The organism is Halosegnis rubeus (genome assembly GCF_009184545.1).
Classification (GTDB): Archaea; Halobacteriota; Halobacteria; order Halobacteriales; family Haloarculaceae; genus Halosegnis; species Halosegnis rubeus.
This window is the reverse complement of sequence record NZ_QJOW01000003.1, coordinates 188,035-242,573: the sequence shown is the minus strand read 5'-3', so window position 1 is coordinate 242,573 and position 54,539 is coordinate 188,035. Positions and strand designations below refer to the sequence as shown.

Below are 54,539 nucleotides of genomic sequence, written 5' to 3'. Positions count from 1 at the left end.
ACGATTTTTGACCACTCGCGGACGGTCGTCCAGAATACGGTAGAACATTACGTGTTTAAGATCGATGAGTAGCCAGAAACCGGTCATCGGAGCTCGTGTTTTTGCACAAGTGTGCACCAAAAATCGGTCGCGCTCGCCGGCTGACACCGGTGCGCGTGTCAAAAGTTGCCGCGACTACAGCAGGCTGGTCGCGTCCCCCTCGACGACCGTCCGCAGCGCCGGGTTCGTCTGTACGTCGCGCACGCAGTCGTCGCCGGCCAGCGTCGCGAGGAACGCGTCCCGGCGGTCGTCGGTCGAGAACCGACAGACGGCGAAGACGTTCAGCCGACCGGTGGTCTCGAAGACCGTGACCGCGTGGTCGGCGAGCATCTCGACGACGCCGTCGAGGGCAGTCGGTGCGACCTGCAGCCGGACGGCGACCGTCCGAGCGTCGAGCGCGTCGAAGTCGATGAGCGGGGCGTATCCGTCGACGTGGCCCGCGCGTTCAGCCCGTCTCGCCCCGTCGATAGCGGCCCGGCCGACCGGGTCGGTCTCGGACCGGGGAGACGGCTCCGACACGGTTAGACGGCCTCTGGCCCCGTCTTCCCCGTGCGAATCTGGTAGGCCTCATCCACCGGGAGGACGAACACCTTGCCGTCGCCCTTCTCGTCGGTCTTCGCCGCCGCACAGATGGCCTCGGCCACCTCGTCTGCGGGGATATCGGCGACGACGCACTCGATTTTGACCTTCTGGTGGAGGTCGACCGAGTACTCCTCGCCGCGCCACTGGCCGGTCTTCGCCGGCTGTGAGCCGCGGCCCGACACGTTCGTCACCGTCAAGGACGGTGCGCCGACCTCGGCGAGTCCCTGTTTCACGTCGCTCAGCTTGTCCGGACGAATGTACGCCATCACGAGTTTGATTTCGTCACTCATTCGTTGTCACCTCCGTCTGTCGCAACACCGCCGTCCGTCTCCACGCGGCCGCCGTCGGCCGAGACTGCGCCACTACTACGGCTGCCGGCACCGCTGTCGCCGACGAACTCGGGGTACGCCGAGATACCGTGTTCGGAGCTGTCGAGTCCTTCCTCCTCTTCGGCGTCGGAGACGCGCAGTCCGAACAGCGCGTCGGCGATGCCGAAGACCACGATGGACGCGAGCACGGTCCAGATGCCGATGACGGCGACACCGATGACCTGCATCGCGAGGTGGGTGCCGACGCCGGCGGACAACACGCCGGGTGCGGCAAAGACCGGGATGAGGATGGTGCCGATGGCACCGGAGCTACCGTGGACGACGAACACGCCACACACGTCGTCGATCTTCAGCGAGTCGACGACCCAGCGGAAGGTCGGCAACACGAGCGCACCGGCGATGAGACCCAGCAGGATTCCGCCCCACCACGTGACGTGGGGGACGGCACCGGTCACGGCGACGAGTCCGGCGAGCAGACCGTTTGCGGTCCACAGCGGGTCCGGCTTCCCCTGCCACGCGGCAGAGACGACCATCGCGGCGACACCGCCTGCACCCATCCCGAGGGTAGTGTTGAGGACGACGCGGCCGAGCGCGGCACCCATGAACTCACCTTCCGCGGTGAGGACGGTCGCCTGCGTGCCGACGTTGAAGCCGTACCAGCCGAAGGCGAGGAACAGCGTCCCGAGCACGGCGAGCAGCATCGAGTGGCCCGGAATCGCCTGACTGTCGCCGTTGCTGTCGAAGCGGCCGGCGCGGGCACCGACCATCTTCGCGCCGACGAGACCGGCAAGCCCACCGCACATATGAACCACCGTCGCCCCGGCGAAGTCGAAGTAGCCGACGCCGAGTGCGTCACCGATGAAGCCGTTCGACGAGAGCAGCCCCGTGCCGCCCCACGCGATGCCGGGCATCGCGGGGTAGATGACCGCCGTCATCGCCACGGCGACGAAGACGTAGGCGGTGAAGTTCATGCGCTCTGCCACGGCCCCGGAGACAATCGTCGCCGCGGTCATGGCGAACACCGCGCCGAAGAACCAGTCAATCCAGCCGGCCGCGCCGGGGTCGGTGATGTAGCCGAACGCCCCTGCGGGGTCGAATGCCAGCCCCGGCGTGGTCAGCTGTCCAATCATCGCCGAGAAGGCCGCCCCGAAGATGAAGAATACGAGCACGCCGACCACCCAGTCGGTCATGTTCTTCATCAGGACGTTGCCCACGTTCTTCGCACGCACCTGACCCGCTTCGAGCAGCGCGAACCCCGGCTGCATGAAGAAGATCAGGAAACACACTACGAGAATCCACACGTAGTTCACGCCCGACGAGATGGCTTCGATGCCGGCCTGAAGCGGAAGCGCTACCGACATCAGCTACCACCTTCCAGTTTTGCTGCCCAAACGTTTACGTCCGAACGCATTTCGACCAGTTTCGTCATGTTATACACACCCGAGTGGCATGGGAGAGAGGTATATAATCTCTTGGTTGGAAGAAACAAGTTTTGAGTCCGATAAGAGGACGTATGCTCAAAATAACGTACAGTATAGTGTGTATAAGGTTGTTTTCTGGCCGGAAAGCTGGAGCTATTCCGCCTCGGTTCTGGACGGTCGTCAACCGCGCTGTGGGCGCTATCGGGGCGATTTACGCCCGGCGCGCGACAATACTTGCCACACTCAGAGCCGTTCGGCGACCGTCTCCCCGAAGTAGGTGACGATGAGGTCCGCGCCGGCACGCTTAATAGAAACCAGAGATTCGTGGGCGACTTCCTCGATGTCAAGCCAGCCCTTCTCGGCGGCGGCGTGCAGCATGGCGTACTCGCCGGAGACGTTGTAGGCGGCGACGGGGCGGTCGAAGTTCTCGCGCACGTCGGCGACGATATCCAGATACGAGAGCGCGGGCTTCACGAGCAGCGCGTCGGCACCCTGTTGTACGTCGAGGCTCACCTCGCGGTGTGCCTCCCGGCAATTGGCGGGGTCCATCTGGTAGTGACGGCGGTCGCCGAAGGCCGGCGCACCGTCGGCCGCATCGCGGAAGGGGCCGTAGAAGGCGGACTCGTACTTCGCGGCGTAGGCCATGATGGGAACCTCGGCGTAGCCGTCGGCGTCCAGCGCCGACCGAATCGTCTCGATTTGCCCGTCCATCATCCCGGAGGGAGCAATCATGTCCGCGCCGGCGTCGGCGTACGACTGCGCGATGGAGGCGTACCGATCGAGGGTAGCGTCGTTTCGCACCGTCAGGTGGGCGTCGTGTTCGGCATCGCCTTCGAGGATGCCACAGTGGCCGTGGTCGGTGTACTCACACAGACAGAGGTCGGCGATGACGTAGGCGTCGGTCTCGGCGTCAAGCCGGCGGAGCGCGCGCTGGACGACCCCGTCGTCGGCGTCGGCGCGCGAGCCGACCTCGTCTTTCGACTCGGGGATGCCAAACAGCATGACCGACTCGATGCCGGTCACCAGTATCTCTTCGACGCGGTCGACGATCTCGTGGACTGGGACGCGCTCGTGGCCGGGCATCGACTCGATTGGCACGCGCTCGTCGGTCGTCGCGTCTACGAAGACGGGGACGACGAAATCCGACGGTGAGAGCCTGGTTTCGGCGACGATATCACGAATGCCGTCCGCGCGGAGTCGGCGCGGCCGGTCGGTCGGATGCATACCAACAGTCGGTGGTCGCGGGTGAAAACCGCGTCGTTCGACACGAAAAGGGATTTACCGTCACCCCCGAAACCGTGGCTGTGGTTCCCCTCCAAGTCGATGTCGTCGAGTATCTCTCCGCGCGTCTGGAGGAGGCGTTGCCGGTACTCAGAGACATCCTCTCCTCGGATTTCGGACTGGCGATCGTGCTCGGGGTCTTCGTCCTCGAAGGGGCGATGCTGCTGTATTTCGTCCCGAGCGAGGGAATCATCCCGGCGGCGGTGTTTCTCACCGACGGCAGCCCGCTCGACGTGTTCGTCCTGCTGACGGTCGCGGTGGTCGGCGCGACGGCCGGCCAGTTCGCCCTCTTTACCGCCTCCAAACGACTCGGGCGTGAACGCCTGCTCGAATCTCGGTGGGTCCGAATCAGCGACGAGCGGCTCGGGCGCTTCGACCAGTGGTTCGAGAACTGGGGACCGATTGTCGTCCCCGTCTCGAACTCCCTGTTGTTCACGCGCGGGATGCTCACGATTCCGGCGGGACTCGCCGAACTCGGAGACAGGAAGTTCCTCCTGTTGTCGGCCATCGGCACGCTCTCGTTCGAGAGCTTGCTCGCGGGCGCGACGCTGTTCCTGTTGAGCGTCTAATCCACGCGAACGCTCTGTATTATCCGAGCCACAGGGGGCGTATGTCTACGGACGATTCAGACAGTGTCGTGGCTGTTCGACGGGACGTCGGTCGCGCTCGGCGTCGGCGTCTCGGATTATCTCGACGCCGGGAGTCTCGTTGCCGTCGTCACGACGGCGGTCTCCCTGCTGGCCTTGGGGCTCACGTATCTAGCCGTCACGTCCTGACCGAATCGAGCACTCGATGCCCGGTAGTCTAGGGCATACGCCGAGCAAAGCGAGGCGTTTCACCGCGCCGGAGGCGCGGCTGCGGTTTTTTGATGTCCTCGTGAGCGAAGCGAACGAGGTCTGCGGAAATCTCTGATTTCCGCGATGCGAGAAACGCACCGCGTTTCTCAGCAGCAGGCGAGACGCTCCGCGTCTCGCGGTGCAGATTTTTGCTGTGAGTGGCTCCCACAGCGCGCCTCCGGCGCGCGAGGAAGCCCGAACAGCAAAAAGGTGCGCGTTAATATGGCTCGTTTTTCAGCCCCAACAGATACGCGATTCCGTTCGTTGTCAGGTGGAGCACGGGCGTCACAACGACGATAGCGAGGACGACCGGGAGCGAGAACACGTCACTCGCCCACGCGGGGGCGAGCAGGAAGGCGAGCAACAGCGAGGTGGCGACGAAGTCCAGTTGGTCGAGTCCCGGGAACGACGCCCCGCGGGCGCGCCCGCTCCGGCGCTTGACGAGCGACGCGAGGATGTCACCGAGCATCGCGCCGAAGGCGAGACCAACAGCGGCGAGCAGCGGAAACGTTGGGAGGTCGAAGCCAACGAGGCCGGCGACGGCGGCGTCGACGGCGTTCAAGCCGAAAGCGACGACGACACCAGCGATGGTGCCGGCGGCGGTGCCGCGCCACGTCTTCCCGTCACCGAGGATGCGCTTGCCGTCGTACGTGCGGCCGCCGTCGATGGGGGGACCGCCCCCGAACAGGACGGCCGCGTTGTTCGGGATGTACGCGGGCAGCATCGTCCAGAGGGCGACGGCGACGGTCTCGGCGAGCATACAGGCGGGTCGGCGGGGAGCGATAAAAGTCGCCGTGGTCCGCCGGTGACCATGGGAGGGATACTGGCTTAACTGGGGGTGTCGTATGTAACGTATGCTTCCGCCCATCGCAGACCGGTTCGTCGCGGGCGAGGATATCTCGACCGCGCTGGACCACACGCGTGCGCTCAACGACGACGGCGTCGGCGCGATACTGAATCTCCTCGGTGAACACTACGACGCCTCCGAGAATGCCACACAGGACACCGAGACGTACATCCGACTCGTCGAGGAGATCGCGGCAGCAGGTCTCGATGCGCGCATCTCTGTAAAGCCGAGTCAGGTCGGACTCGACATCAGCGACGAGACCTTCGCCGACAACCTCGCGCGCATCGTCGACGCCGCCGCCGAGGCCGGCGTCTTCGTCTGGGTCGACATGGAAGACCACACGACCATCGACGCGACGCTCGACGCCGTCATTGACTGTGCCGGAGACCACCCCGACATGGGGCTGTGCGTCCAGGCGAACATGAAGCGGACGCGCGATGATCTCCGACGGCTCGTCGAGACGCCGGTGACCGTCCGGCTCGTGAAGGGGGCCTACGACCCGCCGAAGCGACTCGCCTACACGGACAAAGCCGACGTGAACCGCGCCTACCGCGAGGACCTCGCGTACCTGTTCGAACACGCAGACCACGTCGCCGTCGGGAGCCACGACCCCGAGATGATAGAGCGGGCGAAGGAGCTCCACGACGCGTACGGCACCAGCTTCGAGATTCAGATGCTGATGGGCGTCCGCGAGGACGAACAGCGGGACATCGCGAGTGCGGGACACGAGAGCTACCAGTACGTGCCCTTCGGCGACAAATGGCTGTCGTACTTCTACCGTCGCGTGCGCGAGCGCAAGGAGAACGCGCTGTTTGCGGTGCGGGCGCTCCTCTCTTAATCGCGCAGCATCTCATCGGGAATATCCGGTTCGTTCTCACCGAAGCCAGCGGACAACACGCGGGTGAGCGCATCCTCGACGCTCTCGTCGGTCTCGTCGTACTCGTGGGGTTCGACCTCGATGACGAAGCCGGTGGTGATGTTTGGCGACGTGGGCAAAAAGAGCACGTCGCGACCGTCTTCGGTCGTTTTTCCGGTCTTGAACGCAGTCATCCGGAGCCCGTCCCACACTTCGAGTTTGACGGGAGACTGGAGGTCGCCAGTGCCGGAAAAGGCGGTTTCGGCGGCCATCTTCGAGGCGTTGTAGACGATACGGAGCCCGGGAATCGCGTTGAACACGTCATCGAGCACGCGCTCGATGATGTCACCGACCGTCGTTCGCATCAGGTAGCCGACCGCGAGCACGAACAGGAGAAAGAAGGCCAGCGCCAGGGGGACGTACGCCTCGGCGGGGATGGTCTCGTAGTTGTCGAGGATGCCGGTTCGCGTGATGATATCGAACAGGAAGTCGTACAAGTACGTGATGACGAACACGGTCGCGAGCACCGGCACGAGGACCACGAGACCGCTGGCGAAGTCTCGTTTCCACGACGAGGGGAGCATCTATCTCCACGTTAGGTGCGCGTGTAATCAGCGTGTCGGAGGCGACGAGAAACTACTAACAGCCGCCCGGCCGAACCTGCGTGTATGTACGACGAGTCACGCGACATCTACGACCGGGCGCTATCGGTGTTGCCCGGCGGCGTCAACTCCGCGGTCCGCGCCGCCCCACAGCCGTACCCCGTCTTCGCCCAGAAGGGCGACGGCGGCCACGTCATCGACGCCGACGGCAACCGATACATCGACTGGATTCAGGGACTCGGTCCACTGCTGTACGGCCACGACCTCCCCGACCCGGTGACTGCCGCCGTCCAGCGTCGCGTCTCCGAGGGGCCGGTGTTCGGGATGCCGACCGAGCTCGAAGTCGAGCACGCGGAGTTCGTCACCCGTCACGTCCCGTCCGTCGAGATGCTCCGCTTCGTCAACAGCGGCACCGAAGCGACCGTCTCGGCCGTCCGGCTCGCGCGCGCGGTCACGGAGCGCAACAAAATCGTCATTATGCAGGGCGGCTACCACGGCGCACAAGAGTCCACGCTCGTCGAAGGCGGTCCGGAGCACCCGAAACCCTCTACGCACGGCATTCCCCAGTCGTTCGCACAGGAGACGATTCCCGTCCCGTTCAACGACACCGAGACTGCAAAGCAGGTGTTCGAGGAACACGGCGACGAGATCGCCGGCGTCCTCGTCGAGCCGATTCAGGCCAACTCCGGCATCGCCTATCCCGAAAACGGGTATCACGAGACCCTCGCGCAGCTGTGTGAGGACGCGGGCGCACTCCTCATCTGGGACGAGGTCATCACCGGCTTCCGCATTGGGGGACTCGGCTGTGCCCAGTCGGAGTTCGGTATCGACCCCGACATCACGACGTTCGGGAAGATTATCGGCGGCGGCTTCCCGGTCGGCGCAATCGGCGGAAAGACGGAGTACATCGAGCAGTTCACCCCGTCGGGCGAGGTGTTCCAGGCTGGAACCTTCTCCGGGCATCCGGCGGCGATGGCCGCCGGCCTGGAGGGACTGAAGTACGCCGCCGAGAACGACGTGTACGAGCACATCGACGACCTCGGTCGCCGGCTACGAGAGGGGTTGACCGAAATTCTGACAGAGCGCGCCCCCGAGTACACCGTCGTCGGGACCGGCTCAATCTTCAAAGTCGCCTTTACCCGTGCCGACGCCCCGCCACAGAGCGACTGCTGTGTGAACGGCTGTCGACAGGACCCCGAGTGTGCCCGGTTCAGCGCGTGTCCGAAACGCGGCACCGACGCACAGCAGATGGAGACGGACCGCTACGCCCGCCTGTTCCGCCCGGCGATGCGCGACGAGGGCGTCCTCGTCTCACAGAACCAGTTCGAGGCGAACTTCGTCTCCTACGCCCACACCGAGGAGGACGTCGAGCGGACGCTCGACGCATACCGCGACTGTCTCTGAGGGAAGCACCGACCGGCGGAGGGTCGACCCGAGACCACAACTCAGACGTGGCTCGTGAGCGGACGTTCCCGTCAAAGAAAGCGAAGTTGGGAGACGGCCAGTTCAGGCGACTGCCGCCTCACGAGTCCCGCTCGCATTCGTCCGGAGGACTACTCCGTGTTAATTCTTGGGGCCACCGGAGTGGAGGTCTCGGCGACGTGTCGGCTCAGGCGCTGGCGTTCGCGCCGTACGTCTCCTCCAGATATGCGACGATGTCGTCGCTCTCCGGCATCCCCTCGACATCGTGTTCGGGGTCGACGAGTACGGGCACGCCGGTCTGGCCGCTAACCCCCTTCACCTCGGTGCGCTCGTCGTGCGAGCGCGGAACCATGTGTGACTCGTACTCCAAGTCGAGTGCGTCCAGTTTGTCGATTACCTTCGCACAGTACGGACAGCCTTCTAGTTCGTACAGTTCAAGTGTCATACAGTCGAGTAGGTGCTACAACGTAAAAAGCACTCCCGTGGCGGCGACCCCGACCGCCGATACGTCACTGCACCACACCTGTCAGCGTGGGAGTGTCGCGGATTTTGGTATCGCGACATGAGATTTATCCTCCGAGAGCCGAAGGGGGTTTGAGCGTCGGCCACCCACTCGGGGTATGGACATACGGCTCGCCACTCGCGGCTCCGAGTTGGCGGTACGACAGGCGGGGACGGTGAAAGACCGGCTCTCGAACCGACGGCGGTCGGTCGAGTTGGTCGAGGTGGAGACCAAAGGAGACCAGATTCAGGACGAACTGCTCCACCGACTCGGCAAGACGGGCGCGTTCGTGCGCACACTCGACGAACAGGTGCTCGCAGGCGAACTCGACGCGGCCGTCCACTCGATGAAGGACATGCCGACGGAGTTCCCGGAGAACCTCGTCGTCGGGGCCGTCCTCGAACGGGGACCGGCGGGCGACGTGCTCGTCACGCCCGACGGGGCGAGCTTCGATGAACTGCCCGACGGGGCGACGATTGGAACCGGAAGCCTGCGACGAACCGCACAGCTGAACGCACAGCGGGACGACGTGAACGTGGAGCCGATTCGCGGCAACGTCGACACGCGCATCGAGAAGCTGCTTGCACCCTCGCTCCAGCGTGAACACGAGCGCCGGGTCGAGAAAGTCGAGAACGGCGAGCTGGGTCAGGGCGCGGTCGACGAGTGGTTCGAAGACCGCTCGCCGATCGAACAGCGGGCGCTCGAACGCGACGTGGACACCGAGTACGACGCGCTGGTGATGGCGGAGGCGGGACTCGAACGCTCCGGGCTGCTCCACCACGTCGCCTTCGGGCGGTTCGACCCCGAGAGGTTCGTCCCCGCGGCTGGACAGGGCGCGATTGCCGTGACCGCCCCCGACGGCGAGATGGCCGAACTGCTCACCGGTATCGACCACCCCCGGACGCGGGTAGAGACGACCGTCGAGCGGACGATTCTGGCCGAGCTAAACGGCGGCTGTATCGCGCCAATCGGCGTCTACGCCGTCGTTCGCGGTCAGTACGTCCACACGGTGGCGCGGGTGCTCTCGGTCGACGGCGAGGAGTCGATACAGACGAGCCGTGACATCCCCATCGCGACCCACGGCCGCGGGGCCGTTCGGCTGGCGGAGGAACTCATCGACCGCGGCGCAGACGAACTGGTGGAGACGGCCCGCGAGAACCATGAGTAAGGTGTATCTCGTCGGGAGCGGTCCCGGCGACCCGGAACTGCTCACTCGGAAGGCGTACCGGCTGATTCAGGAGGCAGACGTAGTATTGCACGACAAGCTTCCGGGCCCGTCACTCGAACTCGTCGACGAGGAGCGCGCCGAAGACGTCGGGAAGCGCGCCGGCGGGGAACGCACCTCCCAGCAGTACACGAACGAGCGGCTGGTCGAACTCGCGAAGGAGGGGAAAACCGTCGTCCGGCTGAAGGGCGGTGACCCCTTCGTCTTCGGCAGAGGCGGAGAGGAGATGGAGTACCTCGCCGACCACGGCGTCGAGTTCGAGGTCGTGCCGGGCGTGACTGCGGGCGTTGCCGGTCCCGGCGTCGCCGGAATCCCGGTCACGCACCGCGACCACACCTCCAGTGTCTCCTTCGTCACGGGCCACGAGGACCCGACGAAGGAGGAGTCGGCGGTCGACTGGCCGGCGCTGGCGGCGACCGGCGGCACCATCGTCGTCTACATGGGCGTCGGCAAACTCCCCGACTACACTGCGGTGTTGCGGGAGGCGGGGATGGACTCCGAGACGCCCGTCGCGCTCGTCGAGGAGGGTACCTGGCCCGACCAGCGGGTCGTGGTAGGGACGCTCGACACCATCGTCGGCGTGCGCGACGAGGCGGGAATCGAACCCCCCGCGGTGACCGTCATCGGTCCCGTGGCGGCGACACGCGAGAAAGTCCGGGCGTTTCTCGACAGCCCGTACGAGCGATAAATCACATACTACGATATGAAACCAAAGGTTGCGGTGTTCCGGCCGGCAGGAGAGCGAATCGAGACGGCGAGTGCGCTGTTGGGAGAGCTTGGCGTCGAGCCGGTCGCGGACCCGATGTTGACGACGGAGCCGACGGGTGCGGTCGCGCGCACGGACGCCGACTACACGATCGTCACCTCCACGACGGGCGTCGGCATCCTCTCTGACCACGACTGGCAGGCCGAGACGACGCTGTGTGCAATCGGCTCGACCACCGCCGACGCCTTGCGCGAAGCCGGCTACGCGGTCGATGTCGTCCCGGAGGAGTTCTCCTCGGCCGGGTTGGTCGAGCAGTTGGCCGACGAGGTGGACGGCAAGCGGGTCGAAATCGCGCGCTCCGACCACGGCAGCGAGGTGTTGCCCGACGGGCTGACCGACGCCGGAGGGTACGTCCACGAAACGACGCTGTACCGGCTGACCCGACCCGAGGAGAGCGGTCGTTCCGCGCGGTTGGCCGCCGACGGCGACCTCGCTGGCGTCGCCTTCACCTCGCCGCTCACGGTGGAGTTCTTCCTCGATGCGGCCGCCGAAACCGCGAGCCACGAGACCGTCCGTGCGGCCCTCGGTGAGGCGGTCGTCGGCTGTATCGGCGAGCCGACCCGCGAGGCCGCCCGCGAGGCCGGCTTCGACGTGGACGTGGTGCCGGCGACGGCGAGTTTCGAGGCGCTCGCACGCGACGTGGTGGACGCAGTCGAGGAGTAGCCTGCCGCCGTCGCTTGATTTTAACCCCGCCGTCGTGAATCAGCCGTAGTGACAACTCGGAGTTGGCGAACCGTCGCCGTCGTCGCCGGCTGGCAGGCGGCCGTCTCGCTGTGTTACTACGCACTCTTTTCCGCGACCACCTACTTCCGCGGCGAGTTCGGGCTTTCGCGCACCCTCATCGGCGTGTTGACCGCGGTGGCGACGCTCGGCTACACGCTGAATCTCTTCCCCAGCGGCGCGGCCGTCGACGGGTTCGGCGAGCGCCGCGTCATGCTGGTCGCGGTCGGCGTGCTGGCGGTCTCGGTCGCGCTCATCGGACTCGCGCCCACGCCGCTCGTGTTGTTCGCCGCCGCCTTCCTCTTGGGCGTCTCGTATGCGCCTGGAATGCCCGCCTCGAACCGGGCGATTCTATCGAGTGCGCCGTCCGGGAAGGAAAGTTCGGCGATGGGTCTCAAGCAGGTCGGCGTGACCGCCGGGTCGGGTGCAGCGTCACTGCTCGTCGCCGGGGTAGCCGCCGTCGCGACGTGGCGATGGGGCTTCGGTGTGATTGCCGTGCTCGCCGGAGGGTACGCGCTCGTCTTCGCCGTCGGCTATGAGGGAACCAGCGGGAGCGGCGAGTGGACGCTCCCCGACGTGCAGTCGTTCGGACAGAATCGCGCGTACGTGCTCGTCGTCCTCGCCGGCCTGTTCGTCGGCGCGACCATCTTCACGACCGTCGGCTACACCCTCCTGTACGCCGACGAGCTGCTCGGTCTCTCGCCGGTCGCGGCCGGCATCGTCCTCGCGGCGGTGCAGGCGGCCGGCAGTGCGGGACGGCTCGGTGCCGGTTCGCTGGCCGACCGACTGGGCGGCGGAGCACGGGCTGCAGCGACGGTCACCGGCGGACAGGCGGTCGTCGCGACGGGCGCGTTCACGCTTCTCGGAGTCGGTGCAGTGCCACAGTCGGTCGCGCTGGCGGCGCTGTTGGTGCTTGGCGTCTCCATCCTCGGCTCGACGGGCGTCTACTATTCCTGTCTCACCGCGCTCGTTCCCCGAAACGAAGTCGGTGCAGCGAGCGCCGGTGGCCAGACAGCCATCAACGTCGGCGGTCTGCTCTTCCCGCCGGCGTTCGGCTATCTCGCCGACACCGCCGGCTACGCCGCGGGATGGCTGTTGCTCGCTGGCTGTGCCGGGCTGTTAGTAATCGTGTTGGCGGCGGTCAGACGCTCAGTTGGTCGTGGGGTGTGACTGTCCCTGAGTGACGCCCTCGTCGCCGGTGTCCTGTTCTTCGGGCGTCTCGACGCCCTCGGCGGCCTCCGCGGTCTCGGTCACCTTCTCCGTGTCGACGTGCCAGCGGTCGACCGACTGCTCGTAGTCGGCCAGCTTGTTCGAGACGCGGATCTTCAGGTCGTCATCGTTGATGTTGATTTCGAGCGCGTAGTCGGCTGTGTCGTGTCGCATGACGTTCGCACTCACGAGGTCGTTGTCGAAGTAGTAGGGCGCAATCTGAGTCATGACGTTCTTGTACACCGCCCCCTCCACCTTGCGCAGCGCCTTCCGACCGGCCGAATCGGCCGCCCGCGCGAGGTGACCGACCGACTCGCGCCACCGGTCGAGCGCGTCGTCCGGCTCGTCGAGCCGCTCGTAGGAGTCAGCGAGCTTGTCGCCGGCGGCTTTCACGTCCTCATCAGGTTCGACCCCCTCGCGCTCGCCGGCCCCCTCCCCGACGCTCGCCTGTTTTGCCGTCTTCTCGTTGACGTCCTCGTCGAGCCGTTCGTGCTGTTTCGGTCGCCACTCGTTCCACTCGTTGAGTGCGTCGTTCTCGTCGTCGAGTAACTCCCGCAGGGCACGCGTCACGCGCTCGCCGTGTTCGACGATATCGCCCCACGAGCCGCGCTGCTTGAAGCCGGCGACACTCTCCTCCATTATCAGTGTTACAGGGTCCGGAAAAATAACCTTTCGCGCTACCGACCGTAGGTGACGCGGGTCGCCCACGCGTCGAGTCGGTTCTTGACGCCTTCGAGCCACGCCGCCGGCGACACCCGCCGGGCCGCCTGCTCGTCCACCTCGATACCACCCTCGTACGGGTCGGTCGGGTCATCGAGCAGGTCACTCGTCGTGCTCATCGCGCACCGACCACACGATTCCACCTTCTTACCACCCATACCGATGGGATTCGCCTCCAGTTAGTTAGGTCTTGTCGTGGGTGTTTTGACCATGCACGACACAGCGAGCGTATGGGATACCACCACGTCGCCGTCGACGATATCGACCCCGAACCCGACCGGCCGTCCACACAGCGCTCAGTGAGCGGGGCCACCGGACTCGAACGGCTGGCGGCACACGTGTACGAGGTCGAACCCGGCGAGGAAATTCCCCTCGCGTACCACTACCACGACGAGCAGGAGGAGGTGTTCTACGTCGTCGAGGGACGGCTCCACGTCGAAACGTCCGAGGGTGAGTTCGCCGTCCCCGCCGGCGACGCGTTCGTCTGTGAGCCGGAAAGCCCGCAGTTCGCCTTCGTCCCCGAGGACGGTGAGGCGACGACCGCCTTCGTCGTCGGTGCTCCCGCCGTCGACGACGTTCACCCGCACGACCCCGACGAGTCATGAGCGAGGGGCCAGAGCGTCCGACGTTCGACGACGAGTATCTCGACGACGTTGCCAATCGGCTCGTCTACAACTACGACCTCGAGCGCGGTGAGCGGGCGGGCGGTCAGCGGTTCGAGCTGTACGGCCGGCTCCGCATCCAGAGCCGCAAGCAGTTCCTCCACGAGTCGATTAACTACGCCAACCAGAACGTCAACGAACACCTGTTTGCGACCCGGCGCGAGTCAGTGTCGATGGACGACATCGAGTCGGCAATCGAGTTGGGCCACGAGCTCGCGGAGACGGGCGACTGGATTACGGTCGACGAGACACACCGGAGCACAGACTTCACCTTCGTGTTCGTCGTACCAGAGGTGTCCGAGTCGGTCCGGGAGTTCGTCCACCAGTACCGCGACCGGACGCTGTTGCGGTACGGCTACAACGGTCACTACGAGGTGAATCTGGTCGTCGTCGCCCCCGAGGTCGAGTCGTACGTCGCGAGCGAGGAGGCAGACGTGTGGCGGGCGTTCGCACCGTGGGCGGACTCGGACCCAGACCCGGAGCCGCGGCTCATCGAGCGGATTCGCGGGCTGTTAAAACGAGAGTAACGGCGCGAGTCGTCAGTCGTCGGCAGGCGCGCCGGTGTAGCTGTCGCGGACTCGGCTAATGTTCTTGTACCCCATGTAGGCGAGCGAAGCCGCCAGTCCAGCGAGCACCAACGAGAGGACGCTCTGGAGCCCGTACGAGATGACGTCGAAGATCGTCGTCGCGTTCTCCCCGGTTGCTCCGAGGTTCTGGATCGCGTCCAGCGTCGCCAGTGGGTTCCGGTACAGTCCGAGGGTGAGCAGCGCCGTCATCGTGACGCCGATCATCAGCACCATCGGGAGACCGGTCGAGAGGAGCTGTTTGGAGTCGTCCCAGTTGGCGAGCCACAGCGTCGCGGCCAGAAGCGCCAGCGCGGCGAGCGTCTGGTTCGCCGCGCCAAACAGCGGCCACAGGCTCTCCCACGCGCCCGAGCCGACGAGCAGGTACGCGGGAAGACAAAGCAGCACGCCGGAGGTGACGTACCGGTTCACCGCCAGTTCCTGCGTTCGCGTCTCTGGCACTTCGACGATCTCTTCCATCATGTAACGGCCCAGTCGGACGGCAGTGTCAGTCGAGGTCAGCAGGAAGCTGACGAAGACCAGTCCGATGAACGCCGAGCCGGCCGCGACCGGCAGACCGAACATCGACAGCATTGCCGCACCACCGGCCGGGAAGTTGGCGAGCGCGCCGGCCGCGCCGGACGGGAAGTTAGTGAAGCCGATGACGGCGAAGGCACCGACCGCGGTCGTCGCGAGCAGACCCTCGCCCAACATCGCACCGTAGCCGATGTCGCGAGCGTCCGACTCATTGTCCAGCTGTTTCGCGGTCGTCCCCGAGGAGACGAGCGCGTGGAACCCGGAGATGGTTCCGCAGGCGATGGTGACGAACAGGAACGGGAAAATCGGCCCGAGCGAGCTCGTCAGACCACGGAACGCGGGGTAGCTGGTTTCGAGTGAGGTAATCGTCTGTGTGTTACCGAGCACCGAAACGTCGACCGACGTGAAACCGAGGATGGGTGCGAGAATCGCACCGAGCAGCATCCCCCCGACACCGGTGTAGAGGAGACTCGACGTGAGGAAGTCACGCGGCTGGAGCAGCACCCACACCGGGAGCACGCTCGCGACGAAGCCGTAGAGGACGATGACCGGCACCCACGCTGCGACGTTGACACCACTGCCCGCGAGCGGGAGCCAGTCCCACGCCGAGGCCTGTCCGAGCAGGACGATGGTGTCCGCGGCGGTCGACTCCGTGCCGACGAGCGCAATCGGGTACTGCAGTCCCACCCACACTCCACCGAACACCATCGCGACGAACGCGACGGCTCCGGGCAGGAACGGAAGATTCAGCTGGTACAAGTAGACGCCGAACACGATGGCGAGCGCGAGGTAAATGAAGCTCGCGGTCGCCGCCGACGGGAACGCGTTGAACACGACAGCGACCACGAACGCGAACACCGCGATGACGAGGATGATGGTCAGGAACGCGAACCACAGGAGCATATCCTTCCCGCGGTCGCCGACGTACTCCCCGATGATGGAGCCAATCGACTTGCCGTCGTGGCGCACACTCGATGACAGCGACATGAAGTCGTGTGCGGCCCCGAGCAGTGGGTTCCCGATGGCAATCCAGAGAATAGCGGGCAGCCAGCCGAAGGCTGCACCCGCCGTAATCGGACCGACGATAGGTGCACCACCGGCGATACTGGAGTAGTGGTGACCCAACAGAACTGGTTTCTTCGAGGGGACGTACTCCTGTCCGTCCTCGTATTTGTGCGCTGGCGTCTCCTGTTCGTCGTCGAGTTCGACGAACTGGGCGAGATATCTGGAGTAGCCGAGATATCCCACCGAGAACGTTATCAGACTGGCAACGACCAGTACGGCAATTTGTACCATGGGCTACCGTATATCATGGAAATGTACTACATAAACCTTCGGCTTTGAGATACAATACCAGACACATCGAAAATCGCACGACGGTAGCCGCTTGTAGGGGGAGATACATATTCCAGACGAACAGAAAGCCTATACGCTCTGCTTGAACTCGAGTTCGCTCGCGACCTCCTCGAGAAACGACCCCTTCACCTCGGAGACGCGGGTCTCGATTTCGGCGATGATCGGCGGTTCGAACCCACGGAGTTCGGCGAGTCGCTCCTGTTCGGTCTCGATGCGCTGTCTGAGGAACCGCGCGCCCCGGCCGGTCTCGTCATCGTCGGGCGCGGGCGTGAGTCGGTTCACGATGATGCCCTCGACGGGGAGGTCGCGCTCGCGGAGACTCTCGATGGCCCGCTCGCTTTCACGCACTGAGAGGGCGTCGGGGTTCGCGACGAGGACGAAGGAGGCGTCTTCACGCAGGGTCTCGCGGGCGAACTCGAACCGCTCTTTCCGGTCGCGCAGGCGGGCGAGAATCGGGTCACCCAGACTGGTGCGGCGCGGCTCTCGACCCCCGATTGCGGCCTTCTCGTAGAGGTCGATACTCGCCTCCCGCTTCTCGACGAGGCGGTCGATCCAACTGCCGAGATACTCCGGCAGCGAGAGGAGCCGGAGGGTGCCGCCGGTCGGCGAAGTGTCGAAGACGACGCGGTCGTGGTCAACGTCGCGCATGAGTTCGATGAAGCGGTCGAACAGCGCCGACTCGTGTGCGCCGGGGGTCTGGTGGGCGAGTTCGATCTGGCGGTCGATCTCGTTGACGATGCCGGCGCTGACCTGGTCGCCGAGGGCGCGTTTCGTCTCCATCAGGTGGTCGGTCACCTCCTGTTCGGGGTCGATTTCGATGGCGTCGAGCGAGTCGTAGCCGTCGACGGGGGTCGGCTCGTCGCCAAAGGACTGGTCGAACACGTCGGCCGTCGAGTGAGCCGGGTCGGTGGAGACGATGAGCACGTCTTCGCCCGCGCGAGCGCGCTTGTGTGCGAAGGCGGCCGACATCGATGTCTTACCGACGCCGCCTTTCCCGCCGAAGAATGTGAACCGTGCCATCAGAAGTGGTACTGTTGGCCCTTGCGTTCGAGCACCGACTCGCGGTCCCACATCCGGCGTTCCCACTGGGCGAACTCCTCGGCGAGATACGGGAGCAGCTCGGCCGTGTAGTAGGAGACGGGACTCGGGATGCCGAAGGCGTCGGGAAAACACGCGAGCAGGAAGGCGTCCTCCTGGTCTTCGGCCTCCTGCTCGATGAGTTCGTACGCCGGATGTGACACCATCCCGTGGTAGAGTCCGCGGGCCCACTCTTCGAGCCACTCGCGGAACTGCCTGATGCGCGTCTCGATATCCATGTCACAACGACTCGCGTACGGCGACTTAACGCTGACCCGCGCCGCCGCTAAGTAGCCCCGTGTCGAACGCCACCCATGGACGGGATACCGGTGACGATACTCAGCGGTGCGTTGGGCGCAGGCAAGACGACAACGCTGAATCACCTGCTCGAAAACGCCGGCGGGAGAAAAATCGCCGTCCTCGTCAACGACATGGGCGAGGTGAACGTCGACGCGCAGTTGGTCGAGAATCGAGAAGACGGGGTGGCGGAGCTATCGAACGGCTGTATCTGCTGTGATTTGCGCGACGACCTTGAGGTCGAGGTGAGCCGGCTGGCGCGCGAACGCGAGTTCGAGGCGCTCGTCGTTGAGTCGTCAGGCATCTCCGAGCCGGCACCCGTCGCCCGGCTGTTCACCACCGGCGCGGCGTCGGCTCCGTACGACCTCGACACGCTCGCGACAGTGGTCAACGCCGAGACGTTCCGCGAGACCCTCGACTCCGAGGAGACGGCGTCAGTCGAGGACGTGCGCCGTACCCGGACCGGACAGGCCGACCGGAGGACCGAGCGCCGGCCACTCTCGGATTTGCTCGTCGGACAGGTGGAATGTGCGAACGTCATCCTCCTCAACAAGTGCGACCTCGTGGACGAACAGACTCTCGGTGAGACGGAGACGCTACTCGAATCGCTGAACCCCAAAGCACACATCGTCCGAACGACGGAGGGGGCCGTCGACCCCGGCGAGATACTCGACACCGGGCAGTTCGACCTCGAGACGACGAGCGAGACGGCGGCGTGGCAGCGGGCGGCCGACCACGCCGACCACGACCACTCACCCCAGTCGGAGTACGGCATCGACTCCTTCGTGATTCGGGCCGAGCGACCCGTCGACGGAGACGCGTTCGAGGAGTTCGTCGGCTCGCTCCCGGAGTCGGTCGTCCGGTCGAAAGGACAGGTGTGGATCGCCGGCAACGACGAGGCCCGCCACCAGTTCAGTCAGGCCGGGCCGTCGGCGCGACTCGCCCCCGGCGAGCAGTGGGTGGCCGCGATGTCGGAGACGAGACAGGAGATGCAACGCCGGATGCACCCGGACCTCGCGTGGGGCGAGCACGGCGACCGCCGGACCGAACTCGTCGTTATCGGGCGCGAGATGGACGAAACACGGATACGGGAGTCGTTCGAGAGGTGTCTCGTCGACGCCGGCGGCGAGTACGAAAATCGGTTCCCGGTGGACGCGGCGTACGACTTCTAACAGGCACACCCCGTCGTCGTGGCGCTCCGCTCGAACTCCATGGCGTCGCCACACGACGGACACTCGGGCGTCTCCTCGCCCTCCTGGTCCAGGTCGCGGATGCGCTCGCTGCAGTCGTAACACCAGTAGGAGCCGTCGGAGACTTCCTCGCTCGACTCTCCACGGTTAGGCGATTGGGTGGACGCCTTGAGGACCTCCTTGGCCGTGCTCGACAGTCCCATACCGTGTGTGAGACACACAGCCACATACTCTGGTGCGGCTCAGAGGTCGCGCGTGAGACTCGCGATAGCGCGCTGTAACTCGCCCTTGCGCTTCCACGCGGCGACCCTGTCAACGATACCGGGGCCGCCGGTAGCGACGGTCGACTCGAGCGTGAGCGTCGTTCCCTCGTCGTCCGACTCATAAGAGAGCGTGGTCGAAAGCTGGGCGAGCGGGCCGCGCACCTGCTCGTAGCTGAGCCGGCACTCGCCCGACTCGAAGACGAAGGTGAGTTCGAGTCCGGCGCGGCCGGCCGTGACGACCGTCTGGCCGTCGCGTTCGGTCGTCTCGCGGACGGCGAAGCTCCCCTCGGCGTCGATGAGTCGGGCTGGCGTGAGCAGCCGTTCGACCTCCTCGGGGGTAGCGGGGACGAACCGGCTGACGGAAACCTCGCACATAGCCGGCGTACGCTGGGGGAGTTCATGAGTGTGGCGTCGGGCGAGGGAGCTAAGTGAATCGGTCCAGAGTGACAACCAATGGCCAGCGATGGGGACATCCGCGTGTTGCTCGTGCTTGACGTACTCCTGTCTGCCGTGTTCAGCTACGTCGTCCTGTGGGGGTTGGAGTTCGCAGACATCGCACAGCTGACGACCCGGAACTTCGTCGCCGCGACCGCCGTCATCACCGTGGTGACGTATCTGGTCGTGCTGCGACAGTAGAACGGAGAAATTTATCCGCACGCGCGTTGGTCCTTCGTGTATGCCAATCGAGGACCGCGACGACGCCTACGTCGTCGGCCACGCGCTCGCGAAACACACGCTCTCGCGGCTCCGCTCCGTCGAGACCGAACAGGTCGGATTCCGCAAGGGACTCGTGAAGCTGGGTCGCATCTGCGGCTACGAGATCATCGACGGTGCGATGGAAACGGAGTTCGTCTCCATCACCACGCCGCTTGCCGAGACGACCGGGGAGCGCGTGAAGGGACTCGACGACGTGGTCATCATCAACGTGCTACGCGCCGCGACCCCGTTCGTCGAGGGGCTGTTGAAGGCGTTCCCGCGCGCGAAGCAGGGCGTCATCTCGGCGGGACGCGACGAGGAGGCAGGCATGGACGAGGACGGCGAATTCCCCATCACTGTCGACTACGTGAAGCTGCCGGACATCTCGGAAGACGACACGGTCATCATCGCCGACCCGATGCTCGCGACCGGCTCCACGATGGTGACGGTGTTGGACCACGTGCTCGAAGACGCGAATCCCGAGCGCACGCTCGTGCTCTCTGCGGTCGCCGCCCCGCCGGGGCTCGTCCGCGTCAACGAGGCGTTCCCGGAGACAGACCTGCTGACCGTCTCCATCGACGAGCGGCTCGACGAGGACGGCTTCATCGTTCCCGGGCTGGGCGACGCGGGCGACCGCGCCTTCCGCACGACCTGACGGCAAAACGGCTTTGCCGGCGACACACCTACGCGTGGTGTGAGCGAGACAGACCAGCCGGAGGCCCCGGACCGCCCGGGCGTCGCGCGGTTCATCACCGCCCTCCACGTCCGTCGGAACGCAGCCATCGGCTTCGCTATCAGCATCCTCGTCGCCGCCATCTTCACCCACGGCACCATCGTCGGAGCCGACGGCCCGCGCCCCGACGCGGCGTATCTCGCCCTCGGCTTCGTGCTCGCGGTCGGACTCGGTCTCTTGCTTGCGGCCATCTTCACGCTCGGCTCGGCGATTCGACTCGCGCGCGCGGAGTAGCTATTCGGTCAGTTCGACCATCCGTGCTGCGCCGGTCCGGGTCCCCTTCGCGATGAGCACGTCCCCGGCGTCGAGTTTCGTCTCCGGGCCGGGAGAGACGACCCAGCCGGTCTGTTTGCCGGTCGGTGCACGCGACTCGTCGCCGCGACGGACGGCGATGACGCGCATCCCGGTCTCGGTCTTGACGGCTACGTCACCGAGGGTTCGGCCCGCGAGGGGACTTCCCTCGCCGACCGCGTAGCGGGCGATGATTTCGTCGGATTCGAGCACGGCCTCGCGGATGACGAGGTGGCTGTCCAACCCCCGGAGCACGCCCTCGCTGATTTCGAGTGCGGCGTCGGAGATGACCTCCGTCGCTGCCGCGAGCTGCACCAGTCCGCGCAGGGAGACGGGGTCGTCCACCTCGGCGGCGGCCCGGAGCGTCCACGCCTCGAACCGCGACTGGAGGGCGTCCACCTCGGCTTCCAGGTTGAGCACCTCCTCGGCGAGTCCGTCGTCGTCGAATAACACGGCGCCGTACGCCAAATCGACGGCGAGTTCAGACACGTCTTTCATCAGGACGACCGAGTCCATCGCGCGTTCGAGGTCGGCAGACGACTCGGTCGGCTGTTCGGGCGGTTCGTACTGCTCGCCGGAGAGCTTCTCGTAGACGCCCGTGACGCCGAGTTCAGGCCCGCGGAGCAGAGCGACGTCGCCACCTTGGAGGACGGTCTCGGCGTCGGGGTCGGTGAGCCAGTCACCCGCTCGCCGGACGGCGATGACGCGGACCCCCGTCTCGGTCTCCAGATTCGACGCGCCGAGCGACTGGCCGGCGAGCAGGGAATCCGGGCTGATTTCCGCGCGCACGAGCGTCTCCACCGACTCGGGGAGGGCGGCCCGCATCGCCTCGGGCAGCCCCACGTCTTCGAGGACGACCTTCGCGATGTCGCCGGCGGCGTCGGACACCTTCTCGGCCGCGCCGACGATACCGAGGACGGGCGCGAGCGCCTCCACGTCGTCCGGACTGCGCGCGGCCATCAACAGGCTCATCCGGGCGCGGAGCTGGAGCACGTCCATCCGGGATTCGAGTTCGAGCACCTCCTCGGCGACGGCGTCCGACCGCAGGAGGACGGCTGAGTACGAGAGGTCGATGAGCAGTTCGGCGGTGTCTTTCATCTCGGCCAGTAGCTCCTTCACGCTGACCGGTTCGTACTCGACTTCCCGTGGCATACCTCGCCTTCGCCGGGAGGTGATAAAAGCGTCCGTGCCAGATTATCATGGATGTGCCTGAACGACAATCCTTTTTGTAGCGCCCTTGGAATCCGAGGTATGTCAGACGAACTCAGGAAAGGGCTCGAAGGTGTGCTCGTCGCAGAGTCGGAACTCAGCTTCATCGACGGGGACGCTGGAAAGCTGGTCTACTGCGGCTACGCCATCGAAGATCTCGCGACCGAAGCGAGCTTCGAGGAGGTGCTGTATCTGCTCTGGAACGGTGAGCTACCGACCAAGTCCGAACTCACAGCCTTCGCGGACTCCATCGCCGAGGAGCGCGGCGTTGAGGACGCTGTACTCGAAACCGCAAAAGCACTCGCAGCGGCCGACGAGGAGCCGATGGCCGCGCTCCGGACGCTCGTCTCGTATCTCTCCGCGGAGGACGACGAGGCCGACGTGCCGGCCGCAGACCAGGCCGCCTCGCGCCGGAAGGGTCGCCGGCTGACCGCGAAGATTCCGACCGTGTTGGCGGCGTTCGACCGCTACCGACGCGGTGAGGAGCCGGTCGACCCCGACCCCGAACTGGGGTACGCCGCGAACTTCCTCTACATGCTCACCGGCGAGGAGCCGGACGAGGTGGCAGAGGAGACGTTCGACCAGGCGCTCACGCTCCACGCCGACCACGGGCTGAACGCCTCCACGTTCACGTCAATGGTCATCGGCTCCACGATGGCCGACATGTACTCGGCCGTGACCGGCGGCGTCGGCGCGCTTTCGGGTCCGCTCCACGGCGGCGCGAACCAGGACGTGATGGAGATGCTCCTCGACATCGACGAGGACGGTGCCGACCCGGTCGAGTACGTCGAACGGAAAGGCGAGCAAGAAGACTGGCGCGTCCCCGGCATGGGCCACCGCGTTTACGGCGTGAAGGACCCGCGTGCGGTCATCTTAGAGAAGAAGTCCGAGGAGCTGAACGCGACAGCCGAGGGGACCAACTGGTATGAACTGGCCGACGCCATCGAACAGCACTTCGAGGAGCAGGGGCTCGTCTCGAAGGGCATCGCGCCGAACGTCGACTTCTACTCGGGGACCGTCTACTACCAGCTCGGAATCCCGGTCGACATGTTCACGCCGATCTTCGCGATGGCACGAACCGGCGGCTGGGTCGGCCACACGCTGGAGTATCAGGCAGAAAACCGTCTCATCCGGCCACGCGCTCGCTACACCGGCGAGAAAAATCGCGGGTTCGTCCCGCTCGAAGAGCGCTAGGCGCTTTCGGCACGTTCGGACATCATTTTCGCGGCACGCGGTGCCCACGCGGTTCGCTCGAAGCCCCACCAGACGACGAGTGCCATCCACAGATACGACAGCCCCATCCCGACGTAGACGCCGACGGGACCGTAGCCGAGCGTGAGCGCGAGCAGCCACGAGAGGCCGACGAACAGGCCAAACCGAGCAGTCGTCCGGGCGAGAAGCGGGATGCGCGTCTCGCTGGCTCCCTGTAGTCCACCCGACAGCGCCGAGAAGGCCGCAAGTGCCACGCCGGCGAGCCCGTAGACGCGGGCGAAGGCGACGCCGTACTCGACGACGGCGGGGTCACTCGTGAAGACGCCGACCGCGACCGGGGCCGCGAGCGCCAAGGCGAGTCCCAACAGGCCGACGAGGACGACGCTGAGACCGGCGACCGCCCGGCCGTCGAAGTGGGCGCGGTCGGCGTTACTCTCTCCGAGCGCCTGTCCGACGAGGACCGACGCTGCGACGTTGAAACTCCGCGAAATCGGCGCGGTCACCTGCTGGTAGAGTCGGCGTGCAATCTGGAAGCCGGCGGTGACCGAGTCGCCCGCCGGAAACGAGAGGAGCAAGGCGTTGAACGGGAACTGCGCGGCTTCCGAGATGAGTCCCTCGAGTGTTCGGGGAACGGACACCTGCAACAGCTGTTTCGTGATGGTGAGACTCCGCGGGCGGACGAACGCTGGCGCGGTGCGGTCGGACGCGAGCGCGCCGAGAAACAGGGTCGCGGCGGTGACGTTGGCGGTCGCGGTCGCGTAGCCAACGCCGGCCACTCGGAGTTCGGGGGCACCGAGCAGGCCGAGCCCGAGCACGACGGAGCCGGCGATGTTAGTGAGGTTCGCGAAGACGTTGACGTACATCGGCGTACGGGTGTCACCGGTTCCCTGGAGCGAGCGCGCGGCGACCAGCGTGACGAGCCGCGCGGGGGCGGTGACGAGGACGATTCCCAGGTACGTCGCGCCGAGGCGAACCGCCTCGGCGCTCGGGTCGAACAGCCGGATGGCGGGCTCTGCAAACAGGAGCGCGCCAACGGCAAACGGCAGACCGACGAGGAAGCCGATGAGCAGCGCCTGCGTGATGGCCTCGTCGCGGCTGGCAGTCTCGCCAGCGCCGGTGTCCTGTGAGGAGAGAGCGATTGCGCCGCCGCCGAGTCCGAGACCAATGCGGAGCGGAAACCGCGCGTAGAGGTCACCGAGCGTGACGGCGACGACGGCTGCCGGCGAGAACAGCGCCGTGACGAGCACGTCGGTCGTCCGCATCGCCGTCCGGACGACGGTCTCGGCCGCGATGGGCGCAGACAGCGAGAGCGTCCGCTTCCAGACGCTCCGCAGTCGAGACCACTCCATACCGAGTCGACGGTACCGCCGGCGTTGAGTCTATCGACCGCGGAAGTGGGCGAACAGACGGTCCACCGGTCGGTAGCAGGTGGACCGTACAACCGCCGTGGCCCGCCACCGCAACGTTCAGACGATGGGGCCGGTGGTGCGCGATCGGTTAAAAAGAGACGTTCGTCTCCATCCCGTCGGTGGCGTCGTCGAGTCCGTCCTCGACCGCCTCCTGTGTCATCGCCTCCGAGAGGTCGGCGTCGGGAATCGCGTCGGTGAACGCGGAGTAAAACCGCTTGGAGACGCGTCGAGACTCGGCTTCGGCGTCAAGGACGCGCCGGTACCGACGCACCGTCGAGTCGGAGACGCCGAGTTCGGCGGCCGCCTCGGCGGTCGAAGCGTCGGCGAGGGCGCGCAGGGAATCGAGGTCGAAGGGCGCGTCGCGGTCGCGGTCGCGAATCAGGTGTAAATCGAGCCGCGCACGCGCGACCGTGTCGCGTGCCACCCCGAGGTCGTCGGCGATGTCGCTGTCCGTGCGGCCATCGAAGTAGCCGCGGACGATCGCCTCGAGCGCGTCGGTGTCGAGGTCGGTCGCGAACTCGTACTTCTCCCGCATCTGTCCGATGACCGCGGCGATGCGGTCGGCGTTGTCACCGCCGGTGAGCGAGCCCCTGTCTGCCTCCTGTGACTCCGTGACGGTCCCCTCGTCGGAGACCTCCATGAAGATGTCACGGAGCGCTTCGGTTTGCTCGTCCATTCGCCAGATGTACGTGCAGCAGCGACTTATCATTGCGGGCCGGGTTCGTAAACCACTACACAAAAGTAAGTTTACGAGAATCGTGTGGCAATGAGCACGGAGACACAGCAGGTAGAACTCATCGGCGATGAGGTCGTCGGGAATCTGGTCCGGGCGGCGCTGTTGGCCGCGCTGACGGGCGCGTTCGCGTACGTCACCTTCCCGAATCCGGCCTCGCCGACCAGCGTCACACTACAGGTACTGGGCGTCTTCATGTCGGGACTGCTGTTGGGACCGGTGTGGGGCGGCGTCTCGATGACGCTGTATCTCGCGGCCGGTGCGGTCGGCGTCCCGGTGTTTGAGGGAGCCGCGGCCGGCTTCGGCCCCCTCGTCGGCACGACGGCGGGCTTCCTCTGGTCGTACCCGCTCGCGGCAATCGCAATCGGCGCAATCGCGTACGGTGGAATCGAGACCGACGCCGACCTCGACGCGCCGCTGTGGCAGTTAATCGCCGCGCTGGTCGCGGGGACGGTTATCATCTACGCGCTCGGCGCTGCCGGCCTGGTCGTGCTCGGGAACCTGAGCGTCGAGGCCGCGGTCGTCGGTGGCACCCTGACCTTCCTGCCCGCGGAGGCGGTGAAGGCCACCGTCGCGGTCGGTATCGTCCGCGCGGACGAGCTGTCGGCGACGTGATCCGCGTCGAGGGGCTGGTCCACCGATACGGCGAGACGCCGGCCGTTGACGGCGTCGACCTGACGCTCCCGGACGGTGAGTACGTCGTGCTGGCGGGACCCAACGGCTCCGGAAAGACGACGCTCGTCAGGCATCTGAACGCGCTGCTCTCGCCCGACGAGGGACGCGTCCTCGTCAACGGAACCGAAGCGACCGAGGACCCAGTGGCCGCCCGCACCGCCGTCGGGATGACATTTCAGGACCCGCGAGACGGCTTCGTCGCGGCCACCGTCGGTGCCGACGTGGCCTTCGGCCCGGAGAATCTCGGGCTCGCACACGGGGAAATCGACCGCCGGGTGGGCCAGGCGCTCGACGCAGTGAACATGCGGGGCCGAGAGGATGAGCGCGTGGACGCGCTGTCGGGCGGTGAGCAGATGCGCGTCGCCATCGCCGGCGCGCTCGCGATGGAGCCGGACCACCTGATACTGGATGAGCCGTTCGCCGGACTCGACTGGCCCGCCCGTCGCGAGGCGTTCGACCGCCTGCGCGCGCTCGCACGCGAGGACGCGGGCGTTCTCGTCGTCACCCACGACCTGCGCGACCACGTCGACGCGGCCGACCGCGTACTCGTGCTCGCGGACGGGTCGATCGCTGTCGACGCCCCGCCGGAACAGGCCCGCAACCGCCTCGCCGAGTTCGACGTACGCCCGCCGTGAGCGTCCGGTATGAACCGGGCGCGACACTCGTCCACCGGCTCGACCCGCGGGCGAAGCTGGCGGCACAGGTGGGCATCGCCGTCGCCGCGCTCGCCCACACCACCCCGCGCGGGCTGGTCGCGCTCACGCTGCTGGCGGGCGTGATTCTCGCGCTCGCGCGCACTTCGCCGACGGCCGCGCTCGCCGAGTTCGCGCTCGTCCTCCCGTTTCTCGTCGGCGGACCGCTCATCGAAGGCGTGACGATTTCGCCGGTCGGCTTCTCGATAGAGCAGGCGATTCCACCAGCACTCGCCGCCTACCGGACCGTCCTGCTCTTGCTCGTCGCAGCAGTGTACGTTCGGACGACGCCCATCCGAGAGTCGCGGGCCGCCATCCAGCGGACGGTTCCCGGAAAGCCGGGGCAGCTGCTCGGCGTGGGCGTCGGCTTCGTCTTCCGGTTTCTACCGCTCTTGCGCCGTGACATCGCCCGACTCCGGGACGGGTCGGCCGCCCGGTTGGGGACCGAACGGTCGATTCGCGAGCGGATGCGACTGGTCGCGGTCGGCGGGTTGAACCGCGCCTTCCAGCGGGCCGAGAGGTTCGAACTCGCCGTGCAGGCGCGGTGTTTGGCGTGGAATCCGACGCTGCCACGGCTCCGGTTCGCGCGCCGAGACGCACCCGTGCTCGCGCTCGCGGCGGGATTGCTTGCGGTGACTGTCATCTGACCGAAACGGACGGAGACGACGGCGTCTGCGGCTGTGAGAAGATTTAAGCGACCAGTCGCCTGTGTCACGACCATGTTAGAGAGTCCGCTGCTCCAGTCGGGTGAACAGGTCACCCGAGAGACGTTCTGGGGCATCTCACACGTCGGTGAAGCCGTCTTCTACTATCTGGCGGCGGTGACAATCATCGTCTTCCTCTACGGTGTGTACCAGCGCTTTGCTCGGTACACCCGTGGCTCGGAAGATTGGTTCGACCGTCTCGACGACTTGCCGGGCCGAATCACGTCGGCCGCTAAGACCGTCGCGTCCAACGAAAAGCAGTTCAACCGCGACCTCGTGGGCGGGGTGATGCACGCGTTCATCTTCTGGGGATTTATGACGCTGCTCATCGGGACCACCATCATCGCCATCGACATCGACATTTTCCGGAACCTCACCGCGATCATCACGGGGGAGCGTCAGTCCTTCTTCGTCGGTGACTTCTATCTCTCATACTCGCTCGTGATGGACGCGATGGGGCTGCTGTTCGTCGCCGGCGTCTCCATCGCACTGTGGCGGCGTTACGTCTCCCGGACGGACCGGCTCCACGGGAAACACACCTCCCGCGAGGACGACTTCCTCGTCTGGTCGCTGTTCTTCCTCGGCGTCGGCGGCTACGTGCAGGAGGGGCTTCGACTGCTCGGAACGGCCTCCGTCGAGGCCGGTTCGCTCGCGATCACCTCCTACGAAGAGGTCTCTTTCGTCGGCCACTTCGTCGCCGACGTGATGTTCGTCGGCGGGATGACGCCGGGGATGGCGGAGGCGGCCTACCCGATTATGTGGTGGTCACACGCGATTCTCGCGTTCGTCTTCGTCGCCTCCATCCCGTTCATGAAGCCGTTCCACATGATTTCGAGCTTCGCCAACATCGTCGTCAAAGACGAGAAGGCGGGCAAACGGCTTCCGGGCGTGCCGGCGGCGCTCGACGCCGACTCGGGCGCGGAGTCCGTCGACTCCTTCTCGTGGAAGGAGATGCTCGACCAGGACGCCTGTACTAAGTGTGGCCGCTGTTCGTCCGTCTGCCCGGCGAAGGCATCCGGTCGCGACTTGGACCCGCGTGACGTGATTCTCGACCTGAAGCAGTACCGCGAGTCCGTCGACGCCGGCGGCGAGACGACCGACATCATCGCCGACGGCGGCCAGGTCATCGCCAGCGAATCGATGGAGTCGTGCATGTCCTGTATGGCCTGCATGGACGCGTGCCCGGTCGAAATCGAGCACCTCAAGCACTTCACCAAGCTGAATCGCCAGCTCACCGACCAGGGTGACATCCAGCCGAGCCTCCAGGAAGTGTTCCAGAACGTGATGCAGAAGGGCAACACCTTCGGCAACAGCCAGCGCACCCGCGGCGACTGGACCGAGGACGTGGACGTGGAGGTTCCCGACGCCCGCGAGCAGGAGGTCGACTACCTCTGGTACGTCGGCGACTACCCCAGCTACGACGACCGCAACAAGAAAATCGCCCACTCGCTCGCCCGCATCTTCGACGCTGCGGACGTGAGCTTCGGGATTCTGTTCGACGACGAGAAGTACGACGGCAACGACATCCGCCGGGTCGGCGAGGAGTTCCTCTACGTCGAGCTGGCGGGCCACCACGTCGAGACGTTCGACGAGTGTGAGTTCGACACGCTCGTCACCACCGACCCCCACTCGTACAACACGTTCAAAAACGAGTATCCGGAGGTCGACTTCGAGGAGTTCGCCGACGACCCGATGATGCCCTTCGACGTGGAAGAGCCGTGGAACCCCGACGGCGACATCGACGTGTACCACTGGACGCAGGTGGTCGAGGAACTCATCGAGGAGAACGCGCTCGGGCTCGACGGGACGGAACTTGACTACACCGTCACCTACCACGATCCGTGTCACCTCGGCCGGTACAACGACGAGTACGAGGCTCCCCGCTCGCTCATCCGCGCGACGGGCGTCGACCTCCACGAGATGCCCCGCAACCGCGACAACTCATACTGCTGTGGCGGTGGCGGCGGCGGCTTGTGGATCGAACAGGAAGAAGAGGAGAAGCCGAGCGAAGAGCGGCTCCGCGAGGCGCTCGAAGACACCGACGCCGGCAGCGCCGTCGAGAAGTTTGTCGTCGCCTGTCCGATGTGCATGACGATGTACGAGGACGGCCGCAAGACCGGCGACTTCGAGGACGACATCGAAATTGTCGACATCGCCGAACTCGTCGTCGAGGCAATCGACGCGGGCGGCGTCTCCGCGAGCGCGACCGACGCCGGCACCCCGAGCGCACCGGCCGACGACTAACGCCGGTACCGAATCGTCCGCGTCCCCTCGAATCGGGGGCCTTCGCCCGCTTCTTCGAAGCCTTTCGACTTCACGACCTCGCGTAGCTCGTCGTCCACGGCTAGTAGCAGTTCGACGGACATCTCTTCTTGACGAGCGAACTCGAGTGGCGCGTCCAGCAGCCGACGACAGGCTTCGGCGGTCCCCTGTATCTGGGTGACGTGGACCGTCTCGCGGCGCGCGTCATACGCGACGAAGCCGCGGACCGGTTCGTCCTCTCCGGCTTCATCTTGGTCTGCTGTGTGGTCGGCGACCGCCACCTGAACGGTCCGGTCGTGGACGAGGTTCCGAGTCACGTCCGTCGGGCGGCCCGTCAGCTCTGCCATCCAATCGGCGTCGCGTTCCACGGCGTCACGCAGGTGCATACCGTCGTTTCGAGGCCGAGCCACTTGAGACGTGAGACCGAAACCGGTTCGTGGGTGGGTGACATACCGCCGCGCATGAGCGACGACTCGGGGGAGTGTGCCTTCTGTCGGATGGCGATACCCGAATCGCCCGTCGAACACGGGGGCAAACAGTTCTGTTCGACGGCGTGTCGGGAGCGGCTGTCCGAGACGGGAACGCCGTTCGTCGCGGCCGACAGCCACCGTCGCATCCAGCCGGGGGTGTCGGGACTCGACGCCTCGCTGCCGAACGGCTTTCCGCGCAACGCCTTCGTCCTCGTCGCCAGCGAGGCGGGAACGCGCGACCGCGCGCTCGGCGCGGAGCTGGTGTGGCGCGCGCTCAAGCGGGGCGAGCCGGTCGTCTTCACCTCGTTCCAGGAGCCACCCAGCGCGGTCGTCCAGCAGTTCATCGCCATGGAGTGGAACGTGCTGCCGTATCTGGAGTCGGGGCAACTCCACATCGTCGACTGTTTCACCTACCGGCTGGACGGACAGGGCCGCGACCGGCTGTTCGACCGGATGGGCGAGTGGAATCGCTATCTCTCGACGGTTGCACGGGCCGCGACCACGCCCGTCCGTGACCCGACCGACATTCGCGAAATCGAGAACAAACTCGACAACGCGCTCGAAGGCCGCGAGATGATCGACGACGGGCTAGTCGTCATCGACTCGCTGACTGAGATGGGGACGCTCACCCAGCCGGTCCAGGCGTACGACTTCGTGAAAGACGTGCGCGCTGACGTATGCAAGGGGCGATTCGTCCCCATCTTCGCCGGCGCGGCCTTCGGCGGGGGCGGCGGTAGGGGCGACTCGTTCCCCCACGACCTCACCTACGTGATGGACGGGCTCGCCGAACTGAAGTTGGACGAAGAGCCTTCGGGCGACCAGCTGGTGAAGCAGGTTCGAATTCGGAAGCTGAACGGCGCGGCCGTCGACCCCGAGTGGCACAGCTACGACTTCGAACCGGGAACGGGGATGGTGACTGACGAGCGACCGAGTGGAGCGAGCGGCGTGGGCGAACGGACCGATGGCGAACAAACTGGGGAGTCGGGTGACGACACAGTCGACGGCGACGGAGCGACCGACGCGCCAGAGTGAGGGCAATCTTTCGTGGCATGAAAGGGATTATCCCCCACGGTAGGGTAGTTCTGCTATGCACGTACACGACTCACGGGTGAGCAGATGCGGGTTGTAGCGAAGTTCGGCGGCACCTCGCTCGGTAACGGCGAACGGGTGAATCGGGCGGCCGACTCGATTGCCGACGCGGTCGAAGCGGGCCACGACGTGGCCGTCGTCGCCAGCGCAATGGGGTCGACCACCGATTATCTGCTCGGCTCCATCGAGTTCGACACCGATGACGCCGACCGCGCCGAAATCGTCTCGATGGGCGAGCGAACCTCCGTCCGAATGTTGAAGGCCGCGCTCACCCCCCGCGACATCGACGCGCGGTTTCTCGAACCGGGCAGCGAGGACTGGCCTATCATCACCGACGCCCACGGCGAAGTGGACGTCGAAGAGACGAACCGACGGGCGCTCGCGCTCGCGGAGGCGATGTCGGCAGAGGGGTTCGTCCCCGTCATCACGGGCTTTCTCGCACAGGACCACGCCGGCAACGTGACGACGCTGGGGCGGGGCGGCTCGGATACGACCGCCGTCATGCTCGGAAAACACATGAACGCCGACGAGGTCGTCATCGTCACCGACGTCGAGGGCGTGATGACCGGTGACCCCTCCGTCGTCGAGGGAGCGCGCAACGTGGGGAAAATCAGCGTCGACGAGCTCCGGAACCTCTCCTTCCGCGGGGCCGAGGTGGTCGCGCCGTCCGCGCTCGCGTACAAGACCGAAGCGATGGACGTGCGCGTCGTCCACTACCAACACGGCGACCTGCTGGCCGGCGGCACCAACATCGAAGGCCAGTTCGAGAACCTCATCGACCTCCGAGAGGGGAAACTCGCCTGTATCACCGTCGCGGGACGGGCGATTCGGAACCGTCCCGGTATCCTGAACGAACTCTCCGCGCCGCTGTCGGCGGCCGAGATAAACATCGACGCCGTCGCCTCCGGCATGGACTCGGTCACCTTCTACGTCGACGCCGAACAGGCCGAGGAGGCGGAGACGATTCTCCACGAGGCGGTCGTCGCCGAGGAAGCGCTCTCGTCTGTCACCGTCGAGGACAGCATCGCCGTCATCCGCGTCACTGGCGGGAACCTCCCGAGCGAACCGGGAATGATTTATCGGGCGCTCACCCCGCTTGCAGACGAGCGCTTCACCGTCCACGACGTGATTAGCTCCGCGACCTCCGTGGCTATCTTCGTCGACTGGGACGCCAAGGAGCGCGCGCTCGAGTTGATGCAGGGCGTCGACTTCTAGCGGCCTTTCCGGAGCCGCATTCCGATTTCTGCGGGCAGGTCGGTCTCTGTGACTCGCTCGACCACGCGCTCGATGTCGTAGCCGACGCGGCGCTCCTCGACCGTCCAGTCGTCCGTGTCGAGTAGTGCGTACGCCGCGTCGGGGTCACCGTCGCGGGGTTGGCCCACGCTGCCTGGGTTCAGGACGACGCCGGAGTCGTACCGCTCGTGGTGTTGGACGTGGGTGTGGCCCATGACGAGCGCGTCCCCGTCGAGCAGCGACTCGCTGAACATGTCGGGGTAGGTGTAGCGGTCGGGGTCGTCGGGGTGTCCGTGGACGATGTCGATGCCGTAGCTCCTGTGTTCGGTCGGCAGCGACTCCAGCCACGCGAACTGTGCGTCCGTGAGGTGCTCGCGCGCGTACCGGACGCCCGCGCCGGCCATAGAGTTGAACCCGAAGCTGGTGTCGGTGACGACGGCGCGGTCGTGGTTGCCTCGCACCGTCGGCGCGTCTCGTTCACGGAGGGTGTCGACACAGTAGCCGGGCCACGGATTGTAGCCGACCACGTCGCCCGCACAGACCAACGCGTCGACGGCGGGCAGATCATCGAGCACCGCGTCGAGGGCCGGCTTGTTGCCGTGGATATCAGAGAGGACGCCGACGAGCATACGCAGGGTTCTGTCGCCGGCGGCTTCAACCTGGGGCTACTCGTTTACGTAGGCCGTCTCGAATCCACCGTCGACAGGAGCGACGGCCACCGCACAGACCCTATGCTCGAAGTCGGCGTCGTACAGTTCGCGGGCCGCGGCCGCGGGCTCGGTCGCGTCGAGGTCGTAGCCGGCGGGCGCGTCCCGCTCGTAGGTGGCGACGAGCGTCGGCTCCGTGACCTCCTGCACGTGGAGGGCGTCCCGGCGGACGGTGGCGATGTACGCGCCTGCCTCGGAGACGGTGCCGGCGACGCGGGGCGTGTCGTAGTCGTCCTTTTCGAAGTCGAGAGCGTGAAGCGCGGTGACGAGCGCGTCACGCGCCGGGTAGCCGAGCGCGAGCTTCTCGGCGATTGGGTCGACGTGGCTCCCGTTGCCGACGACGGCGGTGTCGTCGGTCGTCCGGACGCAGTTGTAGGCGATATACGGATTGTCGGTCTCGGGGGCGTCGGCGGTCGGCCCGACGACGAGCGCGCCGTTGCGCTCGTACACGTGACGATTTGGGAACGAGCGCGAGGAGACGCGGTAGGCGGCAACCTCCGGCGAGACGACGACGAATCGGCCAACGTACATGCACACAGCTGTACAGCTTCACAACTTAGCCGTGGCGATTAGACACTCCTGTCCAACGGCAGAGCAAGCGGGACGGCTTTGCCGGTGGCGCGAGTCAGCGGGCGTATGCCCGAACTCGGCAAGGTCGGCGGCCAGTTCTTCCGCGAGACGATTTATCCGCATCTCGGCACGGACCGCGAGGACGTCCGCATCGGTCCGCAGGCCGGCGTGGATTTCGGCGTGCTCGACATCGGCGGGCAGGCGCTCGTGGTCGCGACCGACCCGCTGTCGCTCCCGCCGGGACTCGGCTTCGAGCGCGCCGGCCGGTTCGCTCTCGATATCTGTCTCGCGGACGTGGCTGTCGCCGGTATCTCGCCGAGCCATCTCGCCGTCGGATTCAGTCTCCCGCCGGAGATGACCGACGCGCAGTTCGGCGACGCGTGGCGCGCGATGGACGACCGCGCCCGCGAACTCGGCGTGAGCGTCGCCACCGGCCACACCGCCCGCTACGCCGGCGTCCAGTTCCCGTGGGTCGGTGCGGCGACCATCCTGGGCGTCGGCGACCACGAGGAGGTGATTCGACCCGACGGCGCACAGCCCGGCGACGCCCTGCTCGTGACGACCGGTCCAGCGAGCGAGACCGCCGGCCTGTTCGCCTCGATGTTCCCCGAGCAGTTGGGTCTCGACGCCGAGACGGTCGCCGCCGGCCAAGCCCGACTCGACGACGTGGCTTGCGTCGAGGACGCGCTCGCGCTCGCCGAGTTCGACACCCACGCGATGCACGACGCCACCGAGTGCGGGGTGCAGGGCGGGCTCGTCGAGATGGCCGACAGCGCCGGCGTCCGGGTGGACATCGACCGCGACGCGTTCACCTACGCCGACGGCGTGCGGGCCGTCTGTGACGCCATCGGCGTCGACCCTCTGCAGGTCACCTCCTCGGGGACGCTGTTGGTCGCTATCGACCCCGACGACGCCGAGCGCGCGGTCGAGCGACTCGACGAACAGGGGACGCCAGCCGCGGTCGTCGGCACGGTGTCGGCGGGCGAGGGCGTCTTCGAGTCCGGCGAGCGGCTCGAACATCCGGGGAGTGACCCCTCGTGGGCAGCCTACGACGAGTATCGGAGCGAGCGTTGATAACGGATTACGCGCGACCCGAGCTATGACGACCGAACAGGAGTGTCTGGACGCACTCCGTCGGGCAGCAGCCGACCTCGGTGAATCGCCGTCGAAGGTTCAGTACGAGAAGCTGGGGCATCAGCCGGCGTCGACCACAATCATGCGAGTGGTCGGTGGCTGGAACGAGGCAAAAGAGCAGGCCGGGTTGGAGACGGTCGAGGCCGGCGGACAGACCGGCATCTCGCGGACTGCGCCGAAGCCAGACGACGTGGAACTCGACGACGACGAGGTGTGGGAAGAGCTGTCGCCACACCAACGGTGGTATCGGAAGAACCGCGACCGACAGCAGGGAAAGAAGAAGCGACGGCGGCGTGAGCTTCGAGCGTGGCTCACGGAGTACAAACGCGAGCACTGTCGCTGTGAGCGCTGTGGCGAACCCCATCCGGCGTGTCTCGACTTCCACCATCCGGAAGGAGTCGAGAAGCGAGACGGGGTCGCGCGGATGGTGAATCGGGCGTTTTCGAAACCGTCCATCCGTGAGGAGATACGCAAGTGTATCGTGCTCTGTGCGAACTGCCATCGGAAAGAACATTACGCCTCCGAGGACGCAGAGTGACCGAGAGCGGCGGCTTTCGCAAGCCTCATATGACCTAACGCGCTATCGGTAGTTGCACAGTCCGTTAGGGTAGTGGCCAATCCTGTTGCCTTCTGGGGGCAACGACACTGGTTCGAATCCAGTACGGACTACTTCTTCCACGACAACACCGTCAGCAGTTGCTGGATTCGAGGTAGGGAACGCAGCGAGTCTACAGCGAGTAGGCGAGCCGTTCGCCGGTGTCGAGTCCGTTTCTGAGTGCGACGTGAAGCCGCGCTTCGCCGCCGACCCAGTCGCCGAGACAGTAGAGACCGTGTGATTCGGCGCTGTCGACGGGTCCGTGCGCGACGCCGTCGTCGGGGAGCGCGTACCGCCAGCCCTGGTGGTCCGACCACGCCGGGTCGCGCAGGCGGTCGTCGCCGACGATGTCGGCGGCGTGGTCGGCCAGCGCGGCGACGTTGGATTCGGGGTCGTCGTCGTAGTGGTCGAGTGACCACTGGTGGTTCGCCTGCACGACGAGGACGGACTGGCCGTCGGGAACGTGGCCGGCCTTACACTCCTCGCGGGAGAGCCAGCCGACCTCGTGGTTCTTGTCGACGTTGACAAGTCCGTAGTAGGGAGCGTCGAGGTCGAACTCGTAGCCGAGGACGGTGGTGTAGACACTCCGATAGGGGACGGCCTCGCAGGCCTCGGCGAGGGTCTCGCGCACGTCGTGGTCCCAGTCGGCATCGCGGAGTAGTTGGGCGGTCTGGGGAGCGGGCGGGTTCACGAGCAGGGCGTCGAAAGGACCCCATGAGTCGCCGGCGGTGGCGTCAGACGCGGAGTCGCCACCACCTCCGTCGGTGGCGTGGAGTCGCCACTGCTCGCCGTCGCGCTCGATGGTCTCGACGCGCGTTCGTCGGTGGATGTCGGCGTCGGTCTCACCAAAGAGACGCTTCGCGATTTGGGTCAGGCCGCGCTCGTAGCTCCACTTGTGGTCGTCGGCGTCGCGACCCTCCTGTATCTCGCCGTCGTCCTCGAAGACGTAGATAGGTTCACTGGCGTCGACGAGCCCGTCGGAATCGAGCTGCTCGGTGAGCAGGTCGGTGACGCGTTCGTCGTCGTCCTTCACGTAGTTCGCGCCGTAGTCGTAGACGTACTCGTAGTCGCCGCGCCGGCGGGTGGCCGCGCGGCCACAGACGCCCCCCGACTTTTCGAGGACGGTCACGCTCGCCTCGGGAAGGGCGGTATCGAGGACGTACGTGGCGGCGGCGCTCGCGGCTCCGGCTCCGATGACACCGATAGCTGGCATACTCGTATTAATACCGCCAGCAGCAAAAGCCTGGAGCGACCGGCGGTTTAGAAGGGGTACTCGCGCTCGTCGCGCTGGAGCGAAATCCACTTCGTCTCGGTGAGTTCGTTCATGATAGTCTCGCTGTTGTACCCGCCCATCCCGGAGGCGTTGGTGCCCGAGAAGGGGACGTGTGCCTCGTCGTTGATTGGCTGGTCGTTGACGTGGCCGGTATCCATGCGGTCGGCGATATCGAGGGCGGTATCGAGGTCACCGTGGACCGACCCCGACAGCCCGTACTCCGTCGCGTTGGCGAGGTCGACCGCCTCGTCGACGGTCTCGAACGGGATGACCGGCGCGATGGGGCCGAAGTGCTCGTTGCAGGCGGCGGCCATGACGTTGGTCACGTCCGAGAGGACGGTCGGTTCGACGACGAGCGAGTCGTCGACGCCGTCGAGTTTGACCGTGGAGCCGCCGGTTTCGAGGGTCGCGCCGGCCTCGACCGTCTCCTCGACGTACTCCAGCATCTCGTCGCGCTGGCTCTCGTCGATGATAGGGCCGACGACGGTGTCGTCGTGGGCAGAGCCGGCGGGCAGCGACTCGGCGCGCTCGGTGAGTCGTTCCACGTACTCGTCGTACACCGACTCGTGGACGATGTGGCGGTTGATAGAGATACACACCTGCCCTTGGTGGACGAAGGTGCCGAAGACGGCGCTGTCGATGGCCGCATCGAGGTCGGCGCTCTCGGTGACGACGTGGGCGTTGTTGCCGCCGAGTTCCATCGCCTGAATCGCGAGGTTCTCGGCCGCGAGACCCGCGACGTGTTTTCCGACCGGCGTGGAACCGGTGAAGGCGACGGCGTCGCTTTCGGAGTGGCTGGCGACGGCGTCACCGACGTCAGAGCCGCGGCCGGTGACGACGTTGATGGCGCCGTCGGGGATGCCCGCGGCCTCGGCGAGCGTGCCGAAGAGCAGGCCGCCGACGACCGGCGTATTGGTCGCCGGCTTCACGACGACGGTGTTGCCGAGCGCGACGGCGGGCGCGATGGCGCGCATCGACAGATTCAGCGGGAAGTTCCACGGAGAGATGACCGTGACGACGCCCTTGGGCTGGCGCTTGACGATGCCGCGGACGTGCAGGACCGGAATAGAACATGAACATTTATTATAGATACTCTCGCAGTGAGGGTATGGTAGCATATCGGCAGGCTCCGTGACCCGGCGCACCGCTCACAGACCGACCTGACCATATCCCGCATGACAACGCAAACCGCAACACGCACCACGACTCGTCCGACACCGACCACCAACCGTCGACTGATTCCGCTCCAGCCGCGCCACGGACCACAGCCGAAACGACTCGACGAGTAGACGCCTCGTTTTCACTCTTCGATAGAAGCCAGACAGCGGCCGCAGTCGCGCGTCAGTCCTCGGAGGCCGTGTACGGTCGCTCGCGGACCGTCTCGGCCAGTCGGTCGATTTTCTCGTGGGTCACGTCGCTCGCCATCTCGGCGTACAGGAGTTCGACCTCCTCGCGGCTCATCTTCACCGCGTCGATGGTGGTGACGGCCTCGTGAGCGCGCTCGTTCAGCTCGCGGATGGTGGCGATAGCGAGCAGATACGGCATTCCCATCCCGGCGAGGATACCGATTTCGTCCTCGGGCAGGGTGCGGAGATACCGGCGTGCGCCGTCGGCGTAGTTCGTAGCGCGGTCGGTGATGCGGGCGACGACGCGGGCGACGGAGTCGGTCGCGCTCGGATCTGCGACGGCCTCGTGGTCGATACCTTCGGCTTCGAGCAGTTCACCCGGTAGATAGACATTGTTTTCCGTCTCGTAGTCGTCGCGCACGTCCTTCGCGATGTTGACGAGCTGGAGTAAAAGCGCGAACTGACGGGCGTCCTCGGGGTCGGTCTCCTCCGCGCCGTAGACGCGAAAGAGGTTCGAGAGCAGCTTGCCGACGGTGCCGGCGACGTACCAACAGTACTCCTCCAGTTCGTCGACAGTGCGGAGCCGAAGCCCCCCCTCGTCGGCGTGGTCGCGCAGAAAGTCGGCCATTCCGGTGGCCATCTCGCGGACGACAGAGCGCATGGCGGCCTGCACGTCGGGGTCAAGCGAGGCGAAGACGCGAAAGACGCGCTCGGTGTCGCCGACGACCTGCCAGTCTGCGTTGGGGTCCTCGGGTCGGTGGGGTTCGACCTCGGTGAGGAACGTCTCGACGGTCGCGGGGTGGTCGGGGTCGAGCACGTCGTCGTACAGCTCGAGCAGGCGAGCGCGCTCGCGGGGTGAAATCGACGGGTCGTCCTCGATGGTGTCGGCGATACGGCAGAGTAGATAACCGGTACAGACCCAGGCGTCGACAGGCTCTTCTAAGAGTTCGATGGTGAGCGTGAACGTCCGAGACACGGAGTGGACGGCCTCAAACGTCCACGCTCGGTCGGCGTCTGTAGCCGGCGTCGCCGCCGAAATCGACGGGTGATTGCCGGGCGAATCACTCATTGTATGGTAAGACCGGCCGCTGGTACAAAAGCCCCGTGGGGATTCGTTCGGGTTCTGTCGTCTGCCGTCCCCGAAACTCTTGCATCGACGCAGTCCCTTCCGCGTGTATGGGACGGTACGCCGCGGTGTTGTTCGACCTCGACGGCACGCTCTGTCGCCACGAGCAGGCCATCGAGCCAGTCTTTCACGGTGCCTTCGAGGACCTCGGCGTCGAGCCGGTCGGCGAGCCAGCCGACCTGTGGACCGCGATGCGCGCGATTACTGAGTTCGAGGGCGAGACCGAACAGCTCGCAGACGGAATCGCGCGCGTCGCCGCCGACCACGACTGCGAGCTCGACGCTCGCGCGTGGTCCGAGGCGTTCGTCGACCGGCTCGACTGGACGGACGTGAGCTTCCTCCCGGGGGCCGAGCGAGCGCTCGCGGCCGCGCGCGCGAACGGTTCCGTCGGACTGCTCACGAACGGACCGGAACCGCGACAGTCGACGAAGCTCGCCGCGCTCGGACTCGACGGCGCGTTCGACCCGGTCGTGTACGCCGGCGACCTCGACCGGCGGAAACCCCACCGTGAGCCGTTCGACCGCGCGGTCGCCACCCTCGGAGTATCCCCCGAGCGCGTCCTCTACGTGGGGAACTCGCTGGAACACGACGTCGACGGGGCGCTCGACGCCGGCCTCCCGGTCGCGTGGCTCGATGCCGACGGCGACGGTCCCGGCGACCGCCGGCCGACCCACACCCTCCGGTCGGTCGACGAACTGGCGGCCGTGCTCGGAGCGTGAGTGCCGCGAGCGCCGAGTCCATACGTCCACAGTCCTACCTCGAGGATATGAACGCGGTCGACGCCGTGACCGAAGCGCTTCCCGGCCAGTCGGTACAGCGGGTCAACCCCGTCCAGCGGGGAAACCACAAACAGACACATCTTGTGACGCTCGAGGACCGCGAGGTGGTGGTCCAACTGTCCGCGCGACCCGCGGCGTTCCGGACCGAGTTGGCGCTAGCGCGTGCGGTCCGCGAGCGAACGCCCGTCCCGATGCCCGCGATTCTCGCGGAGGGACGGTACGAAGCTGGGCGCTACGCAGTCGTCGAGCGAGCGCCCGGCGACGACCTCCACGAGCGGTTCGCCGGGTTACCGCTCGCGACACGAGAGACCGTCGCTCGCTCGTTCGGCCGCTGGCTCGCCGCCTGCCACGAGACGTTCCGATTCGACGGCTACGGCGACGTGACGCTCGTCGACGGGGAGCTACGTGCGAGCGACGCCGACTGGCGGGCGTGGTTCGACGACCACCTCACCGAGGGACTGGCGGCGCTTCCGTCGTCGCTGGCGGAGCTTCGCGAGCCGGTGGAGACCACACTGGCCGACGCCGACCTTCCCGAGCGACCGCCGGCGCGGCTCTACCCGTGGGATTTCCGACCCGGGAACGCCGTCTACGACGACGACGCCGGCGTGACGGCCGTGCTCGACTGGGGTGAACCGCTGGCCGCGGACCCGGCGCTGTCGGTTGCGAAGGCCGACCACCTCATCTGTGCGTGGTACGGCGACGCGAAGCCGCTGCAGGCGGCGTTTCGGGACGGCTACGCCGCCGAGCGACCACTCCCGTCGGTACCACGCGTCTACCGGCTCGCTGCGGTGGTCCGGTCGGCCGTCGACTCCAACGGTGAGGTGACGCGTCCGGGCTACCCGGAACGAACGGGGACGGCGGCCGTCGAATTCCACCGCGACCGGCTCACCGCGCTGCTTGCGGGCGCAGCCGACGGGTTCTAAATCCCCCGCGCCCGACCGACCCAGTATGTCAGGCTCGGAGCTCGCAACGGAAGTACGAGAGATACTCGACACCGACTCCGAGACGTTCGCGGCGCGTGTCGAAGCCGAGATCGAGGAGCTGAAACGCGAACTCCACGAGGGGACCTTCGACAACGCGCAGGGCGTCGTCGGCTTCGAGTACGAGTTCTACGCCGTCGACGACTCAGGGGCGCTCGCGCGCGTCCCCCGACGACTGCTGGAGTACGTGGGCTTCGAGAAGGAGTTGGGGCTTCACAACGCCGAGATGTCGACCTCGCCACAGCCGCTGTCGGGATACGGCCTGCGCGCACAGGAAGCAGAGGTGCAGGCGCGGCTCTCGGCCACACAGGATGTCGCGACGACGGAAGGGTTGCGACTGGTCTCGGACGGCATCTGGACCCAGCCGCCGGTCGGCGAGACCGCGGGGTCGTATCTCGCCGACTCCATCGAGGAAGGCGGGATTCGGCTCGCCACGAACATGAGCGACGCCGTCCGCTATCACGCGATGGCGAACACCGAGTTCAGCGCCGACATGGCGCTCGACGCGCCGGGGGTGGAACTCGACGCACAGACCGTGATGCCCGAGAGTCTCATCACGTCGATACAGCCCCACTATCAGGTGCCACAAGCGTCGGAACTCCACTCGTACTTCCGGTACGCGCTGCGTATCGCGGGCCCGCTGCTCGCCCTCGGCGTGAACTCGCCGTTTTTCCCGCCGGATTTGTACACCGACGAGCCGGCGCGGGTTATCGAGGAGTCTCCGGACAGCGGCCGCATCCACGTCTTCGAGTCGGTGCTCAACCCCGACAACGACCCGAAGGTGCGGTTCCCTCGCGATTTCGACACCATCGAGGAGGCCGTCGACCGGGTGGCCGCCGACACGACCGTCGTCCCCGAACTCCAGTCGGAAGGGGGACGCTTCGACGACCGCTTTGCCCACTACCGGCACAAACACGGGTCCTACTGGCGGTGGGTGCGGCCGGTCATCGAGGGGAGTTCGCGCACGAGCGCGAACGCACGCATCGAGTTCCGCCCAATCGCGAGCCAGCCGACCGTGCGCGACTCGATTGCGTTTCTCGCGGCCTTCGCCGGGCTGATGGAGTCGCTGCGCCGGCTCGAACATCCGGTGTACGACCAGTCGTGGGAGACGGCCCGCGAGAACTTCTATGCCGCCGCGGATGACGGACTCGACGCCGACATGGAGTGGGTGACTGCCGACGGTGAGGTGACGACGAACACGGAGACGCTGTACGCGGAGCTGTTCGAGTTCGCGCGGTCCGGGTTAGAGCGCAGCGGCGTCAGTCCCGAAGAGGCGAACCGGTATCTCCGGCCGCTCCGCGAGCGCGTCGACCGCGGCGTGACCCCCGCCTCTTGGAAGCGCACCCGGGTCCACGAGCGGTTCGACGCCGGCGAGCCGTTCACCGAGGCGCTGTGGGGGATGCAAGCCGAGTATCTCGACGAGCAGGAGGGGACGCTCATCGAGGGGACGTTCACCGAGTGGTTGAGTCAGTAGGTCGTCGACATCCCGCCGTCGTGAGTCATGTCGTCGCCGTTGAGGTGGCTGGCGTGGTGCGAGAAGCCGTGGACGAACAGATTTCCCACCTCGTACGGCTCCATCATTCGTTTCACCTTACTCGCTCCGAGGATGACCTGTTCGACCGTCTCGGGAACGGAGAGACCGCGCGACTCGGCCGAGTCGGGGAGCTGTTTGGCGACCAGCGGCGTCTTCACGAACCCCGTAGAGACGGAAAAACCACGGATGTCGCCGTCGCCCTCGGCGGCGATTGATTGTGTCAGTCCTCGGAGCGCGAACTTCACGGTGTTGTACGCCACCTTGTCTTCCGTGACGATGTGGCCGTGGACGGAACACATGTTGCCGATGACGCCACCGGACTCCTCGAGGTGAGGCCAGGCGGCCTTGCTCAACAGGAGCGGCGCACGCTGCATCACGTCGTGCATCAGGTCGTACTTCTCGGTCGGGAACTCAGCGATGGGCGCGATGGTCTGGAGTCCCGCGACGTTGGCGAGATACCGGAGGTCACCGATGTCGGCGGCCTGTTCGACCGCCCGCTCGATGTCGGACTCCTCGGTGAGGTCGGCCTCGACCGGCTCGATACCGCCGGGGAGACCGAGCGTCTCGGCGCGGTCGGTCACCTCGTCGAGTCCGTCCGTGTCCACGTCGACGCCGGCGACGGTTAGCCCGTTACCGGCCAGACACAGCGAGATGGCACGTCCGATGCCGCTCGCCGCGCCCGTGACGAGGGCGACATTCTCGTCGGTGTAGGCGGGGTCCTCGACCGTCAGTATCCGGTCTGTCGTTATCTCGCTCGGTCCGTACTGCTCCATCGCCTCCGCGGCGCTCATCACCATACCAGTGAAGTGGCGTGCGGTGTGGCATAAATTCACGTGCGTGCCGAATTAGGCCGGCCGAAAGGTCGATGTGTTTAGGTGAGCCAAAACGAGAGGCGTGGGTATGCGACGACGCACATTCCTGACCGGAACGGCGGCGAGTGCCGCGCTGTTAGCTGGCTGCAGCAGTAGCACGGGGACGGGGACACCGACCGACAGCGGCGCGACGGGGTACCGTACGACTGGGGCCCGCCCGAAGAGGTCGTCACGGAGCAGCTGCTCGCGGACGTGTTCGGCGTCGACGCGACCGTGCGGGCGGGACCGGAAATCGTCCCACACCAGCCGCTGTAAGCTCGCGAAAGCGGAGAGAAGACGACAGAGATTATCGGGCGGCGGCCGCGACGCGCTCTTTTTCTTCCTTCTGGTTGACGGCGTACGTCTGGACGTCGTAGTTCGCGGCACCGGTCAGCTGGGAGGCGAGTGCCTCTGCGGCCGGCGTCGTGGTCTTGAACGACGACCCCTGTACACCCTCTGCGATGAACTTCAGCGCCTGGTCGACGCGGCGCTGCGGGGCCACGTCGACGGCCTGCGGGACGGAGATGCCACCGTACTTCAGGCGGACGGTCTCCTCGCGCGGACCGGCGTTCTCGACTGCCGTCACGAGCACCTGCACCGGGTTCTCGTCGGTGCGCTCGTGGACGAGTTCGAAGGCCTCACGCACGATGCGGGTGGCCTGCTGTTTCTTGCCCGTGTTCTCTTCCGTCTGCATCAAGCGATTGATGAGCCGCTCGACGATGGAGAGTTCGGACTTCTTGAACTGCTTGTTGGAGTGTCGCCCCTGCGTGTGTGCAATCGGGGTGACGTTGATGTAGCGACGGGTGGACTCGTCGTCGTAGCTGATGTCGTCGATACTCCAGACGCCAAACAGCTGTGCGGAGACCCGCTCGTCGTCCGTCGAAGCCGGGGCGTCCGGCTCCGGCGCTTCGGTCTCGTCGCTCATCGGACTGGCTTCTCCTGGTTCCCGCGCACGAGTTCGAGCATCGCGACGCCGTTCACCTTCTCGACCTTGTAGTTGACACCCGAGAGGTCGCCCATCGCACGACCTTTCGCCCCACCGATACCGGCGATGGTGACCTCGTCGTGCTCGTCGATGAACGAAATCGCACCGTCACCGGGACAGAACGCGGTGACCTGCTTGCCGTTCTTGATGAGCTGGACTCGGACGCACTTCCGGATTGCCGAGTTGGGCTGTTTCGCTTCGATACCGACCTTCTCCAGTACGATGCCGCGCCCCTGCGGCGCACCCTCGAGGGGGTCGGACTTCTGTCCGAGCCCACGGGCACGTCGCGCATAATCAGAGTCGGACCATCGTCGCTGCTGACGGTCCTTCTTGAGCTTGCGCGCGGCGTACTTGCCGTTCGCCATAGTACTGCCTACTTCCCTACCCAGCCACTTAAGCATCGTCTTTCGTCGCGTCGAGAATCCCGTCGCAGGCGGGCGTCTACCCGCCGTTAGGTGAGAGCCACGTCGTCGAGTCCCGCGTACTCCGACGCGAGTAGTCGCGCCAAGCGAATCCGTTTGCCGGACGACCCGATAGCCAGCCCGCGGTCGTCCTCGCTCACCTCGACGTAGGCCGTCCCGAGCGCCGAGACGGTCACGTTCTCCACGTCGGCGGGCGCGAGCGCGTGCTCGATGAGCGTCGCCGGGTCGCTCGCGTACGTGACGACGACGACTGGCCAGCCCAGAGCCTCGCGCAACTGTCCGCGCGCCTCCCGAATCGCCTCTCGCGAGCCGGTGGACGCGAGCACGACGAGCCGCTCGTCGCGCGTATCGAACAGCGCGTCCGCCGGCTCGACGCCCGTCACGTCGGCGACGGTCTCCAGCACGGAGTCGGGTTCGGGGACGAGTTCGATGGCATCGATGTCGAAGTGCCGGTCCGCGAGGTCCGTCGCAGTCTGGATGTTCTGGCCGCCCCGCCCGATGGCAGCCCCGAAGTCGGCGGTGTTCACCTCCGGGTATGCGACGGTCTCCCCCTCGCGGTCGCGGACGGTCGCGTCGTAGACGGCCGCGGGCCGGAGCGCGTTCGCCACGAACGTTCCGGGGTCGTCGGCGTCCTCCACGAGTTCGACCCGCTTGTTGATGCGGTCTTCGATGCGCGCGACCGTCTGTCCCTGCGGGCCGATGGCATCGGCCATCTCGCCCGGCGCGACGACGAACACGACCCGCTCGTCGTTGACGAGACAGTCTCGGACCGTCGCCCCGGACTCTGTCTCGATGAAGCCGATAAGCTGGCGGGCCTCGTCGGAGAGCCGTATCACAGTCCGGGTTGGAGCGCGCGGGCAAAAACGGTATCGTGCAGAGGACAGAAACAGCGCCGCGTTCAGTCGTCCGCGCTGGTCGGTGCGCTACCGCCCATCCGCAGGTCCACGTCACCGGTGCCGAGTTTGATTGGCTTGCCGACGATGACGTTCTCCGTCACGCCGTCGAGGTCGTCGACCTCGCCGTGAATCGCCGCATCGAGCAGGTGGTTCACCGTCACCTCGAACGCTGCGCGGGCGAGCACGGAGTCTTTGTTGCCGGAGATGCCGTGGCGACCGATGGACTCGATTTCGCCGTTGTTCGTCATGATGTCGGCAACGAGCATCAGGTGGCGGATGTTCACGTTGTCCAGCCCCTGTTCTTCGAGCGTGTCGCGCGTCTCGTTGATGATGGCCTCACGCGCCGCCTCGATACCGAGGTTGCGGTGAATCTCGTGGATGTTGTTACACGTCGTCCGACTGCTGTCGACGCCGTCGATCTTCAGCGCCTTGCCGAAGGCCGACCCCTCGGTGTGGAGGATGAACTCCTCGTCGCCGGACTCGACTTCTTCCTTCCGGATGACGACGCGTGACACGTCGTCGATACCCTTGAACACGATGTCGCGAAGCTCCTCGACCAGCTGGAGCAGTTCGCGGTAGGACGGCTCGTCGGGACCGAACTCGATGGTCGTCGGCTCCGGGCGCGTCGTCTCGACGCCGAGGTTCGACTCGATGGTGCCCGCGACCTCGTCGACGATTTCGCCGAGGCTGTCGTAGGTCGGCCACCGCTCGCGCAGCGTCTCCTCGTTGAGGTCGACGCTCACGAGCATGTCCGCGACGTTCGTCGACACGTCACCGAGCGCGAGAATCCGGGTCGCTTCGATGTTCCAGACGACCTCGTGGGCCTTCTCGCGGTCGTGAGCGTGCTCCTCGTCGAGGTACACGTGCATCACCGGCGTGTCCGGCGTCTTCCGGGCATCCACCAGCTCGATGAGCCGTGGCAGCCCGGAGGTCACGTCGATCTCTGCGACGCCCGCGTAGTGGAACGTGTTCATCGTCATCTGCGTCCCCGGCTCACCGATGGACTGTGCCGAGACGGTGCCGACGGGGTCAAGCGGGTCGAGTCGAGTGGCGAGATACCGCGACTCGACGGCCGTCGCGATGTCTTGTGCCTCCTCGACGCTGGCGTTGTGTTCCTCGACCGCGTCGTACACCTCCTCGCGGAGTCGCTTCGGGAGTTCGGTCTCCTGCACGACCGTCTTGACTTCGGCGTCAGTCATCGGACTCCACCTCCGGGCTGCTCGCGCCGGTTCGCCAGGTGTCCTGGTGCTCCGAGAGGTTCGTCTGGAGCGTGTCGCCTTTGAGGAACGACTCGCGTTCCGTCTCGTCGGTGAACTCCGCGTTCATCACGCGGGCCGCGATGTCGTCCACGTCGATTGGGTTCTCCTCGTCGTGGGCGACCTGCGTCGTCGAGGTGCCGTCCTCGCCGAACTCGAACTGGACGACCGTGTCCGAGGTGTCCCGGACCGTGCCGTCGTACTGCGACTCCAGTTCAGAGAGCGCGTTGATGAGCCGGCGCTGGAGATAGCCGGACTTCGAGGTGCGGACTGCCGTGTCCACGAGTCCCTCGCGGCCACCCATCGCGTGGAAGAAGAACTCCTGTGGGTTGAGCCCCTGCCGGTACGACGACTCCACGAAGCCGTGGGCGTCCGCCGACAGGTCGTCCTTCTTGTAGTGGCTGAGGGTGCGGTCCTCGTACCCTCGATTAATTCGTTCGCCACGCACTGCCTGCTGGCCGACGCAGGCCGACATCTGCGTGAGGTTCAACATCGACGCACGCGCGCCCGAACGGGCCATCACGACCGCCGGGTTGTCCTCGTCGAGTCGCTCGTCGGCGATGTCGCCCGCCGAGTCGCGTGCCCGCCCGAGCGTCTGCATGATCTTCATCTCCAGCGTCTCGTCGGTCGTCCGGCCGGGCAGGGATTCGAGTTCGCCCGCCTCGTACGTCTCGATGAGTTCCTGGACCCGTTCGTACGCGTTGTCGATCGCCTCCTGGATGCGGTCTTCGGCCTCGCTGTCGACCGACTCGTCGTCGATACTGACGGAGATGCCAAAGTGCATAATCGACCGCATCGCGAGCGTCGCGACCTCGTTGATGAACACGCGCGAGCGGGTGTTGCCGTACACCTTCGTGATGGTGTCAACGATTTCGCCGCCGAACTCGCCAACCTCGTCCTCGGCGATGGTCCCCTCCACGAGCTGGCCGTCCTCGATGACGACCGGCTCGCCGAGCGTCCCCTCGAACTCCATGTTGAGGTCCTCGGGCAGCAGCTCCGAGAAGACGGAGCGACCGGTCCAGTACTCGAGACCGTCCTCGTCGGTGCCGTCCGGCTCCGGTAGCCCGTCGACGCTCGTCGCACGCAACAGGTCGAGCGCCTGTGTCTCGTTGAACCGCGGGTTGTCGTGGGTGAGCAGATACATCCCGGAGATGTGGTCCTGAATCGCGCCGATGATGTTCTCACCGAAACGCGGAGAGAGAATCTGCTCTTGAACGCGCATGAGGACGCGCGCTTCCGCACGTGCCTCCTCGTTCTGGAGGGCGTGCATGTTCATCTCGTCGCCGTCGAAGTCAGCGTTGTACGGCGGACAGACGACGGTGTTGAGCCGGAACGTCTTGTACGGCATCACCACGACCTCGTGGGCCATGATGGACATCCGGTGGAGCGACGGCTGTCGGTTGAAGATGACGATGTCGCCGTCGATGAGGTGTCGCGACACCTCCCATCCGGGGTCGACCTTCTCGGCCAGCTCCTCGCAGTTCTTCTCCGTCACTTTCAGCCGGCGACCGTCCGGACGGCGCACGTAGTTCGCACCGGGGTGCGTCTCCGGCCCGTTGGCGACGTAGCGGCGCGCGTCCTGTAGATTGCGCGCGTTCACGTTCATCGTCTGGGTCATCTCGCTCGCGACTCGGTCGGGCACGCCGACCTCGTTGAGCGAGAGCGTCGGGTCCGGACTGATGACGGTACGGGCCGAGAAGTTCACGCGCTTGCCCGAAAGCGAGCCACGGAAGCGGCCCTCCTTCCCCTTGAGCCGCTGGGAGAGGGTCTTGAGCGGGCGACCCGACCGGTGGCGTGCCGGCGGCGTCCCCGAAATCTCGTTGTCCATGAACGTCGTGACGTGGTACTGGAGTAGCTCCCAGAGGTCCTCGATGATGAGCTGTGGAGCACCCGCCTCGCGATTCTCCATGAATCGCTGATTGATGCGGATGATGTCCACCAGCTTGTGGGTGAGGTCGTCCTCGGAGCGCTGGCCGTTGTCGAGCGTAATCGACGGCCGTGCGGTCACCGGCGGCACCGGCAGGACGGTCAGGATAATCCACTCCGGACGCGACTTCTCGGCGTCGATACCGAGCGTCTCGATGTCGTAATCCGGGATGTCCTCGAACCAGTCGCGGATGTCCGAGGGCATCAGCTTGTTCATGTCCTCCTCGGTGAGGTCCACGTCGAGCGCCTTCTCGAGCGCCTCGCGGTCCTCCTTCGTCGGGCGGAACTCACCGGAGAGGATGTCCTGGATGCGGGAGGTGTCGATGCCCGTCTCCTCTGCGAGGTCCGTCGGTCCCATCGGCTCGCGGTCGACCTCGCCCTCCTCCTCGTCGCCGACCGGACGGCCTTCCATCGCGGCGGCGATGCGTTCGGAGTACTCCGCAGACAACACGTCCTGCACCTCGTAGTAGGTGGTCGGCTTCTCGTGTTGGATGTCGTACTGCTTTTCGCCACAGTGCGGGCAGTTCGACGCCTTTCGCGCGCGGCGGATCGCGGCCTTCGTCACGTCACCGAGGTCCTCGCCGAGACTCCGCGTCTTGTCGAGTCGGTCGCGGAACTCGTCGGCCTCGTCCTCGGTGAGGAGGAGTCGCGAACACTCGCGACACGTCCCGCGGAGGAGTCGGCGGATGAGCTTCTGGAAGCCGACGTGGATGACCGGCGCGGCCAGCTCGATGTGGCCGAAGTGGCCGTTACACGACCCCGAGTGTTGTCCGCAGGTCTTACACTCGAGTCCGGGGTCGATGACCCCCAGTCGCGGGTCCATCAGCCCCATGTCGATGGGGAAGCCGTCGTCGTCGTAGGTGTCGGCCGTGATGACCTTCGTGGCCGACATCTCGCGGTACTCCTCGGGGTCCATCAGCCCGAAGCTGAGTGACCCAATCTGTTTGGGTGCTTCTCCTGTGCTCATGATTTAGACCGCCTCCGTGAGTTCGATTCGCGGCGCGATACCCAGCGCCTTCATCTCATCGAGCAAGAGCTTGAACGCGTAGCTCATCTCGACCTCGTGAACGTCTGTCTCCTCGTCGCAGTTCGGGCAGTAGACCCGCCGTTGCTCGACGTTCTCGACCGCGCTCATCCCACAGTTCCCGCAGACGTGGATGAACTCGCGGTCGGACTCATCGAGCAGACGCTCTTTCAGCGCCATCGCCGCGCCGTGCCCGATGAGCACGTCCCGCTCCATCTCGCCGACACGAAGCCCACCCTCGCGGGCGCGCCCCTCGGTCGGCTGTCGCGTGAGCACCTGCACCGGCCCACGCGAGCGGGCGTGAATCTTGTTCGACACCATGTGGTAGAGCTTCTGATAGAAGATGACGCCGACGAAAATCTCGGCCTCGATCTTCTCGCCCGTCACGCCGGAGTACATGACCTCCTTCCCGTTGGACTTGAAGCCGTCCTCGACGAGTGTGTTACGGAGGTCATCCTCGTCCTCGCCGGTGAAGGCGGTGCCGTCGACACGGCGGCCTTCCAGCGAGCCGACCTTGCCGCCGATCATCTCGAGGATGTGGCCGACGGTCATCCGCGACGGCAGCGCGTGCGGATTCAAGATGAGGTCCGGCACGACGCCGTCCTGCGTGAACGGCATGTCCTCCTGTGGGGCGATGTGGCCGACGACGCCCTTCTGGCCGTGGCGGGACGCGAACTTATCCCCGAGTTCGGGGATACGCTCGTCGCGCACGCTGACCTTCGAGAGCTTCGACCCGTCCTCGCCTTCCATCAGGGTCACCGTGTCGACGACACCGGACTCGCCGGACCGCATCGTGACGGAGGTCTCGCGCCGCTTCTGTGGCGAGAGTCCGCCCATGTCGTCCGGCTCTTCGAGGAATCGCGGGGGTGAGGTCTTCCCGAGCAGCACGTCGTTCTCGCCGACCTGCGTCTCGGGGTTGACGAGCCCGTCGTCGTCGAGGTGCGTGTACGCCTCCTCGCCGCGTGCGCCACGGACATCCTCGTCGGGGCGCTCGAAGCGGTCCTCCTGTCCCCCGGGGTAGCGGCGCTCTTCGCCCTCGTAGGTTCGGAAGAAGTGCGAGCGGGCGAGCGCGCGGTCCACGGAGCCGCCGTTGAGGACGAGCGCGTCCTCGATATTGAACCCCTCATAGGACATGACCGCGACGACGAAGTTCTGTGCGGCGGGACGGTCGTCGTAGCCGATCTGCTCGGTCGTCTGTGTCTTGACCAGCGACAGCTGCGGGTAATGCAGGAGGTGCTGGCGGGTGTCCGGACGGATGCGGTAGTTCGCCGACGGCAGCCCGAGCGACTGCTTGATCATCCCCGACCCCATCGTAATGCGGGGCGAGGCGTTGTGTTCCGGATACGGAATCATCCCGGCACCGATGCCGAAGATGAGCTGCGGGTCGACTTCGAGGTGGGTGTGGTCGTCGGTGACCTCATCGCCCTCGACGGCGACGAGGATGTCCTCTTCCTCCTCGGCGTCGATGTACTCGATGTAGCCGCGGTCGACGAGGTCGTCGAAGCCGAGTTCGCCGTTCTCGACGGCTTCGAGCTCCTCGTCGGAGACGAGCGGCTCACCGTTCTCGACGACGAACAGCGGTCGTCGGGCACGACCGGCGTCGGCGTTGATGATGACCTCGTTCGTCTCCTCCTTGACAGAGACGTTGACCATCTCGGAGACCTCGCCGCGGCGGCGGGCCTCTCTGACGTTGTTCGCGAGTTCATGCGGCTGCGGGTGGGTCCCGATGAGCGACCCGTTGACGTACACCTTGGATTCTCTCTGGCTACTCATGTTAGTCGTCTGCGGGGGCCTCCACGGTCTCGATGCCGGGGATGCCGTTTACGCCCATGGAGGCGAGTTCTCGCTTTAGTTCTCGTTCGTCCTCGACGTTCTGTGACAGCTCCATCGCCTGCGCGAAGTTCTTCACGAGCCCACAGTTCGGTCCCTCCGGCGTCTCGGAGGGACAGATGCGACCCCACTGGGTCGCGTGGAGGTCACGCGCCTCGAAGTGGGGTTGAGAGCGCGACAGCGGCGACCGGAGCCGGCGCAGGTGTGAGAGCACGCCCATGTAGTCGGTGCGGTCCACCAGCTGCGAGACGCCGGAGCGGCCACCCACCCAGTTCCCGGTCGCAATCGGGTGCTCGAGCCGCTCGGTCAGCACGTCAGAGCGGACGACCGTCGACACCGAGAGCTGCCGGTTTCGCATGTTCGCGCGTTCGAGCTGATACTTCACGTCGCGTGCCAGCTTGTTCAACGCGGTGCGGAACAGGTCCTTCATGAGGTCGCCAGACACCTTCAGCCGCTTGTTGGCGTAGTGGTCCTTGTCGTCGGATTCGCGTCGACCGAGCGCGAGTTCGAAACACGCCTCGGCCATCCGACAGAGGTAGACGGCCTTGTTCATCCGGACCTCCTCGTCTTCGATGCCCTCCTCGTGGAGGTGCGGGAGGAGGTAACGGTCGATGACGTAGTTGGCGCGCTTGAGCTGGTAGTTTTTGCCCTGCCCGGAGGCGACGCGCTGGCCGAGCGTCTCGATTGCCTCGTTGGTGGAACCGACCTCGGCGGCCTCCAGATTCTCCAGCATGAACTTCACGATCTCGGGGTCGTCGCTCACGCGGTGGACGATCTCCTCGTCGGATTCGAGTCCGAGCGCGCGAACGAGCGTGACGAAGTCGATAGACCCAGACACCGAGGGGAACGAGACTTCGAGCAGCCCCTCACGATTCCGCTCACACAGGACGAGGGCACGGTAGCCGCGCCGTTGGGAGAACGTCTTCGCGACCTGAATCTCGTCGCCGTACTTCGTGTCGTACTCGGCGAGAATCTTGTTCGGCGCGAGGTCCTCGCTCGTCATCAGCACGCGCTCGGAGCCGTTGACGATGAAGTAGCCGCCGGGGTCGGCGGGGTCTTCGCCGATTTCGATCAGTTCCTCGTCGGAGAAGTCGTGGATATTACATTTCGAGGAGCCGACCATAATCGGCATCCGACCGATTTTGGTCTCGGCGGTATCGACGACCTGTTCGGGCTCTTCTTCGCCGCCGCGGACGATGTCCATCTCCATGAACACCGGAGCGGAGTAGGTGATGTTGCGGAGGCGTGCCTCCTGCGGGTAGAGCAGTTCCTCGGAGCCGTCGGCCTCACGGACGCGCGGCGTCTCGACGCGCACGTCGGCGAGGTCGACGCGGACTGGCTCTTGGCCCTCCTTGTCACCGATGTCCGTCTCGATGGACTCTTTCTCGTCGACGACACGCTGCATGCCGCGTTCGAGGAAGGAGTTGAACGAGCGGAAGTGGTGTTCGGCGAGACGGTCACGGGAGAAGTACTCTCTTGAGACGGCGCGGCGTTTTTGTCTGTCCATGTTACTGAATCACCAGTCGGTAGACGACGGCCTGGTCCGTCGTCCGGGAGTCGCGCACGATTTCGAGCACGTCGCCGACCTCGGCTTGGTCGGGGACTGCGGCGTCGGTGCGTTTGATTTTCGGTAAGTCTGTGCGGTCGATATTGTACTCGTCGAGCACGTCGTCGAGCTCCGAATCGGAGACGACCCTGTGCTCTGGGACGAGGTCGTGTTGGCTTACATCTACCATGTGTGGCTGAGGCCCGCTGGGAGAAGTTCTGAGATACTACAGCGTGGTATTATCCACCAGCACAAAGCACTTTCGGAACGCGCGCGAGACGGCTATCGCTCGCCGACCGAGCGACCATATGTCCCGAAGGTGCGTGATGGTACAAGACTCTTGTGTCCGTGCAGTGCGTGACCACACACGCGACCCCGCCGTCGGTTGGAAAGTCTTATACATACCACCGGGCTACGAGGAAATGCGTCGGCCCGGGTGGTGTAGTGGCCCATCATACGACCCTGTCACGGTCGTGACGCGGGTTCAAATCCCGCCTCGGGCGCTTTCTGTGGACGGTTACACCGAGAGTAGCTGTGGTGTCGGTTCGTACTGGTGAACCAATTGACCCTGACTCACCAGCATCACGCACTGTGGTATCAAGAGGCGTAAAACAGTGTTCACGCCACGACGCCACCTCCTCGTGTAGTTCTGGCGCGTTTATGATGAGTCCACGTGCGGTCTGTGTTCCGCAGTGTTGCGGTTTGGAAAATAAAGCTTGAATCAGCAAGCTATACATTCATTAATCGACAGCGCGCCCAAAACCTCATACATCCCCGGTGTTGATGTGGTACTGTGAACCGTAGCCCGGGGGGTCGTCGTGAGTGACGGTCAGCCGACGGTCCTGATCGTCGACGACGAGCCCGACCTCGCAGATCTGTATGCCGCGTGGCTGGCCGACAGCTACGACGTCCGGACAGCCTACAGTGGCGAAGACGGCATCGAAGCCGCCGACGAGGACGTTGACGTCGCGCTCATCGATCGGCTGATGCCCGACACCTCCGGCGACGAGGTCTTGAGCGCCATCCGCGCGGCCGGATACGGCTGTCGC

57 protein-coding genes, 2 tRNA genes and 3 pseudogenes (1 of these 62 running past the window's edge) are annotated in these 54,539 nt (G+C 65.8%); 30 read left to right on the top strand and 32 right to left on the bottom strand.

Going from position 1 to position 54,539, the window contains the following annotated elements; all coding sequences use genetic code 11:
* Nucleotides 1-174 precede the first annotated feature (174 nt).
* From DMP03_RS08830 to hemB, 4 genes are all read right to left on the bottom strand, one after another.
* Nucleotides 175-558, bottom strand: coding sequence for an Lrp/AsnC family transcriptional regulator (locus DMP03_RS08830; protein WP_152120326.1), 384 nt, complete (start codon nt 556-558; stop codon nt 175-177).
* A 2-nt stretch (nt 559-560) separates the two neighbouring features.
* Nucleotides 561-911: a P-II family nitrogen regulator gene (locus DMP03_RS08825; RefSeq protein WP_152120325.1), complete on the bottom strand. Its 351-nt coding sequence runs from the start codon at nt 909-911 to the stop codon at nt 561-563.
* Entirely contained in the window at nt 908-2,311 is a 1,404-nt protein-coding gene (locus tag DMP03_RS08820; protein ID WP_152120324.1) for an ammonium transporter, read from the bottom strand. The genes DMP03_RS08825 and DMP03_RS08820 overlap by 4 nt, the downstream gene beginning before the upstream one ends.
* 303 nt (nt 2,312-2,614) lie before the next feature.
* Nucleotides 2,615-3,595, bottom strand: a complete 981-nt coding sequence (gene hemB / locus DMP03_RS08815; protein WP_152120323.1) for a porphobilinogen synthase — start codon at nt 3,593-3,595, stop codon at nt 2,615-2,617.
* 80 nt (nt 3,596-3,675) lie between these two features.
* On the opposite strand from hemB, the gene DMP03_RS08810 reads away from it, so the two are divergent.
* Together DMP03_RS08810 and DMP03_RS14310 are read left to right on the top strand one after the other, a co-directional pair.
* Nucleotides 3,676-4,221 (top strand): DedA family protein, encoded by a 546-nt coding sequence (locus tag DMP03_RS08810; RefSeq protein WP_225870799.1) that lies wholly within the window; start codon nt 3,676-3,678, stop codon nt 4,219-4,221.
* 63 nt (nt 4,222-4,284) lie between these two features.
* Nucleotides 4,285-4,428: a hypothetical protein gene (locus DMP03_RS14310; RefSeq protein WP_172967114.1), complete on the top strand. Its 144-nt coding sequence runs from the start codon at nt 4,285-4,287 to the stop codon at nt 4,426-4,428.
* A 277-nt stretch (nt 4,429-4,705) separates the two neighbouring features.
* On the opposite strand, the gene DMP03_RS08805 is transcribed toward DMP03_RS14310, so the two are convergent.
* Nucleotides 4,706-5,248 (bottom strand): CDP-2,3-bis-(O-geranylgeranyl)-sn-glycerol synthase, encoded by a 543-nt coding sequence (locus DMP03_RS08805; protein WP_152120322.1) that lies wholly within the window; start codon nt 5,246-5,248, stop codon nt 4,706-4,708.
* A gap of 94 nt (nt 5,249-5,342) precedes the next feature.
* Here DMP03_RS08805 and DMP03_RS08800 point away from each other — a divergent pair, with 94 nt between their 5' ends.
* On the top strand, nt 5,343-6,173 hold the full coding sequence (locus DMP03_RS08800) for a proline dehydrogenase family protein (RefSeq protein ID WP_152120321.1): 831 nt from the start codon (nt 5,343-5,345) through the stop codon (nt 6,171-6,173).
* On the opposite strand, the gene DMP03_RS08795 is transcribed toward DMP03_RS08800, so the two are convergent.
* Nucleotides 6,170-6,775: a DUF502 domain-containing protein gene (locus DMP03_RS08795; RefSeq protein ID WP_152120320.1), complete on the bottom strand. Its 606-nt coding sequence runs from the start codon at nt 6,773-6,775 to the stop codon at nt 6,170-6,172. The two genes, DMP03_RS08800 and DMP03_RS08795, sit on opposite strands and share 4 nt — an antisense overlap.
* Nucleotides 6,776-6,859: 84 nt before the next feature.
* Here DMP03_RS08795 and DMP03_RS08790 point away from each other — a divergent pair, with 84 nt between their 5' ends.
* Nucleotides 6,860-8,197, top strand: a complete 1,338-nt coding sequence (locus DMP03_RS08790) for a glutamate-1-semialdehyde 2,1-aminomutase (protein WP_152120319.1) — start codon at nt 6,860-6,862, stop codon at nt 8,195-8,197.
* Nucleotides 8,198-8,402: 205 nt separating this feature from the next.
* On the opposite strand, the gene DMP03_RS08785 is transcribed toward DMP03_RS08790, so the two are convergent.
* Nucleotides 8,403-8,660, bottom strand: a complete 258-nt coding sequence (locus DMP03_RS08785) for a glutathione S-transferase N-terminal domain-containing protein (RefSeq protein ID WP_152120318.1) — start codon at nt 8,658-8,660, stop codon at nt 8,403-8,405.
* Nucleotides 8,661-8,835: 175 nt separating this feature from the next.
* On the opposite strand from DMP03_RS08785, the gene hemC reads away from it, so the two are divergent.
* Genes hemC through DMP03_RS08765 form a run of 4 tightly spaced genes read left to right on the top strand, consistent with a single transcriptional unit; the run spans nt 8,836 to nt 12,598 of the window.
* Nucleotides 8,836-9,885, top strand: coding sequence for a hydroxymethylbilane synthase (hemC, locus tag DMP03_RS08780; protein ID WP_152120317.1), 1,050 nt, complete (start codon nt 8,836-8,838; stop codon nt 9,883-9,885).
* Complete coding sequence (gene cobA / locus DMP03_RS08775) at nt 9,878-10,630, top strand: uroporphyrinogen-III C-methyltransferase (protein ID WP_152120316.1); 753 nt, start codon at nt 9,878-9,880, stop codon at nt 10,628-10,630. The genes hemC and cobA overlap by 8 nt, the downstream gene beginning before the upstream one ends.
* A 15-nt stretch (nt 10,631-10,645) precedes the next feature.
* Complete coding sequence (locus DMP03_RS08770; protein ID WP_152120315.1) at nt 10,646-11,371, top strand: uroporphyrinogen-III synthase; 726 nt, start codon at nt 10,646-10,648, stop codon at nt 11,369-11,371.
* 48 nt (nt 11,372-11,419) lie between these two features.
* Nucleotides 11,420-12,598: an MFS transporter gene (locus DMP03_RS08765; protein ID WP_152120314.1), complete on the top strand. Its 1,179-nt coding sequence runs from the start codon at nt 11,420-11,422 to the stop codon at nt 12,596-12,598.
* Here the strand turns inward: DMP03_RS08765 and DMP03_RS08760 are convergent.
* Both DMP03_RS08760 and DMP03_RS08755 read right to left on the bottom strand, forming a co-directional pair.
* Nucleotides 12,578-13,276: a DUF5828 family protein gene (locus DMP03_RS08760; RefSeq protein ID WP_152120313.1), complete on the bottom strand. Its 699-nt coding sequence runs from the start codon at nt 13,274-13,276 to the stop codon at nt 12,578-12,580. The genes DMP03_RS08765 and DMP03_RS08760 overlap by 21 nt on opposite strands.
* A 38-nt stretch (nt 13,277-13,314) precedes the next feature.
* Nucleotides 13,315-13,476, bottom strand: coding sequence for a hypothetical protein (locus DMP03_RS08755; protein ID WP_225870800.1), 162 nt, complete (start codon nt 13,474-13,476; stop codon nt 13,315-13,317).
* A 111-nt stretch (nt 13,477-13,587) separates the two neighbouring features.
* On the opposite strand from DMP03_RS08755, the gene DMP03_RS08750 reads away from it, so the two are divergent.
* Both DMP03_RS08750 and DMP03_RS08745 read left to right on the top strand, forming a co-directional pair.
* On the top strand, nt 13,588-13,962 hold the full coding sequence (locus tag DMP03_RS08750) for a cupin domain-containing protein (RefSeq protein ID WP_152120311.1): 375 nt from the start codon (nt 13,588-13,590) through the stop codon (nt 13,960-13,962).
* Nucleotides 13,959-14,546, top strand: coding sequence for a hypothetical protein (locus tag DMP03_RS08745; RefSeq protein WP_152120310.1), 588 nt, complete (start codon nt 13,959-13,961; stop codon nt 14,544-14,546). Before DMP03_RS08750 ends, DMP03_RS08745 begins: the two co-directional genes overlap by 4 nt.
* Nucleotides 14,547-14,558: 12 nt before the next feature.
* On the opposite strand, the gene DMP03_RS08740 is transcribed toward DMP03_RS08745, so the two are convergent.
* The 3 genes from DMP03_RS08740 to DMP03_RS08730 form a co-directional block, all read right to left on the bottom strand.
* Complete coding sequence (locus tag DMP03_RS08740; RefSeq protein WP_152120309.1) at nt 14,559-16,415, bottom strand: carbon starvation CstA family protein; 1,857 nt, start codon at nt 16,413-16,415, stop codon at nt 14,559-14,561.
* A gap of 129 nt (nt 16,416-16,544) precedes the next feature.
* Nucleotides 16,545-17,495 (bottom strand): ArsA family ATPase, encoded by a 951-nt coding sequence (locus DMP03_RS08735; RefSeq protein ID WP_152120308.1) that lies wholly within the window; start codon nt 17,493-17,495, stop codon nt 16,545-16,547.
* A complete protein-coding gene (locus DMP03_RS08730; RefSeq protein WP_152120307.1) occupies nt 17,495-17,791 on the bottom strand; it encodes a hypothetical protein in 297 nt (98 codons plus the stop codon). Before DMP03_RS08730 ends, DMP03_RS08735 begins: the two co-directional genes overlap by 1 nt.
* A 75-nt stretch (nt 17,792-17,866) precedes the next feature.
* On the opposite strand from DMP03_RS08730, the gene DMP03_RS08725 reads away from it, so the two are divergent.
* Nucleotides 17,867-19,021, top strand: coding sequence for a CobW family GTP-binding protein (locus DMP03_RS08725; protein WP_152120306.1), 1,155 nt, complete (start codon nt 17,867-17,869; stop codon nt 19,019-19,021).
* Here DMP03_RS08725 and DMP03_RS08720 read toward each other — a convergent pair.
* Both DMP03_RS08720 and DMP03_RS08715 read right to left on the bottom strand, forming a co-directional pair.
* Nucleotides 19,018-19,242: a hypothetical protein gene (locus DMP03_RS08720; RefSeq protein ID WP_152120305.1), complete on the bottom strand. Its 225-nt coding sequence runs from the start codon at nt 19,240-19,242 to the stop codon at nt 19,018-19,020. The genes DMP03_RS08725 and DMP03_RS08720 overlap by 4 nt on opposite strands.
* A 39-nt stretch (nt 19,243-19,281) precedes the next feature.
* Complete coding sequence (locus DMP03_RS08715) at nt 19,282-19,677, bottom strand: SRPBCC family protein (RefSeq protein ID WP_152120304.1); 396 nt, start codon at nt 19,675-19,677, stop codon at nt 19,282-19,284.
* Nucleotides 19,678-19,755: 78 nt separating this feature from the next.
* Between DMP03_RS08715 and DMP03_RS08710 the strand changes: the two genes are divergently transcribed.
* The 3 genes from DMP03_RS08710 to DMP03_RS08700 are packed head-to-tail and all read left to right on the top strand — an operon-like array spanning nt 19,756 to nt 20,965.
* Nucleotides 19,756-19,938 (top strand): hypothetical protein, encoded by a 183-nt coding sequence (locus DMP03_RS08710; protein ID WP_152120303.1) that lies wholly within the window; start codon nt 19,756-19,758, stop codon nt 19,936-19,938.
* Between the two features lie 40 nt (nt 19,939-19,978).
* Nucleotides 19,979-20,653 (top strand): uracil phosphoribosyltransferase, encoded by a 675-nt coding sequence (gene upp / locus DMP03_RS08705; RefSeq protein ID WP_152120302.1) that lies wholly within the window; start codon nt 19,979-19,981, stop codon nt 20,651-20,653.
* A 39-nt stretch (nt 20,654-20,692) separates the two neighbouring features.
* A complete protein-coding gene (locus DMP03_RS08700) occupies nt 20,693-20,965 on the top strand; it encodes a DUF7536 family protein (protein ID WP_172967113.1) in 273 nt (90 codons plus the stop codon).
* On the opposite strand, the gene DMP03_RS08695 is transcribed toward DMP03_RS08700, so the two are convergent.
* Nucleotides 20,966-22,174: a potassium channel family protein gene (locus DMP03_RS08695; protein ID WP_152120301.1), complete on the bottom strand. Its 1,209-nt coding sequence runs from the start codon at nt 22,172-22,174 to the stop codon at nt 20,966-20,968. It abuts the gene before it with no gap.
* Between the two features lie 99 nt (nt 22,175-22,273).
* Here DMP03_RS08695 and citZ point away from each other — a divergent pair, with 99 nt between their 5' ends.
* Nucleotides 22,274-23,425 carry a citrate synthase gene (citZ, locus tag DMP03_RS08690; protein WP_152120300.1) on the top strand — a complete coding sequence of 384 codons (1,152 nt, stop codon included), beginning with the start codon at nt 22,274-22,276 and terminating at the stop codon, nt 23,423-23,425.
* Here the strand turns inward: citZ and DMP03_RS08685 are convergent.
* Both DMP03_RS08685 and DMP03_RS08680 read right to left on the bottom strand, forming a co-directional pair.
* Complete coding sequence (locus DMP03_RS08685; protein WP_152120299.1) at nt 23,422-24,792, bottom strand: MATE family efflux transporter; 1,371 nt, start codon at nt 24,790-24,792, stop codon at nt 23,422-23,424. The genes citZ and DMP03_RS08685 overlap by 4 nt on opposite strands.
* Before the next feature lie 148 nt (nt 24,793-24,940).
* Nucleotides 24,941-25,528 carry a conditioned medium-induced protein 4 gene (locus tag DMP03_RS08680; protein ID WP_152120298.1) on the bottom strand — a complete coding sequence of 196 codons (588 nt, stop codon included), beginning with the start codon at nt 25,526-25,528 and terminating at the stop codon, nt 24,941-24,943.
* Nucleotides 25,529-25,618: 90 nt separating this feature from the next.
* On the opposite strand from DMP03_RS08680, the gene DMP03_RS08675 reads away from it, so the two are divergent.
* The 4 genes from DMP03_RS08675 (at nt 25,619) to DMP03_RS08660 (ending at nt 29,900) form a co-directional block, all read left to right on the top strand.
* Entirely contained in the window at nt 25,619-26,200 is a 582-nt protein-coding gene (locus DMP03_RS08675; RefSeq protein WP_152120297.1) for a biotin transporter BioY, read from the top strand.
* Nucleotides 26,197-26,895 (top strand): energy-coupling factor ABC transporter ATP-binding protein, encoded by a 699-nt coding sequence (locus DMP03_RS08670; protein ID WP_152120296.1) that lies wholly within the window; start codon nt 26,197-26,199, stop codon nt 26,893-26,895. Before DMP03_RS08675 ends, DMP03_RS08670 begins: the two co-directional genes overlap by 4 nt.
* Nucleotides 26,892-27,599, top strand: a complete 708-nt coding sequence (locus tag DMP03_RS08665; protein ID WP_152120295.1) for an energy-coupling factor transporter transmembrane component T family protein — start codon at nt 26,892-26,894, stop codon at nt 27,597-27,599. Before DMP03_RS08670 ends, DMP03_RS08665 begins: the two co-directional genes overlap by 4 nt.
* Nucleotides 27,600-27,671: 72 nt before the next feature.
* Complete coding sequence (locus DMP03_RS08660) at nt 27,672-29,900, top strand: (Fe-S)-binding protein (protein ID WP_152120294.1); 2,229 nt, start codon at nt 27,672-27,674, stop codon at nt 29,898-29,900.
* Here the strand turns inward: DMP03_RS08660 and DMP03_RS08655 are convergent.
* Nucleotides 29,897-30,304 carry a hypothetical protein gene (locus DMP03_RS08655; protein ID WP_152120293.1) on the bottom strand — a complete coding sequence of 136 codons (408 nt, stop codon included), beginning with the start codon at nt 30,302-30,304 and terminating at the stop codon, nt 29,897-29,899. The two genes, DMP03_RS08660 and DMP03_RS08655, sit on opposite strands and share 4 nt — an antisense overlap.
* A gap of 75 nt (nt 30,305-30,379) precedes the next feature.
* On the opposite strand from DMP03_RS08655, the gene DMP03_RS08650 reads away from it, so the two are divergent.
* Entirely contained in the window at nt 30,380-31,420 is a 1,041-nt protein-coding gene (locus tag DMP03_RS08650; RefSeq protein WP_152120292.1) for an RAD55 family ATPase, read from the top strand.
* 84 nt (nt 31,421-31,504) lie between these two features.
* Nucleotides 31,505-32,692 (top strand): aspartate kinase, encoded by a 1,188-nt coding sequence (locus DMP03_RS08645; protein WP_152120291.1) that lies wholly within the window; start codon nt 31,505-31,507, stop codon nt 32,690-32,692.
* Here DMP03_RS08645 and DMP03_RS08640 read toward each other — a convergent pair.
* The gene (locus tag DMP03_RS08640) at nt 32,689-33,339 is read right to left on the bottom strand and encodes a metallophosphoesterase family protein (RefSeq protein ID WP_152120290.1); all 651 of its coding nucleotides are present in this window, start codon (nt 33,337-33,339) and stop codon (nt 32,689-32,691) included. The genes DMP03_RS08645 and DMP03_RS08640 overlap by 4 nt on opposite strands.
* 36 nt (nt 33,340-33,375) lie before the next feature.
* A complete protein-coding gene (locus tag DMP03_RS08635) occupies nt 33,376-33,948 on the bottom strand; it encodes an IMP cyclohydrolase (RefSeq protein ID WP_152120289.1) in 573 nt (190 codons plus the stop codon).
* Nucleotides 33,949-34,053: 105 nt separating this feature from the next.
* On the opposite strand from DMP03_RS08635, the gene DMP03_RS08630 reads away from it, so the two are divergent.
* From DMP03_RS08630 to DMP03_RS08620, 3 genes are all read left to right on the top strand, one after another.
* Nucleotides 34,054-35,061, top strand: a complete 1,008-nt coding sequence (locus tag DMP03_RS08630; RefSeq protein ID WP_152120288.1) for an AIR synthase family protein — start codon at nt 34,054-34,056, stop codon at nt 35,059-35,061.
* A 25-nt stretch (nt 35,062-35,086) separates the two neighbouring features.
* Entirely contained in the window at nt 35,087-35,659 is a 573-nt protein-coding gene (locus DMP03_RS08625) for a homing endonuclease associated repeat-containing protein (protein WP_152120287.1), read from the top strand.
* A gap of 58 nt (nt 35,660-35,717) precedes the next feature.
* A tRNA-Gln gene (locus tag DMP03_RS08620) sits at nt 35,718-35,790 on the top strand.
* 59 nt (nt 35,791-35,849) lie between these two features.
* Here the strand turns inward: DMP03_RS08620 and DMP03_RS08615 are convergent.
* The 3 genes and pseudogenes from DMP03_RS08615 to DMP03_RS08605 form a co-directional block, all read right to left on the bottom strand.
* Nucleotides 35,850-36,929 carry an NAD(P)/FAD-dependent oxidoreductase gene (locus tag DMP03_RS08615; protein ID WP_152120286.1) on the bottom strand — a complete coding sequence of 360 codons (1,080 nt, stop codon included), beginning with the start codon at nt 36,927-36,929 and terminating at the stop codon, nt 35,850-35,852.
* Nucleotides 36,930-36,976: 47 nt separating this feature from the next.
* Nucleotides 36,977-38,032: pseudogene (locus DMP03_RS08610) on the bottom strand (aldehyde dehydrogenase family protein); the annotation flags it as partial.
* 298 nt (nt 38,033-38,330) lie between these two features.
* Complete coding sequence (locus DMP03_RS08605) at nt 38,331-39,404, bottom strand: phytoene/squalene synthase family protein (RefSeq protein WP_152120285.1); 1,074 nt, start codon at nt 39,402-39,404, stop codon at nt 38,331-38,333.
* Nucleotides 39,405-39,511: 107 nt separating this feature from the next.
* Between DMP03_RS08605 and DMP03_RS08600 the strand changes: the two genes are divergently transcribed.
* From DMP03_RS08600 to DMP03_RS08590, 3 genes are read left to right on the top strand one after another with little or no spacing between them, the layout of a single operon-like run.
* Complete coding sequence (locus tag DMP03_RS08600) at nt 39,512-40,180, top strand: HAD family hydrolase (protein ID WP_152120284.1); 669 nt, start codon at nt 39,512-39,514, stop codon at nt 40,178-40,180.
* Between the two features lie 47 nt (nt 40,181-40,227).
* Nucleotides 40,228-41,163, top strand: coding sequence for a phosphotransferase family protein (locus tag DMP03_RS08595; protein WP_152120283.1), 936 nt, complete (start codon nt 40,228-40,230; stop codon nt 41,161-41,163).
* A gap of 25 nt (nt 41,164-41,188) precedes the next feature.
* Nucleotides 41,189-42,694 (top strand): hypothetical protein, encoded by a 1,506-nt coding sequence (locus DMP03_RS08590; RefSeq protein ID WP_152120282.1) that lies wholly within the window; start codon nt 41,189-41,191, stop codon nt 42,692-42,694.
* On the opposite strand, the gene DMP03_RS08585 is transcribed toward DMP03_RS08590, so the two are convergent.
* Nucleotides 42,688-43,545, bottom strand: a complete 858-nt coding sequence (locus DMP03_RS08585) for an SDR family oxidoreductase (protein WP_152120463.1) — start codon at nt 43,543-43,545, stop codon at nt 42,688-42,690. The genes DMP03_RS08590 and DMP03_RS08585 overlap by 7 nt on opposite strands.
* A gap of 210 nt (nt 43,546-43,755) precedes the next feature.
* On the opposite strand from DMP03_RS08585, the pseudogene DMP03_RS14830 reads away from it, so the two are divergent.
* Nucleotides 43,756-43,881, top strand: a pseudogene (locus DMP03_RS14830) (ABC transporter ATP-binding protein); the annotation flags it as partial.
* A gap of 31 nt (nt 43,882-43,912) precedes the next feature.
* On the opposite strand, the gene DMP03_RS08575 reads toward DMP03_RS14830, so the two are convergent.
* The 8 genes and pseudogenes from DMP03_RS08575 to DMP03_RS08540 all read right to left on the bottom strand — a co-directional run bounded on the left by DMP03_RS08575 (nt 43,913) and on the right by DMP03_RS08540 (nt 53,680).
* Entirely contained in the window at nt 43,913-44,530 is a 618-nt protein-coding gene (locus DMP03_RS08575) for a 30S ribosomal protein S7 (protein ID WP_152120281.1), read from the bottom strand.
* Nucleotides 44,527-44,955, bottom strand: a complete 429-nt coding sequence (locus tag DMP03_RS08570; protein ID WP_152120280.1) for a 30S ribosomal protein S12 — start codon at nt 44,953-44,955, stop codon at nt 44,527-44,529. The genes DMP03_RS08575 and DMP03_RS08570 overlap by 4 nt, the downstream gene beginning before the upstream one ends.
* 479 nt (nt 44,956-45,434) lie before the next feature.
* Nucleotides 45,435-45,845 (bottom strand): annotated as a pseudogene (locus DMP03_RS14600) (NusA-like transcription termination signal-binding factor); the annotation flags it as partial.
* Between the two features lie 65 nt (nt 45,846-45,910).
* A complete protein-coding gene (rpoA2, locus tag DMP03_RS08560; protein ID WP_152120279.1) occupies nt 45,911-47,107 on the bottom strand; it encodes a DNA-directed RNA polymerase subunit A'' in 1,197 nt (398 codons plus the stop codon).
* Nucleotides 47,100-50,057, bottom strand: a complete 2,958-nt coding sequence (locus tag DMP03_RS08555; protein WP_152120278.1) for a DNA-directed RNA polymerase subunit A' — start codon at nt 50,055-50,057, stop codon at nt 47,100-47,102. Before DMP03_RS08555 ends, rpoA2 begins: the two co-directional genes overlap by 8 nt.
* Before the next feature lie 3 nt (nt 50,058-50,060).
* Nucleotides 50,061-51,887: a DNA-directed RNA polymerase subunit B gene (gene rpoB, locus DMP03_RS08550; protein WP_152120277.1), complete on the bottom strand. Its 1,827-nt coding sequence runs from the start codon at nt 51,885-51,887 to the stop codon at nt 50,061-50,063.
* Between the two features lies 1 nt (nt 51,888).
* Nucleotides 51,889-53,451, bottom strand: a complete 1,563-nt coding sequence (locus DMP03_RS08545; protein WP_075937530.1) for a DNA-directed RNA polymerase subunit B'' — start codon at nt 53,449-53,451, stop codon at nt 51,889-51,891.
* Between the two features lies 1 nt (nt 53,452).
* Entirely contained in the window at nt 53,453-53,680 is a 228-nt protein-coding gene (locus tag DMP03_RS08540; RefSeq protein WP_075937532.1) for a DNA-directed RNA polymerase subunit H, read from the bottom strand.
* 240 nt (nt 53,681-53,920) lie between these two features.
* On the opposite strand from DMP03_RS08540, the gene DMP03_RS08535 reads away from it, so the two are divergent.
* Both DMP03_RS08535 and DMP03_RS08530 read left to right on the top strand, forming a co-directional pair.
* Nucleotides 53,921-53,993 (top strand) — tRNA-Asp (locus DMP03_RS08535).
* A gap of 315 nt (nt 53,994-54,308) precedes the next feature.
* Nucleotides 54,309-54,539: the start of a HalX domain-containing protein gene (locus tag DMP03_RS08530; RefSeq protein WP_152120276.1), read on the top strand. It continues 339 nt past the right edge of the window; the window shows 231 of its 570 coding nt (coding positions 1-231); the start codon lies at nt 54,309-54,311; its stop codon lies off the right edge, out of view.

Bases quoted from the DNA above. Each gene is read 5' to 3' on its own strand.
- DMP03_RS08790 (WP_152120319.1), top strand. From the start codon at position 6,860: ATGTACGACGAGTCACGCGACATCTACGACCGGGCGCTATCGGTGTTG.
- DMP03_RS08685 (WP_152120299.1), bottom strand. From the start codon at position 24,792: ATGGAGTGGTCTCGACTGCGGAGCGTCTGGAAGCGGACGCTCTCGCTG.
- DMP03_RS08805 (WP_152120322.1), bottom strand. From the start codon at position 5,248: ATGCTCGCCGAGACCGTCGCCGTCGCCCTCTGGACGATGCTGCCCGCG.
- DMP03_RS08720 (WP_152120305.1), bottom strand. From the start codon at position 19,242: ATGGGACTGTCGAGCACGGCCAAGGAGGTCCTCAAGGCGTCCACCCAA.
- DMP03_RS08735 (WP_152120308.1), bottom strand. From the start codon at position 17,495: ATGGCACGGTTCACATTCTTCGGCGGGAAAGGCGGCGTCGGTAAGACA.
- DMP03_RS08750 (WP_152120311.1), top strand. From the start codon at position 13,588: ATGGGATACCACCACGTCGCCGTCGACGATATCGACCCCGAACCCGAC.
- DMP03_RS08635 (WP_152120289.1), bottom strand. From the start codon at position 33,948: ATGTACGTTGGCCGATTCGTCGTCGTCTCGCCGGAGGTTGCCGCCTAC.
- DMP03_RS08660 (WP_152120294.1), top strand. From the start codon at position 27,672: ATGTTAGAGAGTCCGCTGCTCCAGTCGGGTGAACAGGTCACCCGAGAG.
- cobA (WP_152120316.1), top strand. From the start codon at position 9,878: ATGAGTAAGGTGTATCTCGTCGGGAGCGGTCCCGGCGACCCGGAACTG.
- DMP03_RS08585 (WP_152120463.1), bottom strand. From the start codon at position 43,545: ATGAGCGCCGCGGAGGCGATGGAGCAGTACGGACCGAGCGAGATAACG.
- DMP03_RS08600 (WP_152120284.1), top strand. From the start codon at position 39,512: ATGGGACGGTACGCCGCGGTGTTGTTCGACCTCGACGGCACGCTCTGT.
- DMP03_RS08785 (WP_152120318.1), bottom strand. From the start codon at position 8,660: ATGACACTTGAACTGTACGAACTAGAAGGCTGTCCGTACTGTGCGAAG.
- DMP03_RS08800 (WP_152120321.1), top strand. From the start codon at position 5,343: ATGCTTCCGCCCATCGCAGACCGGTTCGTCGCGGGCGAGGATATCTCG.
- DMP03_RS08795 (WP_152120320.1), bottom strand. From the start codon at position 6,775: ATGCTCCCCTCGTCGTGGAAACGAGACTTCGCCAGCGGTCTCGTGGTC.
- DMP03_RS08745 (WP_152120310.1), top strand. From the start codon at position 13,959: ATGAGCGAGGGGCCAGAGCGTCCGACGTTCGACGACGAGTATCTCGAC.
- DMP03_RS08645 (WP_152120291.1), top strand. From the start codon at position 31,505: ATGCGGGTTGTAGCGAAGTTCGGCGGCACCTCGCTCGGTAACGGCGAA.
- rpoA2 (WP_152120279.1), bottom strand. From the start codon at position 47,107: ATGACTGACGCCGAAGTCAAGACGGTCGTGCAGGAGACCGAACTCCCG.
- DMP03_RS08725 (WP_152120306.1), top strand. From the start codon at position 17,867: ATGGACGGGATACCGGTGACGATACTCAGCGGTGCGTTGGGCGCAGGC.
- DMP03_RS08710 (WP_152120303.1), top strand. From the start codon at position 19,756: ATGGCCAGCGATGGGGACATCCGCGTGTTGCTCGTGCTTGACGTACTC.
- DMP03_RS08540 (WP_075937532.1), bottom strand. From the start codon at position 53,680: ATGGTAGATGTAAGCCAACACGACCTCGTCCCAGAGCACAGGGTCGTC.
- DMP03_RS08675 (WP_152120297.1), top strand. From the start codon at position 25,619: ATGAGCACGGAGACACAGCAGGTAGAACTCATCGGCGATGAGGTCGTC.
- DMP03_RS08825 (WP_152120325.1), bottom strand. From the start codon at position 911: ATGAGTGACGAAATCAAACTCGTGATGGCGTACATTCGTCCGGACAAG.
- DMP03_RS08615 (WP_152120286.1), bottom strand. From the start codon at position 36,929: ATGCCAGCTATCGGTGTCATCGGAGCCGGAGCCGCGAGCGCCGCCGCC.
- DMP03_RS08555 (WP_152120278.1), bottom strand. From the start codon at position 50,057: ATGAGCACAGGAGAAGCACCCAAACAGATTGGGTCACTCAGCTTCGGG.
- DMP03_RS08760 (WP_152120313.1), bottom strand. From the start codon at position 13,276: ATGGAGGAGAGTGTCGCCGGCTTCAAGCAGCGCGGCTCGTGGGGCGAT.
- citZ (WP_152120300.1), top strand. From the start codon at position 22,274: ATGTCAGACGAACTCAGGAAAGGGCTCGAAGGTGTGCTCGTCGCAGAG.
- DMP03_RS08570 (WP_152120280.1), bottom strand. From the start codon at position 44,955: ATGGCGAACGGCAAGTACGCCGCGCGCAAGCTCAAGAAGGACCGTCAG.
- DMP03_RS08650 (WP_152120292.1), top strand. From the start codon at position 30,380: ATGAGCGACGACTCGGGGGAGTGTGCCTTCTGTCGGATGGCGATACCC.
- DMP03_RS08680 (WP_152120298.1), bottom strand. From the start codon at position 25,528: ATGGACGAGCAAACCGAAGCGCTCCGTGACATCTTCATGGAGGTCTCC.
- hemB (WP_152120323.1), bottom strand. From the start codon at position 3,595: ATGCATCCGACCGACCGGCCGCGCCGACTCCGCGCGGACGGCATTCGT.
- rpoB (WP_152120277.1), bottom strand. From the start codon at position 51,887: ATGAGTAGCCAGAGAGAATCCAAGGTGTACGTCAACGGGTCGCTCATC.
- DMP03_RS08715 (WP_152120304.1), bottom strand. From the start codon at position 19,677: ATGTGCGAGGTTTCCGTCAGCCGGTTCGTCCCCGCTACCCCCGAGGAG.
- DMP03_RS08755 (WP_225870800.1), bottom strand. From the start codon at position 13,476: ATGAGCACGACGAGTGACCTGCTCGATGACCCGACCGACCCGTACGAG.
- DMP03_RS08605 (WP_152120285.1), bottom strand. From the start codon at position 39,404: ATGAGTGATTCGCCCGGCAATCACCCGTCGATTTCGGCGGCGACGCCG.
- DMP03_RS08590 (WP_152120282.1), top strand. From the start codon at position 41,189: ATGTCAGGCTCGGAGCTCGCAACGGAAGTACGAGAGATACTCGACACC.
- DMP03_RS08695 (WP_152120301.1), bottom strand. From the start codon at position 22,174: ATGCCACGGGAAGTCGAGTACGAACCGGTCAGCGTGAAGGAGCTACTG.
- DMP03_RS08575 (WP_152120281.1), bottom strand. From the start codon at position 44,530: ATGAGCGACGAGACCGAAGCGCCGGAGCCGGACGCCCCGGCTTCGACG.
- DMP03_RS08630 (WP_152120288.1), top strand. From the start codon at position 34,054: ATGCCCGAACTCGGCAAGGTCGGCGGCCAGTTCTTCCGCGAGACGATT.
- DMP03_RS08595 (WP_152120283.1), top strand. From the start codon at position 40,228: ATGAACGCGGTCGACGCCGTGACCGAAGCGCTTCCCGGCCAGTCGGTA.
- DMP03_RS08770 (WP_152120315.1), top strand. From the start codon at position 10,646: ATGAAACCAAAGGTTGCGGTGTTCCGGCCGGCAGGAGAGCGAATCGAG.
- DMP03_RS08730 (WP_152120307.1), bottom strand. From the start codon at position 17,791: ATGGATATCGAGACGCGCATCAGGCAGTTCCGCGAGTGGCTCGAAGAG.
- hemC (WP_152120317.1), top strand. From the start codon at position 8,836: ATGGACATACGGCTCGCCACTCGCGGCTCCGAGTTGGCGGTACGACAG.
- DMP03_RS08740 (WP_152120309.1), bottom strand. From the start codon at position 16,415: ATGGTACAAATTGCCGTACTGGTCGTTGCCAGTCTGATAACGTTCTCG.
- upp (WP_152120302.1), top strand. From the start codon at position 19,979: ATGCCAATCGAGGACCGCGACGACGCCTACGTCGTCGGCCACGCGCTC.
- DMP03_RS08640 (WP_152120290.1), bottom strand. From the start codon at position 33,339: ATGCTCGTCGGCGTCCTCTCTGATATCCACGGCAACAAGCCGGCCCTC.
- DMP03_RS08545 (WP_075937530.1), bottom strand. From the start codon at position 53,451: ATGGACAGACAAAAACGCCGCGCCGTCTCAAGAGAGTACTTCTCCCGT.
- DMP03_RS08820 (WP_152120324.1), bottom strand. From the start codon at position 2,311: ATGTCGGTAGCGCTTCCGCTTCAGGCCGGCATCGAAGCCATCTCGTCG.
- DMP03_RS08655 (WP_152120293.1), bottom strand. From the start codon at position 30,304: ATGCACCTGCGTGACGCCGTGGAACGCGACGCCGATTGGATGGCAGAG.
- DMP03_RS08625 (WP_152120287.1), top strand. From the start codon at position 35,087: ATGACGACCGAACAGGAGTGTCTGGACGCACTCCGTCGGGCAGCAGCC.